Annotated in this window: 59 protein-coding genes and 1 pseudogene (1 of these 60 running past the window's edge); all 60 read right to left on the reverse strand. The window is 40.3% G+C overall.

The window, feature by feature from the left end; translation table 11 throughout:
* Positions 1–62: 62 nt before the first annotated feature.
* Positions 63–734, reverse strand: a pseudogene (gene ltrA, locus KH400_RS10090) (group II intron reverse transcriptase/maturase); the annotation flags it as partial.
* A gap of 568 nt (positions 735–1,302) precedes the next feature.
* Positions 1,303–2,175 carry a 4-hydroxy-tetrahydrodipicolinate synthase gene (dapA, locus tag KH400_RS10095; protein WP_217224376.1) on the reverse strand — a complete coding sequence of 291 codons (873 nt, stop codon included), beginning with the start codon at positions 2,173–2,175 and terminating at the stop codon, positions 1,303–1,305.
* Positions 2,176–2,225: 50 nt separating this feature from the next.
* Positions 2,226–3,467 carry an aspartate kinase gene (gene dapG, locus KH400_RS10100; protein ID WP_217224377.1) on the reverse strand — a complete coding sequence of 414 codons (1,242 nt, stop codon included), beginning with the start codon at positions 3,465–3,467 and terminating at the stop codon, positions 2,226–2,228.
* Between the two features lie 15 nt (positions 3,468–3,482).
* Positions 3,483–4,532, reverse strand: coding sequence for an aspartate-semialdehyde dehydrogenase (asd, locus tag KH400_RS10105; RefSeq protein ID WP_217224379.1), 1,050 nt, complete (start codon positions 4,530–4,532; stop codon positions 3,483–3,485).
* A 153-nt stretch (positions 4,533–4,685) separates the two neighbouring features.
* Positions 4,686–5,279 (reverse strand): dipicolinate synthase subunit B, encoded by a 594-nt coding sequence (locus KH400_RS10110; protein ID WP_217224380.1) that lies wholly within the window; start codon positions 5,277–5,279, stop codon positions 4,686–4,688.
* Positions 5,279–6,178, reverse strand: a complete 900-nt coding sequence (gene dpaA / locus KH400_RS10115) for a dipicolinic acid synthetase subunit A (RefSeq protein WP_217224381.1) — start codon at positions 6,176–6,178, stop codon at positions 5,279–5,281. The genes KH400_RS10110 and dpaA overlap by 1 nt, the downstream gene beginning before the upstream one ends.
* A 270-nt stretch (positions 6,179–6,448) precedes the next feature.
* Positions 6,449–6,688, reverse strand: coding sequence for a YlmC/YmxH family sporulation protein (locus tag KH400_RS10120; RefSeq protein ID WP_217224382.1), 240 nt, complete (start codon positions 6,686–6,688; stop codon positions 6,449–6,451).
* A gap of 122 nt (positions 6,689–6,810) precedes the next feature.
* Positions 6,811–8,052: a M16 family metallopeptidase gene (locus KH400_RS10125; RefSeq protein ID WP_217224383.1), complete on the reverse strand. Its 1,242-nt coding sequence runs from the start codon at positions 8,050–8,052 to the stop codon at positions 6,811–6,813.
* A 19-nt stretch (positions 8,053–8,071) separates the two neighbouring features.
* Positions 8,072–9,046 carry a polysaccharide deacetylase family protein gene (locus KH400_RS10130; protein ID WP_217224385.1) on the reverse strand — a complete coding sequence of 325 codons (975 nt, stop codon included), beginning with the start codon at positions 9,044–9,046 and terminating at the stop codon, positions 8,072–8,074.
* Positions 9,047–9,166: 120 nt separating this feature from the next.
* A complete protein-coding gene (gene pnp / locus KH400_RS10135; RefSeq protein ID WP_217224387.1) occupies positions 9,167–11,272 on the reverse strand; it encodes a polyribonucleotide nucleotidyltransferase in 2,106 nt (701 codons plus the stop codon).
* A 168-nt stretch (positions 11,273–11,440) separates the two neighbouring features.
* Positions 11,441–11,710, reverse strand: coding sequence for a 30S ribosomal protein S15 (rpsO, locus tag KH400_RS10140; protein ID WP_217224389.1), 270 nt, complete (start codon positions 11,708–11,710; stop codon positions 11,441–11,443).
* Positions 11,711–11,863: 153 nt separating this feature from the next.
* Complete coding sequence (gene ribF / locus KH400_RS10145; protein ID WP_217224392.1) at positions 11,864–12,823, reverse strand: bifunctional riboflavin kinase/FAD synthetase; 960 nt, start codon at positions 12,821–12,823, stop codon at positions 11,864–11,866.
* A 36-nt stretch (positions 12,824–12,859) separates the two neighbouring features.
* Complete coding sequence (gene truB / locus KH400_RS10150) at positions 12,860–13,765, reverse strand: tRNA pseudouridine(55) synthase TruB (protein ID WP_246589497.1); 906 nt, start codon at positions 13,763–13,765, stop codon at positions 12,860–12,862.
* A 99-nt stretch (positions 13,766–13,864) separates the two neighbouring features.
* Positions 13,865–14,224, reverse strand: coding sequence for a 30S ribosome-binding factor RbfA (gene rbfA / locus KH400_RS10155; protein WP_217224394.1), 360 nt, complete (start codon positions 14,222–14,224; stop codon positions 13,865–13,867).
* A gap of 25 nt (positions 14,225–14,249) precedes the next feature.
* Positions 14,250–14,528 (reverse strand): DUF503 domain-containing protein, encoded by a 279-nt coding sequence (locus KH400_RS10160; protein ID WP_217224627.1) that lies wholly within the window; start codon positions 14,526–14,528, stop codon positions 14,250–14,252.
* Positions 14,528–16,621, reverse strand: a complete 2,094-nt coding sequence (infB, locus tag KH400_RS10165) for a translation initiation factor IF-2 (protein WP_217224395.1) — start codon at positions 16,619–16,621, stop codon at positions 14,528–14,530. The genes KH400_RS10160 and infB overlap by 1 nt, the downstream gene beginning before the upstream one ends.
* A 16-nt stretch (positions 16,622–16,637) precedes the next feature.
* On the reverse strand, positions 16,638–16,943 hold the full coding sequence (locus tag KH400_RS10170; protein WP_217224396.1) for a YlxQ family RNA-binding protein: 306 nt from the start codon (positions 16,941–16,943) through the stop codon (positions 16,638–16,640).
* Positions 16,940–17,215 carry an RNase P modulator RnpM gene (gene rnpM / locus KH400_RS10175; protein ID WP_217224397.1) on the reverse strand — a complete coding sequence of 92 codons (276 nt, stop codon included), beginning with the start codon at positions 17,213–17,215 and terminating at the stop codon, positions 16,940–16,942. Before rnpM ends, KH400_RS10170 begins: the two co-directional genes overlap by 4 nt.
* A gap of 20 nt (positions 17,216–17,235) precedes the next feature.
* Positions 17,236–18,369 (reverse strand): transcription termination factor NusA, encoded by a 1,134-nt coding sequence (nusA, locus tag KH400_RS10180; RefSeq protein ID WP_217224399.1) that lies wholly within the window; start codon positions 18,367–18,369, stop codon positions 17,236–17,238.
* A gap of 20 nt (positions 18,370–18,389) precedes the next feature.
* Positions 18,390–18,860 (reverse strand): ribosome maturation factor RimP, encoded by a 471-nt coding sequence (gene rimP, locus KH400_RS10185; protein WP_217224400.1) that lies wholly within the window; start codon positions 18,858–18,860, stop codon positions 18,390–18,392.
* Between the two features lie 384 nt (positions 18,861–19,244).
* The gene (locus tag KH400_RS10190; protein ID WP_217224401.1) at positions 19,245–23,543 is read right to left on the reverse strand and encodes a PolC-type DNA polymerase III; all 4,299 of its coding nucleotides are present in this window, start codon (positions 23,541–23,543) and stop codon (positions 19,245–19,247) included.
* A gap of 92 nt (positions 23,544–23,635) precedes the next feature.
* Positions 23,636–25,345: a proline--tRNA ligase gene (locus KH400_RS10195; RefSeq protein WP_217224402.1), complete on the reverse strand. Its 1,710-nt coding sequence runs from the start codon at positions 25,343–25,345 to the stop codon at positions 23,636–23,638.
* 83 nt (positions 25,346–25,428) lie between these two features.
* On the reverse strand, positions 25,429–26,688 hold the full coding sequence (gene rseP, locus KH400_RS10200) for an RIP metalloprotease RseP (protein WP_217224404.1): 1,260 nt from the start codon (positions 26,686–26,688) through the stop codon (positions 25,429–25,431).
* A gap of 17 nt (positions 26,689–26,705) precedes the next feature.
* Positions 26,706–27,854 (reverse strand): 1-deoxy-D-xylulose-5-phosphate reductoisomerase, encoded by a 1,149-nt coding sequence (locus KH400_RS10205; protein ID WP_217224407.1) that lies wholly within the window; start codon positions 27,852–27,854, stop codon positions 26,706–26,708.
* Positions 27,855–27,933: 79 nt separating this feature from the next.
* Entirely contained in the window at positions 27,934–28,728 is a 795-nt protein-coding gene (locus KH400_RS10210) for a phosphatidate cytidylyltransferase (protein ID WP_217224409.1), read from the reverse strand.
* Positions 28,729–28,743: 15 nt separating this feature from the next.
* Positions 28,744–29,514, reverse strand: coding sequence for an undecaprenyl pyrophosphate synthase (gene uppS, locus KH400_RS10215; RefSeq protein WP_217224411.1), 771 nt, complete (start codon positions 29,512–29,514; stop codon positions 28,744–28,746).
* A 251-nt stretch (positions 29,515–29,765) separates the two neighbouring features.
* A complete protein-coding gene (gene frr, locus KH400_RS10220; RefSeq protein ID WP_217224412.1) occupies positions 29,766–30,323 on the reverse strand; it encodes a ribosome recycling factor in 558 nt (185 codons plus the stop codon).
* Entirely contained in the window at positions 30,323–31,042 is a 720-nt protein-coding gene (gene pyrH / locus KH400_RS10225) for a UMP kinase (RefSeq protein WP_217224414.1), read from the reverse strand. The genes frr and pyrH overlap by 1 nt, the downstream gene beginning before the upstream one ends.
* An 80-nt stretch (positions 31,043–31,122) precedes the next feature.
* The gene (gene tsf / locus KH400_RS10230) at positions 31,123–32,007 is read right to left on the reverse strand and encodes a translation elongation factor Ts (RefSeq protein WP_217224415.1); all 885 of its coding nucleotides are present in this window, start codon (positions 32,005–32,007) and stop codon (positions 31,123–31,125) included.
* A gap of 132 nt (positions 32,008–32,139) precedes the next feature.
* Positions 32,140–32,871 (reverse strand): 30S ribosomal protein S2, encoded by a 732-nt coding sequence (gene rpsB / locus KH400_RS10235; RefSeq protein WP_217224416.1) that lies wholly within the window; start codon positions 32,869–32,871, stop codon positions 32,140–32,142.
* A gap of 159 nt (positions 32,872–33,030) precedes the next feature.
* A complete protein-coding gene (locus KH400_RS10240; protein WP_217224417.1) occupies positions 33,031–33,564 on the reverse strand; it encodes a DUF6115 domain-containing protein in 534 nt (177 codons plus the stop codon).
* A gap of 172 nt (positions 33,565–33,736) precedes the next feature.
* Complete coding sequence (locus KH400_RS10245) at positions 33,737–35,113, reverse strand: flagellar assembly protein A (protein WP_217224418.1); 1,377 nt, start codon at positions 35,111–35,113, stop codon at positions 33,737–33,739.
* A 39-nt stretch (positions 35,114–35,152) separates the two neighbouring features.
* Entirely contained in the window at positions 35,153–35,920 is a 768-nt protein-coding gene (locus KH400_RS10250; protein ID WP_217224419.1) for a FliA/WhiG family RNA polymerase sigma factor, read from the reverse strand.
* 3 nt (positions 35,921–35,923) lie between these two features.
* A complete protein-coding gene (locus KH400_RS10255; RefSeq protein WP_217224421.1) occupies positions 35,924–36,268 on the reverse strand; it encodes a hypothetical protein in 345 nt (114 codons plus the stop codon).
* Positions 36,268–36,756: a chemotaxis protein CheD gene (locus tag KH400_RS10260; protein WP_217224422.1), complete on the reverse strand. Its 489-nt coding sequence runs from the start codon at positions 36,754–36,756 to the stop codon at positions 36,268–36,270. The genes KH400_RS10255 and KH400_RS10260 overlap by 1 nt, the downstream gene beginning before the upstream one ends.
* On the reverse strand, positions 36,749–37,387 hold the full coding sequence (locus KH400_RS10265; RefSeq protein ID WP_217224423.1) for a chemotaxis protein CheC: 639 nt from the start codon (positions 37,385–37,387) through the stop codon (positions 36,749–36,751). The genes KH400_RS10260 and KH400_RS10265 overlap by 8 nt, the downstream gene beginning before the upstream one ends.
* 123 nt (positions 37,388–37,510) lie before the next feature.
* Positions 37,511–38,593, reverse strand: a complete 1,083-nt coding sequence (locus tag KH400_RS10270; RefSeq protein WP_217224424.1) for a protein-glutamate methylesterase/protein-glutamine glutaminase — start codon at positions 38,591–38,593, stop codon at positions 37,511–37,513.
* Positions 38,594–38,602: 9 nt separating this feature from the next.
* The gene (locus tag KH400_RS10275) at positions 38,603–39,466 is read right to left on the reverse strand and encodes a MinD/ParA family protein (RefSeq protein WP_217224425.1); all 864 of its coding nucleotides are present in this window, start codon (positions 39,464–39,466) and stop codon (positions 38,603–38,605) included.
* Positions 39,459–40,634, reverse strand: a complete 1,176-nt coding sequence (gene flhF / locus KH400_RS10280) for a flagellar biosynthesis GTPase FlhF (RefSeq protein WP_217224426.1) — start codon at positions 40,632–40,634, stop codon at positions 39,459–39,461. The genes KH400_RS10275 and flhF overlap by 8 nt, the downstream gene beginning before the upstream one ends.
* Positions 40,631–42,667, reverse strand: a complete 2,037-nt coding sequence (flhA, locus tag KH400_RS10285; protein WP_217224427.1) for a flagellar biosynthesis protein FlhA — start codon at positions 42,665–42,667, stop codon at positions 40,631–40,633. The genes flhF and flhA overlap by 4 nt, the downstream gene beginning before the upstream one ends.
* A gap of 46 nt (positions 42,668–42,713) precedes the next feature.
* Positions 42,714–43,799: a flagellar biosynthesis protein FlhB gene (gene flhB, locus KH400_RS10290; RefSeq protein WP_217224429.1), complete on the reverse strand. Its 1,086-nt coding sequence runs from the start codon at positions 43,797–43,799 to the stop codon at positions 42,714–42,716.
* Between the two features lies 1 nt (position 43,800).
* Positions 43,801–44,577, reverse strand: a complete 777-nt coding sequence (gene fliR / locus KH400_RS10295) for a flagellar biosynthetic protein FliR (RefSeq protein WP_217224430.1) — start codon at positions 44,575–44,577, stop codon at positions 43,801–43,803.
* A 3-nt stretch (positions 44,578–44,580) separates the two neighbouring features.
* A complete protein-coding gene (gene fliQ, locus KH400_RS10300; RefSeq protein ID WP_217224432.1) occupies positions 44,581–44,850 on the reverse strand; it encodes a flagellar biosynthesis protein FliQ in 270 nt (89 codons plus the stop codon).
* Between the two features lie 21 nt (positions 44,851–44,871).
* Positions 44,872–45,549, reverse strand: a complete 678-nt coding sequence (gene fliP, locus KH400_RS10305; protein ID WP_217224434.1) for a flagellar type III secretion system pore protein FliP — start codon at positions 45,547–45,549, stop codon at positions 44,872–44,874.
* Entirely contained in the window at positions 45,542–46,213 is a 672-nt protein-coding gene (locus KH400_RS10310; RefSeq protein ID WP_217224436.1) for a flagellar biosynthetic protein FliO, read from the reverse strand. Before KH400_RS10310 ends, fliP begins: the two co-directional genes overlap by 8 nt.
* Before the next feature lie 69 nt (positions 46,214–46,282).
* Complete coding sequence (locus KH400_RS10315; protein ID WP_217224438.1) at positions 46,283–46,645, reverse strand: response regulator; 363 nt, start codon at positions 46,643–46,645, stop codon at positions 46,283–46,285.
* Positions 46,646–46,668: 23 nt separating this feature from the next.
* The gene (gene fliY / locus KH400_RS10320; protein ID WP_246589499.1) at positions 46,669–47,979 is read right to left on the reverse strand and encodes a flagellar motor switch phosphatase FliY; all 1,311 of its coding nucleotides are present in this window, start codon (positions 47,977–47,979) and stop codon (positions 46,669–46,671) included.
* A complete protein-coding gene (gene fliM / locus KH400_RS10325) occupies positions 47,969–48,964 on the reverse strand; it encodes a flagellar motor switch protein FliM (protein WP_217224440.1) in 996 nt (331 codons plus the stop codon). Before fliM ends, fliY begins: the two co-directional genes overlap by 11 nt.
* A gap of 39 nt (positions 48,965–49,003) precedes the next feature.
* Positions 49,004–49,432, reverse strand: coding sequence for a flagellar basal body-associated protein FliL (gene fliL / locus KH400_RS10330; protein ID WP_217224441.1), 429 nt, complete (start codon positions 49,430–49,432; stop codon positions 49,004–49,006).
* On the reverse strand, positions 49,433–49,645 hold the full coding sequence (locus KH400_RS10335; RefSeq protein ID WP_217224631.1) for a flagellar FlbD family protein: 213 nt from the start codon (positions 49,643–49,645) through the stop codon (positions 49,433–49,435).
* Between the two features lie 69 nt (positions 49,646–49,714).
* Positions 49,715–50,542, reverse strand: coding sequence for a flagellar basal body rod protein FlgG (gene flgG, locus KH400_RS10340; RefSeq protein ID WP_217224442.1), 828 nt, complete (start codon positions 50,540–50,542; stop codon positions 49,715–49,717).
* Positions 50,543–50,620: 78 nt separating this feature from the next.
* Positions 50,621–51,010: a TIGR02530 family flagellar biosynthesis protein gene (locus tag KH400_RS10345; protein WP_217224443.1), complete on the reverse strand. Its 390-nt coding sequence runs from the start codon at positions 51,008–51,010 to the stop codon at positions 50,621–50,623.
* 50 nt (positions 51,011–51,060) lie between these two features.
* Positions 51,061–51,564, reverse strand: a complete 504-nt coding sequence (gene flgD / locus KH400_RS10350; protein WP_312889127.1) for a flagellar hook assembly protein FlgD — start codon at positions 51,562–51,564, stop codon at positions 51,061–51,063.
* Between the two features lie 6 nt (positions 51,565–51,570).
* The gene (locus KH400_RS10355; protein WP_217224444.1) at positions 51,571–52,785 is read right to left on the reverse strand and encodes a flagellar hook-length control protein FliK; all 1,215 of its coding nucleotides are present in this window, start codon (positions 52,783–52,785) and stop codon (positions 51,571–51,573) included.
* Positions 52,786–52,813: 28 nt separating this feature from the next.
* Entirely contained in the window at positions 52,814–53,377 is a 564-nt protein-coding gene (locus KH400_RS10360; RefSeq protein ID WP_217224445.1) for a MotE family protein, read from the reverse strand.
* Between the two features lie 14 nt (positions 53,378–53,391).
* Positions 53,392–53,829, reverse strand: a complete 438-nt coding sequence (fliJ, locus tag KH400_RS10365; protein WP_217224446.1) for a flagellar export protein FliJ — start codon at positions 53,827–53,829, stop codon at positions 53,392–53,394.
* A gap of 1 nt (position 53,830) precedes the next feature.
* The gene (fliI, locus tag KH400_RS10370; protein WP_217224447.1) at positions 53,831–55,144 is read right to left on the reverse strand and encodes a flagellar protein export ATPase FliI; all 1,314 of its coding nucleotides are present in this window, start codon (positions 55,142–55,144) and stop codon (positions 53,831–53,833) included.
* On the reverse strand, positions 55,131–55,934 hold the full coding sequence (gene fliH, locus KH400_RS10375; protein WP_217224448.1) for a flagellar assembly protein FliH: 804 nt from the start codon (positions 55,932–55,934) through the stop codon (positions 55,131–55,133). The genes fliI and fliH overlap by 14 nt, the downstream gene beginning before the upstream one ends.
* Positions 55,927–56,940, reverse strand: coding sequence for a flagellar motor switch protein FliG (gene fliG, locus KH400_RS10380; protein WP_217224449.1), 1,014 nt, complete (start codon positions 56,938–56,940; stop codon positions 55,927–55,929). Before fliG ends, fliH begins: the two co-directional genes overlap by 8 nt.
* A gap of 16 nt (positions 56,941–56,956) precedes the next feature.
* Positions 56,957–57,671 carry the end of a flagellar basal-body MS-ring/collar protein FliF gene (fliF, locus tag KH400_RS10385; protein WP_217224450.1) on the reverse strand. Its footprint extends 872 nt past the window's final position, so the window shows 715 of its 1,587 coding nt (coding positions 873–1,587); its start codon lies off the right edge, out of view; it ends in the stop codon at positions 56,957–56,959.

Consider the following 57,671-nt stretch of genomic DNA (forward strand, 5'->3'; position numbering starts at 1 on the left):
GGCCCTCCCTCATCTCCTATACAGCATAGCTTCGGTGCTTACGCACCGCACCTTCGTGGCGCACAGTCGTCGGCATAGCGGACGAATTTCAACCCGCGTTTTTCCAGTTCTTTGTCTAATTCATCGAGCACAATATTAGATAGAAGAGGACTAAGAGGGCCACCTTGTGGTGCCCCTTCAGTGTTTGGACTGACAAGCCCTTTGTTCATAACGCCAGTTTGTAAGTAACGACGGATTAGTTGGAGAACTCTTTTGTCATCAATTCGAGTTGATAGTTTCCTCATAAGGCGATCATGATTAACCTTATCAAAGAATTTCTCTAGGTCGATGTCGACAACCCATTTATACCCTTCTTTAATCCATTGTTTAGCCTGTCTTACAGCGTCATGTCCTCTTCTATTTGGTCTGAAACCAAAGCTCTGTTCAGAGAACATCGGATCATAGATTTGATTAAGCGTTTGGGCAATTGCTTGTTGAAGGAATCGATCCATCACCGTGGGGATACCTAATTTCCTGAATCCTCCGTTAGGTTTCGGGATTTCGACTCTACGGACGGGATTAGGGTGATAGGTACCCCGTTCAATCTCTTTTCGAATAGAAGCCCAGTTTTCATGAAGATGGGGGCGTAGGGATTTTACGTCCATCTCGTCAACACCGCGGCTTCCTTTATTCTTTTCCACACGTTTGAGTGCTTGTATTAAGTTTTCACGGGATAAGATTTGTTCCAACATCATATCAAACTCCTACGTGAATAATTCGTTCTTCTTATGTGACGCAATCTCTCCACCCTTTGTTCGTGCCCCCCGCAAGATTCATTGCTTCCTTCACGAGAAAGGTCTCTTGTTTTCTGCTTCGACGAGATGCGTGTATGCAAAGTGATTATTCTCCTCAAATGATTCAGCCCTTCCCATCTTGTCTAGATCAAGTTGGTACTACGGCTTCGGCTGACTTCTGACAGTTCAACGGACGTTCACACGACCGCTTACGATATGAGTATCGCTTATCTGTCAGACCTCCCAGGGTAAGCACACATTCTTCCTCTCCATGTCCTCACTTCATTTACTCGATGCCCCCTTTGGCAGTAAGGGTTTTGACTTGTGCAGCAGTCTCACCCAAGTGCACCTAGCCTTCTATAAAGTTCGTGTTCCTCAAGGCGGAGATTTGCCGCCGACTTCCTTCAGATTCTAGGTCACCCTAGACACCCTTGTCTTAAGCTAACCACTACTAATGCCTTCGTGGTTCGGGACTTGAACCCTAGAGAATGTGTGCATGCCTGGCACACTGCTAAAAAAGCAACCAAAATCATTTGGTTGCTTTCAGTGCATCTATAACTACTTTCCGTTCTGCTTCTGATAATGGGACCATAGGTAGTCGCACTCCACCAGCATCAACACCTTTTTGTTTTAAAGCTGCTTTAACAGGTGAGGGGTTTGGTGCGACAAATAAGCTCTTCATAATCGGCAAAAGTTTCCGATGCAACTGAGCAGCTTCAGCCACAGATCCAGCTTTAAAGGACTCGATCATTTGTTTCATCTCACTGCCAATCACATGTGCTGACACAGAAACAATTCCATCTGCCCCAATTGCTAAAGCCGGTAGCGTCAGTTGATCATCTCCACTATATAACGTAAACGAATCATCGGTATTTTCAATGATCGCTGCCATTTGTTCAAGATCGCCACTCGCCTCTTTTACAGAAACAATATTTTCGGCCTTTGCAAGCTCAATCATCGTCTCCGCAGAGACATTGACGTTACAACGCCCAGGAATATTGTAAATCATCACCGGTAGCGGGGTTGCATTTGCAATGGCTGAGAAATGAGCGAATAACCCTGCTTGTGAAGGTTTATTGTAATACGGACTGACGGCCATTACACCATCAATACCTGTTTCTGTCGCTAATTTGGTAAATTCAACAGAAGCTTGAGTGTCATTGCTTCCTACACCCCCAATTACAGGCGCACGACCGTTAACTGTTTTAACGACATAACGGAATAGGGAAAGCTTCTCCTCTGTCGACAACGTTGGAGATTCACCCGTCGTACCGGCAACGACGAATCCTTCTGTACCATTAACCAGTAAATGTTCTATTAATTTTTCTGCCTTACCAAAATCGATATTGCCCTTTTGGTCAAAGGGAGTAACCATTGCAGTTAACACATGACCAAAGTTCAATCTTTTCAACTCCTTATAACTGAGAAAAAATTCATTCTCTTCACTAGTATTTAATCATCGATACTCTCAGCTACAGTGCCATCCTTTTGAAGATGGAACATTCGGTGAAGGGCATTAACTGCTTTTTCCATATCCTGTTCTTTGACCAATACCCAGATGGTTGTATGGGAATCTGCCGATTGAAGAATTTCAATATTTTCCTTTGATAGAGCAGCAACGATTTTAGCAGTTACACCTGGAACACCTGTCATTCCTGCACCAATTGCAGAAACTTTGGCACAGTTCTTTGTTACGGTTGGTTCATAACCCATCTCCGTTAAGATGTTGATCGCTTCTGTTGTATCCTCATCGGAGACCGTATACACAACACCTAATGGATTGATATTGATGAAATCAACACTGATCTTTGCATTTGCCATCGCCTTGAACACTTTTTCTTGAAGGTTAAATTGTCCTTCCTTATCAAGAACCTTGATCTGGGTAATATTTGAAATATTTGCAATTCCAGTGATCAGACGCTCTTGAACATGTTCATACGTGGGTAGTGATTGGCGATCCGTTACAACCGTACCAATTGCATCCGCATACGTCGAACGAATGTGAATTGGAATGTTTGCTTGCATCGCAATTTCGACGGCACGTGGATGAATCACTTTTGCGCCTTGATGTGCCATATTACTTATTTCATCATACGTTACCGATGTTAGTGGTCTAGCTTCAGCAACAATTCGTGGATCTGCTGTCATGACTCCCTCAACATCAGTAAAGATATCTACCCATTTTGCAGAGATGGCAGCAGCAAGCGCTGTAGCACTCGTATCACTTCCGCCTCTGCCAAGTGTTGTTACATCACCAACTGGCGATTGTCCTTGGAATCCAGATACGACAACGACATCGTGTTGCTTAAGCGTTTGCTTTAGGTGATCACAGTTCATCTCTACAATTTTTGCATTTGTAAAGTCATCGTTTGTTCTAAATCCAGCTTGTGGACCAGTCATCGCCATCGACATTAAACCCATTTGACGTAACAAGCCCGAAAAAACAACAGCTGAGATAACCTCTCCACAGGACACAAGAAGGTCTTGCTCCCGTTTGTTCACTTGTGCGAATTCATTTAATAGAGACAAAAGAGTATCGGTAGCATACGGATCTCCTTTTCGGCCAATGGCTGAGACAACAACAACCACTTTATATCCGTCATGCACGGCTGCTTTGACATGTGCAGCAGCTTTTTTACGAACCTCTTCATTTTTTACTGATGTTCCGCCGAATTTCTGAACAATAATATCCATGATGCACCTACTTTTTTATTTCAAAAGTTCCAACTTAACTAGGCTTTCTGCAATTTGTACAGAGTTCCAAGCTGCCCCTTTTAGTAGGTTATCGGAAACAACCCACATATGGTAGCCGTTATCTCTGTCTAAGTCTTTACGAATTCGACCAATAAATACATCATTTTTTCCAACACAATTTGAAGCTAGTGGATATACTTGATTACTAGGGTCATCTTCTAACGTCACACCAGGTGCCGTTGCTAATAAATCTTTAATTTCCGCGACGTCTGCACCACCCTTTTCTACTTCAACATAAACAGATTCAGAGTGGCCAGTTTCTACTGGTAAGCGCACACAAGTCGCTGCAACTTCTAAATCATCTTGGTGCATAATTTTTTTCGTTTCATTAATCATTTTCATTTCTTCAAATGTATATCCATTATCTTGGAATAAATCAATTTGCGGAACCGCATTAAATGCAATTTGATAATGCTTTTTGTCACCACTTACTGGTAACACTTCTGGCGTAAATTCTTTTCCTTCTAAGATCGCTTTTGATTGATCTTTCATTTCTTCAATCGCTTCTAATCCAGCCCCTGAAACGGCTTGATAAGTTGAAACAACAACTTTTTTCATTCCATATTTTTGACGAAGTGGCTCGAGTGCCACAACCATTTGGATCGTTGAACAGTTAGGGTTTGCAATAATCCCTTTGTGATTACGAACATCTTCTTCATTTACTTCTGGAACGACTAACGGTACTTCCGGGTCCATACGGTAGGCACTCGTGTTATCAACGACAATCGCGCCTCTTTTTACCGCTTCTGGTGCTAATGCTTTTGACACTGATCCTCCTGCACTAAATAGTGCGAGTTGAACACCTTCAAATGCCTCTGGAGTTGCTTCTTCAACAGTTAGTTCTTGCCCCTTAAATTGAATTTTCTTCCCAGCTGAACGCTTTGAAGATAATAAAGATAATTTTGAAATTGGGAAATCTCTTTCCTCTAATGTTTTTAACATTTGCTGTCCTACTGCCCCTGTTGCTCCTACTAATGCTACATGAAATCCTGTTTGAGCTACCATTTATCTTTCTCCCTTCCCTTTTTCAATGTTTAATAGTTTTACTTTTATTGACACTTATTTTACCACAATAAATCGTTCAATTGATAGATTCAGTTAAGCGTCTTTATTCAACTTTAAGGGAAACTTTATTTTTTCGCAACGTCGGTTATGTCATTAATCTCTGAATTTTTCAATTAAAACAGGCTGATATTGCTGACCACGTAGTGCAGACTCTACTGTTTCCTTTAATGCTTCCATTCGCGCTACTAACGAGTTTGGTTTTCCGTGCGGATTGTCTTGACCAAATGGAATAAAATAAATATTTTTTGTTGCCATTAGCTTCATAACATTTCCACCATTCAACCCAAGAGCATCATTGGTAGATATACCGAGTACGACAGGTTTCCCCGTTCGTAATGTCGCTTTTGCCCCCATCAATACTGGAGAATCTGTCATCGCATTGGCAAATTTACTCGTCGAGTTTCCGGTCATTGGAGCAATAACCATGCAGTCAAGTGGTTTCTGTGGTCCAAATGGTTCCGCCTTTACAATCGTATCAACGATCTCCTCGTCGGTAATTTCTTTAATTCGCTCCAGCCAATCTTCACTTTTACCAAACTTCGTATCTGTTGATTGCACCGTATAGCTCACAAAAGGTGTCACTTTTGCTCCTGCATCTACCAGCTTTTTCATTTCTGGAAGAACTGCATCATACGTACAATGAGATCCTGTTAAGCCAAACCCGATATGCTTCCCTTCTAATGACATTACGAGTCCTCCTCTCGTTTTTCATACTCTTCACTTAGCAATTGTGACAACACATTCGCTAAAATTTTTCCAGCTGTTTTTGGAGCTACAATGCCAGGTAAGCCTGGGGCTAGCAACGCTTTGACTCCTCTTTTTTCTGCATAACGGAAATCAGTACCGCCGGGTTTTGAAGCTAAATCTAGAATAAGTGCATTGGTCGGCATTTTCGCAATCACCTTTGCCGTTAGAATTAATTCTGGAACAGTGTTGATGCAAATATCAACATCACCGACTGCTTCTTCAAGGTTTTTCGTATGAAATGGTTCAAGACCCATCTCTGTGATACGGGCCAATTGATCGGACTGATTAGCTCCGACCTTCACACGAGCACCTAAGGCTGAAAATGTTCTCGCCGCCGACATCCCTACTCTTCCTAAACCAAGAACCATCACATTAGCCTTATGAATCGTAATATCGGTGTGCTGGATCGCCATCATGATCGTTCCTTCAACGGTTGGAATCGAGTTATAAATTGCGACATCGTCACGTTCAAAAAGCTTTACTAGTTTGCGATTGGCATCTTTTGCACATTGTGTTAAATAATCTGTGCTAATTCCCGTATAAATGATACAATGCTCAGGGGTTTCCTTTACAATATCTGGTTTCAAATGAATGGTTTCATTGGAAAAGATGGTTTCCACTTCGCCTGTTTGGTTCGCTCCACTCGAAGGTAGAATAATCGCGTCAACCGTTTGAAATTCAACATCCTCAAATGTTTGTTTTTTTGCTCCTATAAATCCATCACTAAGCTGGTCAAAGCCGATAAGAGAAAGCTTCGCATCGAGCTCTGTTAGCTTACGTATGATTTCTAATTGCCTTGCATCCCCACCGATGATGGCGATATGCATCCCAGTAAGCATTTTTTTGATTCCCCCTCCTTTAATGCAACTCTAGCTTCAAAAACATTTCCATAGGGGATAGTATCATTAGCGATTACACGATAGCATATGTGAGAAGGACCTAAACGGTGAATACATTTAAGAAAGATTACTTATTAAATCCCATGTTCAAAAAAGAGGACAAAAAGAACCGGTGGACCTTTTGAACATTCTCATTAAAAAAGGTGCAGACCTAAACGGATTATGTTTACCGCTTCGGCCTGCACCTCTATTGGTTGCTAGACGAATATATTATTCAGCTGGAACATCGATAATAATCATGTCAGATCCTATCTTTTTTATTTGATCCCAGTAAACAGTAACTTCTTTCTCTTTCTTACCAAAACCAAACCATTTCATTGTCGGTATGACAAATGCATTAATTCTTCCGGTATGTTCATCAATGATTAAATCGGTCTGTCCAAGGATCCCTAGGCGTTCTCCTTTTTCGTAATCAATAATCTCTTTACCACTAATTTCACTAAGTCTCAATGCCACTCCCTCCTAGATGACTTCAGTATAGCAAAACCCTTTACTATTTATTTATGTGAGTAACGAAAAAAAATACCAAAAACATAACAGAAACTGTTATCCTCTTGGTATTTTGCATCGAATTACTTCATTAGCGAATCAGGTAGCTCGCCTGTTGGACTAATAAGTGACAGTGAAAAATCACGGTTAAAGAGCTGCTCTGCTAAACGATTAACATCCTTATGCGTGACTTCATTAATCTCCTCGACCATTTCATCTAACGAACGGTGACGTTTAAGTAGCAATTCATTTTTACCATTTCTGCTCATACGGCTGTTTGTACTCTCTAAACTAAGCATTAGGTTACCTTTTAACTGTTCCTTGCCATTTTCAATTTCTTTTTCTGAAACGTTACCTGCCACTAATGAGTCAAGCGTTTGTTTAATGCCATCATATAAATCATTCAATTGATTCGGTGCCGTCCCTCCATAAATGGTGAGAAGACCGCTATCTTGGTACGATGAATGAAAGGAGAAGACAGAGTATGCTAATCCTCGTTTTTCACGTATTTCTTGGAACAATCGGCTGCTCATACTGCCACCTAATAAATTATTTAAGACTACTAAAGGATAAATATCCTCGTGCCCGATTTGCAAGCCATTAAAACCAAGGCAAAGGTGCGCTTGTTCTGTATCCTTTTGTTTAGTTATGCGTTTCGCTAAAAAAGTCGGTGCTTCAACTTTCGGGCCTTGCTTCCCTGGCTTCACAGCTGAAAACGTTGATTTTACAGTATCAATGAGTTGGTCATCAATATTTCCTGCCATGGATACAACGACATGCTCAGCTGTATAATGGCGTTTCATATAATCTCTTAAAAAATCACCATCAAAAGTTTTTAATGTATCAACGGTCCCTAAAATCGGGTAACCCAACGAATGCACTCCATAACTTGCTTCACTTAAATAATCATGAACAATATCATCAGGGGTATCATCAACCATTTTTATTTCCTCAAAAACAACATTCTTTTCTTTTTTAACTTCTTCTTCCGCAAAGATAGAATTAAAAAACATATCAGATAAAATATCTATCGCATAACTAGCGTGCTCATCTAATACCTTTGCATAAAAACAAGTATACTCCTTTGAGGTAAACGCATTGACATGTCCGCCGATCCGATCAAAGGCCTCAGCAATTTCACTTGCGGAACGGTTTTTCGTTCCTTTAAAAAACATGTGTTCTAAAAAATGGGAAATGCCATTTTCACTCTCTGTTTCAAAACGTGAGCCCGTATGAACCCAAATACCAATGGACACAGAGCGTACATGTGGAATTTGCTCACAAACTAAACGTAAACCATTTGCCAGTTCTATTTTTTGTACCAAATTATTTCCCCCTATACTTTCAGTCTTCGTTTATCCCAAAGCTTAAACGAGATTCATCCATAAGTTGGGTCACGGTACCGATTTGATAGCCTTTTGATTTTAAACCAATGATTAATTGATCCAGTCCTGCTGCAGTCGAAGACGTCGGGTGCATAAGAATCATTGCTCCTGGATGAACTTTATTTAAGACATTTTGAACCATTGTATGTGGTTCTGGCTTTCGCCAATCAACCGTATCGACCGACCACATAATCGTTCCCATATCCATCGTGGAGGCGATGTCAACCACTTCTTGTCGAAAGCTCCCGCTTGGTGGCGCAAACCACTTCGGTGTTACATCTAATGTCGCTTCGATGACCTCATTCGTTTTCTGTAATTCTTCTGTAATTCTTGCAGCCGTTAAACTTTTCATATCAGGATGAGAATATGCATGATTTCCAATTTCATGCCCTTCTTCAAGAATCATTTTCGCTAATTTAGGGTTATCTTTCACCCATGATCCATCTAGAAAGAACGTTGATTTAACTTCATGCTTTTTCATCACTTTTAACATCGAAGGCAAGTATTCATTTCCCCATGCGACATTAACTAACAACGTAACCATTGACTTTTCAGGGTTCCCTTTATAAATCGGTGCAGGTGGCAAATCTTCGAGATGTACACTTGGCTTTGTCTCCTTAAACACGAGCTTGTGTGGATTAAACTGACCATCGTCCTTCATTTTCTCATATGAAGCTTCAATATCCACCTTGACTCCATTATAGCCTGGGATCGCCTTCCATACTTTATCAACTATGGCATCAATGGCTGGCTTTTCATATTTCTTTGCTTGGGATTGAATTTTTTCATAAAGCGGATCAGCCATCTTCGCTACACTAATGCTTTCTTCTTTCACTCCATCTATGTATTCAGTCGCAAACGGATTTTGGATTGATCCGATTGAAATGATAAAAATAAATAAAAACGCAAACCACTGCAAGTACATCCTCTTCATCTTATTCTAACCCCCTTGTACTAAAAAATATGCAATAGAATTCCGGGCTAGAACCGAGAAGAAGACCTCGTGCAATTAGATACTAAAAAAGAGACTGGCTATTTTCCCAGCCTCCCCTTCTTAACTTTCTTCTTGCTCTTTCTGTTCTTTAAGGATCGCTTTACGTGATAAGTTTACACGGCCTTGATTGTCGATCTCAGTCACTTTTACTTCAATCTCATCACCGATACTAACGATATCCTCTACCTTATTTACTCGCTCTTCGGCAAGTTGCGAAATATGAACAAGACCATCTTTTCCTTTAAAGATCTCAACAAAGGCACCGAACTTCTCAATTCGCTTCACTTTACCAAGATATGTCTGTCCAACCTCAACTTCTCTGACAATATCCTCGATGATTTGTTGGGCTTTGTTATTCATCTCTTGATCTACAGAAGAAATATAGACCGTTCCGTCTTGTTCGATATCAATTTTCACACCAGTGTCTTCGATAATCTTGTTAATCATCTTTCCACTAGGTCCAATGACATCACGGATTTTATCTGGGTTGATTTTCATCGTTTTAATTTTTGGTGCATACGTTGACAATTCAGCACGTGACTCACCGATGGCAGAAAGCATGTTTTCTAAAATCACCATTCGTCCACGTTTCGCTTGATCCAAGGCTTCAACTAAAATTTCACGATTAATACCTGAAATCTTAATATCCATTTGTAAGGCTGTAATCCCTTCTTTTGTTCCTGCTACTTTAAAGTCCATGTCTCCAAGCGCGTCTTCCATGCCTTGAATATCGGTTAAAACAGTCACATACTCTTCTTCCTTGACAAGACCCATCGCAATTCCTGCTACAGGTGCCTTAATCGGAACACCAGCATCCATCATCGCTAACGTACTTGCACAAATACTCGCTTGTGAGGTTGAACCATTCGATTCAAGCACCTCTGAAACGAGACGGATCGTGTACGGGAACTCATCTTCACTAGGGATGACCTTTTCGAGTGCACGCTCCCCTAGTGCACCATGACCAATTTCACGTCGGCCTGGTCCACGCATAGGTCCTGTTTCGCCAACACTAAACGATGGGAAATTATAGTGATGCATAAAGCGCTTTGATTCTTCAATACCTAATCCATCTAAGATTTGTACATCACCTAATGCACCTAATGTACAAATGCTAAGCGCTTGGGTTTGTCCACGTGTAAATAACCCTGAACCATGCGTTCGCGGCAACATATCCACTTGAGAGTTCAATGCACGGATTTCATCAACACCACGGCCATCTGGACGTAATTTCTCCTTCGTAATTAATCGTCGTACTTCTTGCTTCACTAATTTTTGTAACGTTTCTTGAACTTCACTAATCTCTATTGTTTCATCTTCTTCAAATTGGGCAACTGTTCGTTCAATCACCGCATCAATCGCTTCTTGACGAGCATGCTTTTCAACGACGCGAACAGCCTCTTTAATCTCAGCCTCAGCGATATCACGAACTTTTTGCTCTAGTTCAGGATCAATTTGTTGAAGAACAACTTCTGTTTTCTCTTTCCCGATCTGAGCGACAATTTCTTCTTGAAACGCAATTAGACGTTTAATTTCCTCATGGCCATACATAATCGCTTCAAGCATAACCTCTTCAGGTACCTCATCTGCACCTGCTTCAACCATATTAATAGCGTCTTTTGTCCCTGCGACCACTAGATTGATGTCACTTTGTTCAAGTTGTTCCGTAGTCGGGTTAATCACAAATTCATCGCCAATTCGACCGACAGTTACACCCGCAATTGGTCCATCGAACGGAATATCTGAAACACATAATGCAAGTGAAGAACCAAACATCGCTGCCATCTCAGATGAACAATTTGGGTCAACACTCATCACGATACTAACCACTTGGACTTCGTTTCGAAATCCATCCGCAAACAATGGGCGAATAGGACGATCGATTAATCGACTTGCTAAAATTGCTTTTTCACTTGGGCGCCCTTCACGTTTAATAAATCCACCTGGGATTTTCCCGGCTGCATATAAGCGCTCTTCATAATTCACTGTAAGCGGAAAGAATGGCAAGTCTTTTGGTTCCTTAGAAGCTGTCACTGTTGATAAAACAGCTGTATCTCCATAGCGAACCATCACGGCTCCATTTGCTTGCTTAGCCAATTGGCCTGTCTCAATCGTTAACGTTCGACCGGCCCAATCAATAGAAAACGTTTGTTTTTCTTGTTCCATTAAACGAGTACTCCTCTCGTACACAAAATTATTCAATCTATCCTTATTATTTCCTATTTATGCTGAAAATAAAAGAAAAAAATTGAATCTAACGATCTTTTTTGAAATTTTTTCCTGAATTTTTAACCTAATAAAAAAGCGGGAACAATTCCCGCTTTTTTTAATGGTTTATCGGCGTAAACCAAGGCTATCAACTAAGTTACGGTAACGAGTAACATCTTTTTTACGTAAGTATGTTAATAAGTTACGACGTTGACCAACCATCTTTAAAAGACCACGACGTGAATGATGATCTTTTTTGTGTGTACGTAAATGATCATTTAAACTATTGATTTGCTCAGTTAGGATAGCTACCTGAACCTCAGGAGAACCTGTATCGTTCTCATGTGTTTTATACTGCTCAATAAGTTCATTTTTACGTTCTTGTGTTAATGCCATCCTAGTCACCTCCTTTTTCTTATACACCAATTCCCTCGCAAACGTTGGTGAATCGTTTTGCCAAGCAACGGCTTTTGTACATAAAGTACATCATTTAGAATACATGTTTTTTTTCTAAAATGCAAGTCCTTCTTATTTTTTGTTGAATTTTGTTTATTCTTTTACTTTTTGTTGATGAAAAAAGGCAATAGCCTCTTCTTTATCCTTACTAATTTGTTTGGTTAATTCATCAACTGAGTTAAATTTCCTCTCTCCACGAATATAGGTCAACCATTGCAGTGTAACCTCAGCACCATAAATCGACCGCTCAAAATCAAACAAATGCACCTCAATCGTGGCTTGCTGACTGTCTTCGTAAAAGGTTGGTTTATAACCAACATTACAAACCCCTTCATACGACTTGCCATCGACCTGCATTGAGACTGCATAAACACCGGTAGACGGAGATAAATAACGGTCAGTGAATTCAATATTTGCAGTTGGAAAGCCGATCGTTCGACCTCGTTTATCACCGTGAATCACTGTACCACTTATTTGATAGTAACGTCCTAAATAAGCAGGAACATCTGCTACTTCCCCATTTTTTATGAGCTCTCTAATTAAAGTAGAACTAATCTTTCTCTCACTTTCTTCGACTTTATGGACTGTTGTTTGTTCAAATTCATTCCGAGAGTGAAAAGGTAATGTCTCCATCGTTCCTTTTCCTAGATTCCCATACGTATAGTCAAATCCAGCGACAACATGTTTTACATGAAGACGAATCAAATATTCATCTACAAATTGCTGTGGAGTAAGGCTTGCAAACTCTTTGGAAAATTGAACGATATATAACCGGTCAACGTCCAACTGCTCAATTTGACGAGCTTTATCTTTGATTGGGGTTAAGTATGGCATTTGCTCACTGCCTCGTTTTGCTCTTAACACCTCTTTTGGGTGTGGGTTAAATGTCATCACTGAACAGTTATAGCCCTTGTTTTTAGCGATCGTTTTAGCTGTCGTGATCACTTGTTGGTGTCCAAGGTGAACACCATCAAAAAAACCCAGAGCCATTACTGTTGGTTTAAGATCATCCTTTTTTATTTGATGAGGATGTGATATATACACTGTTTCCACAATATTCACCTTCAATCTGGTTAACAACCACAGTCATTAATCAATTTTAATGATTTTTTCCGGTTTAATAAAGCCTTTTTTGGTTGGGTGTTGCTGGTAAATCGCTAAACACTCACCACTTTCATTATATACCGAAACCCGCTTTTCTTCTATTCCTTTGAACTGAGGCAAGACCATTCCGTTTCGAACCTTTGTTTCAATCGTGGGGTCAACAGTAACACGAGTAAAATGTGAGACCGCTTGCTCAATCGATAGCAGCTCAACATCTTCTGCTTGAGCTTGCTCTGTTAGCTGCTCAAGTGTCAAGCATTGCTTGAGCATAAAAGGCCCTGATTCGGTTCGTATTAAATCAGACATATGCGCTGGATATCCTAGTTCCTTCCCGATATCCACAGCTAACGTTCGGACATATGTACCTTTGCTACAGTGGACGCGAAAACGAAACGAAACCGTCTGCTCTGTTTGCTTTATATCTCCTAGCAACGTTAGTTCATGAATCGTAATCATTCGTACCGGGCGGTCCACATGTTTACCTTCTCTTGCATATTCATATAATCTTTTACCTTTTACTTTAACGGCCGAATACATCGGAGGAATTTGCTTAATCTCACCTACAAATCGCTTAATGACCTTCTCTACCTCATTCTTCGTGATCACACGATCTACTCGCTTTTGTTCGACACACTCCCCTGAAGCGTCTTCAGTTGTTGTTGAAAAACCCAAAGTGACCTCGCCTTCATATGTTTTCGGATAATCAGTCATGTACTCGGCAATTTTCGTCGCACGACCAATACAAATGGGTAACACACCAGTCACATCAGGATCTAGTGTGCCCGTATGACCCACTTTTTTTGTTTTTAAAATCTTGCGAACCTTCGCGACACAATCATGAGAGGTCACCCCTTTTGGTTTATAGAGGGGCAAGATTCCAGATCGATTCAAACACGACACCTGCTTTCTTAGAAGTTTTTTAAAACAACTCCAAAAAGCTAAAGGATAGACAAAGGCATTGTGCCTCATCTATCCCTTTGCTCCATCAATTTATTTCTCATCATTGGTTTCTTTATTAATATCGTTTAAAAGTCTCTCGATTTTATTTCCGTATTCAATTGATTCATCAAATTCAAAAGAAATTTCCGGCGTCTTACGAAGACGAATTCGCTTACCGATCTCAGAACGAATAAATCCTGATGCCTTCGATAAACCTTTGAGCGTGTCTTCTTTTTTTTGATCGTCACCAAGGACCGTAATAAATACTTTTGCTTGTTGCAAGTCACCAGTTACATCCACACCTGTAACCGTCACGAAATCAACACGCGGATCCTTAATTTCTCTCATAATAATATCACTTAATTCCTTTTTCATTTGTTCACCAACACGATTTGCTCGAACATTGCTCATGTGAATCCACCTCACTTTGCTGCGTTTACAGCCATTCAATCGTTGTTACTGTACGTTCAATTTCTGGAACTCCATCAATCATCTTTAATGCTCGCTGCAGTTCCTTTTCAACGACAGTTTTATCATTAGCAATTGCTGCAATCGCTATTTCAGTTCGTTGCCATACATTTTGATGCGCAGTCTCGGCAACAGTAACATTTAACCGTTGCCTGAGCTTTGTAAGGACACTTTTTAAGACTGAGCGTTTCTCCTTAAGTGACTGTGCGTCATAAATGATACATTCGCATGTGATGACACCGATGATCATTTAGGTTTGATTTCCTCCATGACATATGCTTCAATGATGTCGCCTTCTTTAATATCATTGAAATTCTCTAGTGTTACACCACATTCATAACCAGATGCAACTTCTTTAACATCATCTTTATATCGTTTTAATGCATTTAAGGCTCCTTCATAAATCACAATACCATCGCGAATCAAACGAACCGTTGAGTCACGAGTGATCTTCCCATCCGTCACATATGAACCTGCAATCGTACCAATTTTAGACACTTTAAACGTCGCACGTACTTCCAATTGGCCAATAACTTTTTCTTGATATTCCGGATCAAGCATCCCTTTCATCGCTGCCTCAATCTCATCAATCGCATTGTAAATGACACGATGAAGACGAATATCAACTTTTTCCGCTTCTGCCGTACGCTTCGCATTCACATCTGGACGGACATTGAACCCAATGACAATTGCATTAGAAGCTGATGCCAAAATAATGTCAGACTCAGCGATGGCGCCAACACCCGTATGAATAATGTTTACTTTCACACCTTCAACATCAATCTTTTCAAGAGCACCTTTCATCGCTTCTACAGACCCTTGCACATCGGCTTTAATAATGACATTGATCTCTTTAATATCCCCTTGTTGAATTTGTTCAAACAAATCATCAAGGCTGACTTTTGATGTTTCTTTACGTTCCGCTTCGCGCTGCTTTGTTGCTCGCGCTTCACCAATTTGACGTGCTTTCTTTTCATCTTCAAAAGCTAAAAATTGATCGCCAGCCTGAGGGACTGCATTTAGACCTGTAATTTCTACAGGTGTAGATGGACCAACGGTTTTCACACGGCGCCCGAGATCATTGACCATCGCACGAACCCGACCAAATGTGTTTCCAACAACAATAGGATCGCCGACATTTAATGTCCCTGATTGTACGAGTAACGTCGCAACCGGTCCGCGACCTTTATCAAGTTCAGCTTCTATCACTGTACCTCGTGCACGTTTGTCAGGGTTCGCCTTATATTCTTCCACCTCAGCAACGAGAAGGATCATCTCTAGCAGCTCATCAATACCTTCACCTTTCAATGCTGATACTGGAACAAAAATTGTATCGCCACCCCAAGCTTCAGGAACAAGCTCAAACTCAGTTAACTCTTGCATAACGCGATCCGGATTTGCTGCTTCCTTATCCATTTTATTAACTGCAACAATAATTGGTACACCTGCTGCTTTTGCGTGGTTGATCGCTTCTTTTGTTTGTGGCATAACTCCATCATCTGCAGCGACAACGAGAATTGTAATATCTGTCACTTGGGCTCCACGTGCGCGCATCGTTGTAAACGCCGCGTGACCCGGAGTATCTAAGAACGTGACTTTCTTATCATTCTCTTCGATCTGATAAGCACCAATATGTTGCGTAATACCGCCCGCTTCGCCTGCTGTTACTTTTGTATGACGAATAGAGTCTAGAAGCGTTGTTTTCCCGTGGTCAACATGCCCCATGATCGTAACGACAGGCGGTCGTTCTTTTAGGTCTTTTGGATCATCATTCTCTTCGATGTTTTCAAATTCATGCTCATCAATAATGACCTCTTCTTCAACCTCAACCCCAAAATCCTCACAAATAAGTTCAATTGAATCCTTATCTAGCTCCTGGTTGATCGTCGCCATCACACCTAAGAACATCAATTTTTTGATAAGCTCAGAAGGCTCTTTGTTTAATTTACCCGCTAAATCCCCAACTGTAACCGTACCTGAATACGTAATCTTCTCTGGTGTTTTGTTCTGTTTACTCTTCACTGATTGCTCCTCTTTATTCCCACGGTTATTTTTTTGATTCCGTTGCTGCTTCTTGTTCCCTTTTTTCTTTTGATTAGGGTTGTTCTTATTATGATTAGGCTTCTCTTGCTTTGGTTTAGAAGGTTTATTTTTCTGCTTTGCAGTGTCTTGTTTGTTTTCTTTACTGTTGCTGTTTCCTTCTAATTTTTTGATTGTGTCCTCATCAATAACAGACATATGGTTTGAAACGGATACATTGAGTTGTTTTAATTGCTCAATGATCTCTTTACTTGATTTATTCTTTTCTTTTGCATATTCATATATTCGCATCTTCCTCATATGTTAACCTCCACCTTTATTGATCAAGTAGTGTGATCAATTTCTTTGCAAATCCAGGGTCTATAACACCGATAACCACTCGCTCTCCTTTACCGATTGCATGCCCCAAAAAGTCCCTTGTCGAGACCGTCCGCAACGGTACATGATAGTGCTCACATTTATTAACCACTTTCTTTCTCGTCGATTCAGAAGCATCAGACGAAAGAAGAACCAATTTCACTTTTTTTGCTCTTACATCTTTAATCACAAGTTCTTCTCCAGATACAAGCATTCTTGCTCTCGCCGCCAAGCCTAACATCGACATCCACTTTTGATCACTCATTGTCCTTGTCCCTGCCGTCTGGCTTCTTCTAGATGGTCATAAATCTCATTACTAACTTTAACATTTAAATGTCTTGAAAGGATATCTTTCTTTTTAGCCATTTCAAAACACTCCTTGCTATTGCTTATGTAAGCACCACGACCATTTTTCTTTCCAGTCGGGTCAATTGAAACGTCGCCCTCTGGTGAACGAACAATACGAATGAGTTCTTGTTTCGGTTTCATCTCATTAGTAACAACACATTTGCGAAGTGGAACTTTTCGTTTTTTCATCCGGCTCCATCTCCTTTGTTTTATTCAGTCTGTTCGTCAGTAACAGGTTCTTCAACAGGATCATCAGGATCATCAGCCTCAACTTCTTCTAGCGCTTCATCTGGATGATATAAGCCTAGTTCCTCAGCCTCTGATTGACTTTTTATATCTATTTTCCAACCTGTTAATTTTGCAGCGAGACGTGCGTTTTGACCACGTTTTCCGATCGCTAATGAAAGTTGGTAATCTGGCACAATCACTTGTGTCATTTTTTCTTCCTCATCAACGTTTACTTCAAGAACCTTCGAAGGACTAAGCGCATTGGCCACATATTCAACTGGATCTTCAGACCAACGAACAATGTCAATTTTTTCACCTTTTAACTCATCAACAATCGTTTGGACCCTTTGGCCTTTAGGACCAACACAAGAGCCTACAGGATCAACTTCTGGATCTTCAGCATGGACAGCAATTTTCGATCGGTCTCCCGCTTCACGTGATACGGATTTAATTTCCACGGTTCCGTCATAAATTTCTGGCACCTCTAACTCAAATAGTCGTTTTAAAAGACCGGGATGAGTTCTTGAAATTAAAATTTGTGGTCCTTTAGTCGTTTTCTCTACTTTCGTAATGTAGGCTTTAATCCGGTCATTATGTTTGTACGTTTCGTTTGGCATTTGTTCGCCTAATGGTAAAAGAGCTTCTACTTTACCTAAATCAACATAAATAAAGCGATTATCTTGACGTTGTACAATACCGGTCATAATGTCTTCTTCACGGTCGATGAAATCGGAATATATGATCCCTCGCTCGGCTTCGCGCACTCGCTGGGTGACCACTTGTTTGGCTGTTTGTGCGGCAATCCGTCCAAAATCCTTTGGCGTCACCTCAATTTCAACAATATCATCGACTTCAAAATTCGGATTAATCTCTTTCGCTGCATCTTCAGAAATCTCTAGCCTGGCATCGAACACCTCTTCAACGACCTGTTTCCTAGCAAACACGCGAATACTGCCATTCTCACGATTGATATCGACACGTACATTTTGTGCTTGATTAAAATTTCGTTTGTATCCTGAAATTAGCGCGGCTTCAATCGCTTCTAAAATCACTTCTTTTTCGATCCCTTTGTCTTTTTCCAATGTTGTTAATGCATCCATAAAATCACTATTCATTGAACGCTTCCCCCTTTCAATTAAAAAACAACAGCAAGCCTAGCACTTGCTACTTTTTCATACGGTAATTCAATCTCATTCGTACGAGTTTTGACACGTACAGCAACCGTTAGCGTTTCACCGTCAAAGTGAACGAGCTTGCCTTCGAATGCTTTTTCTCCGTGAATCGGTTCATATGTTGTAATATAAACATTTTTACCGATCGCTCGTTGAACATCTTTTTCCTTTTTCAGCGGCCGCTCAGCACCTGGTGATGACACTTCTAAAAAGTAGGCTTGCTGAATCGGGTCGAGTTCATCTAACTTTTCACTTAGCTTTTCACTAACAGTGCCACAATCTTCAATATCTACTCCATCTTCATCATCAATGAAAACTCGCAGGTACCAATTCTTGCCTTCTTTTTTAAATTCGATATCAACGAGCTCTAGCTTTAACTCCTCTAAGATCGGTGTAACTAATTCTTCTGTCATGTCAGTAACTTTTTTGCTCATTAACATCCTCCTTCTTTCAGTAATTTTTCTATACACGAATACGAGTCTAATGTTTTGAGGAACTTTATGTCGTATGTACGCATCCTCATGATCCAATGAAGTGTGATATAGCTATTTTTTTGGTAATGTAAAAAACATCACGGTCTCGTGATGGACACCTTTTATTCCTTTTGTATGAAAACGAAAGAGTGGGTTTCCCCACTCTTTTTTGGAATCGCTATACTAAGTATTGCCATAAAAACAATATCATAATCTCCTTTTGATTGCAAGATACCTAACCTTTACCTAGGTTAACATTTCCTAGAAAAACGTGTTTGAAAAGTGTTTACGATGGCTCCACTCGCTGCGCGCCTGTAGGAGAAAAACACCCTTTTTAAACAGACTCTAGAAAAGCGAGAGTTGATTTGAATCAGGAAGCCCTTCTAAACAGCCGTGGTCATCTAAATGTTCTAACACGGTTTTTGTAATTTTACTTCGTTGTTGTAGATCTTCTTTTGATAAAAACTCTTGCTCTCCTCTTGCTTTGACAATATTGATGGCTGCATTTGTCCCTACACCCGTTAAAGCATTAAATGGCGGGATTAATGTGTCTCCATCAACAATAAATTCTGTCGCATGAGAACGGTATAGATCAACCTTTTGGAACGACAAATTACGTTCACACATTTCAAGTGCGAGTTCAAGTACCGTTAATAAACTTTTTTCCTTCGGTGAGGCGTCCAACCCTTTTCCATTGATCTCTTCAACCTTCTTTCGGATCGCCTTCGAGCCACGCGCCATGACATCAAGATCAAAATCATCTGCCCTTACAGTAAAGTATGCAGCGTAGAAAAGGATTGGATAATGAACTTTAAAATAAGCAATACGTACGGCCATTAAAACATAGGCAGCCGCATGGGCTTTTGGGAACATATATTTAATTTTCAAGCACGATCCAATGTACCAATCAGGTACATCATGCTTTTTCATTTCCTCGATCCACTCTTCTTGTAGGCCTTTTCCTTTACGGACAAACTCCATAATTTTAAAGGCTAACGAGGAGTCAAGTCCTTTATAGATTAAATAAACCATAATATCATCACGACAACCAATCACATCTTTTAATTCACATGTCCCACTATAGATCAATTCATTAGCATTGCCTAACCATACATCCGATCCATGTGATAAACCTGAAATCTGTACAAGTTCTGAAAACGTACTTGGTTTAGTTTCCTCAAGCATTTGACGAACAAAACGTGTACCAAATTCAGGGATCCCGTAGGTACCTGTCTTACACATGATTTGTTCTTCAGTTACACCAAGGGATTCTGTTCCACCAAATATTTTCATCACTTCTGGGTCATCTGTTGGTATTGATTTTGGTTCAATCCCACTTAAATCTTGGAGCATACGAATAACCGTTGGGTCATCGTGCCCAAGTATATCTAATTTTAATAAGTTGTCATGGATGGAGTGGAAGTCAAAGTGGGTCGTCTTCCATTCGGCTGTCTTATCATCGGCAGGAAATTGTATCGGGCTAAAATCATAGATATCCATATAATCAGGAACAACGATAATACCCCCGGGGTGCTGCCCCGTTGTTCGCTTTACACCCGTACATCCCGCAACAAGACGGTCAATTTCCGCCCCACGCATGTGAATGTCGTGATCACTTTGATACCCTTTGACAAATCCATAAGCGGTTTTATCAGCGACCGTTCCGATCGTTCCTGCACGGTATACATAATCTTCACCGAACAACTCTTTTGTGTAATTGTGTGCACGTGGTTGATAGTCACCAGAAAAGTTTAAATCAATGTCGGGTACCTTATCACCTTTAAATCCTAGGAACGTTTCAAACGGTATATCTTGTCCATCTTTGACATATTCACTACCACACTCTGGGCAATCTTTGTCAGGTAGATCAAACCCCGAACCAACAGAACCATCATTAAAGAAGTGAGAATGGTGGCAATTTGGACAAACATAGTGAGGGGGTAGTGGGTTGACTTCTGTAATCTCGGTCATCGTTGCCACAAATGATGAACCTACCGATCCACGTGAACCAACTAAATAACCATCTTCTAATGACTTTTTAACAAGTTTTTGTGAGATCAAGTAGATAACCGCAAACCCATGACCAATGATACTTTTCAACTCTTTTTCTAACCTTGCTTCAACGATCTCCGGTAACTCCTCACCATAAATCGAACGTGCCCGATCAAAACTCATGTTACGAATTTCCTCATCGGCTCCTTCGATCTTTGGTGTGTATAAATCATCCGGAACAGGTTGAATGTCTTCAACTTGTTCGGCGATCGCTTGTGTATTTGTCACGACAACTTCTTTTGCTTTTTCCTCACCTAAAAACGACAAGCATTCGAGCATTTCATCGGTTGATCGCAAGTGGACCTGTGGCAGCGTCTGTTTATTTAACGGGTTTGCGCCACCTTGAGAAGCGATTAAAATTTTACGATAAATATGATCATTAGGATCTACATAATGAACATTTCCAGTCGCTACGACCAGTTTATTTAACTTTTCACCAAGACGAACGATATTCATCGTAATTTCTTGCAATGCTTGTTCATCACGTACGAGCTCTTTCTCAATTAAATGGTAATAATTTTCTAGCGGCTGAATTTCTAAATAGTCGTAGAACTTAGCAATTTCCTCCACTTCATCAGGCGATTTTTGCATCATCCCTTCAAACACTTCACCTTTGTCACAACCTGAACCGACAATAATCCCTTCGCGGTAAAGCTGTAACTGTGAGCGCGGAATTCTCGGGGTTCGATAAAAATAATGAATGTGTGATAACGAAATCAACTGATAGAGATTTTTTAACCCTTGTTGATTTTGAGCTAGTAAAATGCAATGCGATGGCCGCAAGCGGTGAAAATCACCTTGTCCCATATTATTGTTCAGCTCATCGTGGTAGCGAATCTCTTTTTCTTGTAAGTCCTTTACCATTTTCCATAAGAGGTACCCCGTAGCTTCAGCATCATAAATCGCACGGTGATGACTCACGAGCTCAATATCAAATTTCTTACAAAGTGTATTTAAACGGTGGTTTTTAAATTGAGGATATAAAAATCGTCCAAGCTCTAATGTATCAATGACCGGATTAGGAGCATCACCTAAACCAATCTTACGGTAGCCAACATTTAAAAACCCCATATCAAAGCTAGCATTATGGGCAACTAACACCGCATCCCCGACAAAGGCATGAAAATCACGAAGAACCTCATCAATTTCTGGTTGTCCCTCGAGCATATCATCGGTAATCCCTGTTAATTCGATAATTGTCTCGGTTAGCGGCTCATGCGGATCAGCAAATGCCTCGAAACGGTCAATAATTTCACCATCTTTGACTTTGACAGCAGCCAGTTCAATGATTTTATTATAAACCGCAGATAGCCCTGTTGTTTCAACGTCAAAAACGACATAGGTATCTTCAAATAGCAATCGGTGCTGTTCATTATAAGCAATTGGAACACCATCATCGACCAGGTTAGCTTCCACACCATATAATATTTTTACACCATGCTTTTGTCCCGAAGCATATGCTTCCGGAAACGACTGCACGTTTCCATGATCAGTAATAGCTACAGCTGGGTGTCCAAACTTGGCCGCTTGCTCAACTAAACGCCCTGCACTTGTCACACCATCCATTTGACTCATCGCAGTATGCATATGAAGTTCAACACGCTTTTCGCCTTCAAAAGCTTGATCTTCTCGTTCAATCGGCTTTACTTCATTAATATCATTTGCAATCATCACTAAATCGCGAACAAACGTATCATTTTGGATGCCGCCACGAACTTTTAACCACATCCCCTTTTTCACCGATTCAAGCATGGGAACATCTTCTTTGTCACGCGAAAAGATCTTCACGAGAATCGAGTCGGTATAATCGGTAATTTTAAATGTTAACAACGTTCTTCCACTTCTAAGCTCTCTCGTCTCCGCATCAAACACATATCCTTGAGCTGTAATGCGGCGTTCTTCATCAACGATCGTTTCAAGAGGCACAGGGTCATCTTTAATTGGATAACCGATCACGAGCGACTCTTGTCCGTTTTTACTGTCTGCTTTCTTCGCAGCCTTTTGCTTTTCCATCATCGCTTCAATCATTTTTGAATGGTCTTCTTGTTTCTTTTGTTCAACAAAACGCTCATAATCTTGCTGAGACTCTTTCACCTCGGCTTCAAGTTGAAAGACTGGTAGGCCTAGGCTCGTAAGTGTCTTATGAAGCGGTTCAGTTAGCTTACGCTTTAAGGCAATCGCTTCAGTGTCACTTCGCACTTGAATCGTTAATTGCTGCCCATTTACAGTTGGTTGCTGTCCTTCGAGTAATGAACGTAGGGCTGGAGATACCCCTTCTAATTGCGAGACGATATGATGCCAATACTCACTGAATGTCTCTTTCGTTATATTTTGCTGTTCATAGGTGATTGAAAATGTTACCGCTGCAACATGAGCAAGTCCTTGCGTCAATCGATTGGATAGGAGCTCAAAAACGGCAAAAGGCATCATGTTTTTAAGTGCAAAATCAAAATGCCAACGCTTCTTTTCTTTATAAATCGTTAATTTATTAATTTTCCCACCTTGAAAATGCTCGTTAACGATATCTTCTGGGATTTGAATTTGTTGGAGGAGTAATTGGAATCGTTCTCTTCTAATTTGCTCTTCACTCATGATTTAAGACCCCCCTTTTTCTTTTTCGGTGAAAACAAAGGGAATGGTACCCCCAACCGTTCGGAGTACCATTCGCTTTATGTTTCGATCAATTAAACTAATGTTAAAAACTGCTCTTCTAAAAAGGCCTTCAGGTTTGACACTTCAACCTCAAACATCTCTCCCGATTTACGTAACTTCACTTCAACAATACCTTCTGCTGCCCGTTTTCCGACACCTACACGGATCGGTAACCCTAGTAAGTCAGAGTCTTTGAATTTCACGCCAGCTCGTTCAGGGCGATCATCATAAAGCACATCAAAACGATCCTGCCTTAATTGCTCATACAATTGATCTGCTAATTCTTTTTGATCAGCATTTTTGCTATTAATGGCAACGAGGTGGATATCAAAAGGTGTCACTTCCTTTGGCCAAACCAACCCATTCTCATCATGGCTTTGTTCGACAATCGCAGCAACCGTTCTTGAAACCCCAATGCCATAACAACCCATGATCATCGGTTGAGCTTTTCCATTTTCATCAAGGAACGTCGCACCAAGGGCCTCACTATATTTCGTGCCAAGCTTGAAGACATGTCCAACCTCAATACCTTTTGCAAATTTGATCGTTCCTTGACCATCAGGAGAAGGATCACCCTCTTTAATAAAACGGACATCAACAAACTGCTCGACCTCAAAGTCACGTCCAACATTGACATTCTTAAAATGTTTATCCGTTTCATTTGCGCCACACAGACCATTGACGACACCTTGTACATCTTGATCAGCAATCACCTTTACACTTGTTGGTGCTCCGATTGGACCTAAATAACCGATCTCAACGCCCATATGCTCAAGCGCCTGCTCAGGTGTAGCAACCTCAACAGTAGCTCCCGGGAACACTTTTTCTAGCTTAAGATCATTCACCTCATGATCCCCACGAACGAGTACCAGAACAGGTTCTTCATCAACCATAAACAACACGGCTTTTATGATTTTGGCTGAATCAAGTTCAAGTGAACGCGACAGCTCGTCAATGGTTTTCATATTCGGTGTATCAATCTTCTCTAACGGAGCTTCGTCTTCATCCCGCGCGTAAGATCCAGCTTTTACAGCCGCTATTTCAATGTTTGCTGCAAAATCAGATGAATCGGAATAGGCAATCGTATCTTCACCAATCTCTGATAAGACCATAAATTCATGGGTATCCGTCCCACCGATGGCACCTGAGTCTGCTACAACAGCGCGAAAATCTAAACCACAACGTTTAAAAATATTGGTATATGCTTGATACATTTGTTCATAACTAGCATCAAGGCCTTCGATTGTTGTGTCAAACGAATAGGCATCCTTCATAATAAATTCTCTTGAACGGAGCACACCGAATCGTGGTCTACGTTCATCACGATATTTCGTTTGAATTTGATAGAGGTTAACAGGAAGTTTTTTATATGATTTAATGTCGTCTCTGACCAATGAAGTGATCACTTCTTCATGTGTCGGCCCTAGTACGAAATCACGTTGATGACGATCCTTTAGACGAATCAATTCTGGACCATAGGCACCAAGACGGCCTGACTCCTCCCACAATTCCGCTGGTTGAATCGCAGGCATTAACACTTCTTGCCCTCCTGCAGCATCCATCTCATCACGAATAATTTCTTCTACTTTTTTTAACACACGTTTCCCAAAAGGTAAATATGAATAAATACCTGATGCTGTTTGACGAATCATTCCAGCTCTCACCATTAACTGGTGACTTGCAATCTCTGCATCAGCTGGAACATCTCGTAACGTCGGAATTAAAAAATTACTTTGTCTCATTTAACGCCCCTCTTTTCTTTCAACAACAACTATTATAATCGTAAATCCTTGTTTTTTACAGTCCTCTGCTATTTCCTTCGTACTTACAAGAAGAATTTATTGATATCATTCCATGTAACAACAAGCATTAAGAGCATCAGGAGTGCAAAACCAATAAAATGAACAACCCCTTCTTTTTGCGGGTCAATTGGCTTTCCTCTAACCGCCTCTAGTCCAATAAACATCAAACGTCCGCCATCAAGCGCTGGTAGAGGAAGAAGATTAATGATCCCTAGATTCACACTTAACATCGCTGCCCATCTCATAAGGACAAAAATACCCATAGAAGCAGCCTCACCCGTATAGTTATAAATACCAACCGGACCTGCTAAGTGATCTAGTGAAAACTGACCAGTAACTAGCATTCCTAACGCTTCAAAGATGAGTGAAGTAATTAAATAGGTTTCAGTAACCCCATATTGAATCGAGCCGATAATCGAAAATTCATTCGCAGGTAATACACCGATGAAACCTTCTGTTTCCTCCATTGGATTAAGCCGTTCTTGTGGTGTTACATTTACCACTTCAATTTGACCATCGCGAACAATTTCAAAACTAAGTAGTTGATTCGGATGCTGTTGGATAACGGTCGTAAGATCCTCCCATGTTTCTAATGGCTGACCGTCGATCGAAATGATTCGGTCGTTTTCTTGCAAGCCTGCTTCAGCAGCTGCACCATCAGGAGAAATGTCACCGATCCGAGATTCATCAACTGGAATCCCTTGAAGTAAGGCATAAACCATCAAAATAAAGAACGCTAGCACAAAGTTCATTAACGGTCCTGCAAAAATAGCGAGTGCCCGTTGTCCGACCGTTTTTGAACCAAATTGACGATCATAGGGAGCAATCTGCGTTCGTTGTTCATCATAAATCATATCAGCCTTTTCATCGACCTGATAACGTTGCAACCCATCCTCATCATCGATATAGGCCTCAATAACAAGCTCTTTTTCTAAATCAATTCGTTCAACGGTCACTACCCTCGCATCAGGGTGTTTGGATTTGTTATTGACAACAATATCTTTAACTTTGCCTTTTTGATTAAAACGAAGGCCAATCTCATACCCGGGCTTAATTTGAATCATCTCCGGGTCTTCACCAGCCATGCGAACAAAGCCACCTAACGGTAATAGACGAATCGTATATACCGTCTCATCTCTTTTGAAGGAGAATACTTTTGGCCCAAAGCCAATCGCAAACTCACGACATAGAATCCCCGCTCGTTTTGCAAAATAGAGATGCCCCCATTCATGGATAAATACGAGCAAACCAAAGATCACAATAATTGATAGTAATGTATTCACTGGAAATTACCCCACCTTTATTTAAGTAGTGAGTGCACATAATGACGGGAGTCAACGTCAACTTCTTTAATCACCTCAAGTGACGGACATTGTTCACCATTATGGCGTTCCATCGCTTGTTCGATTATCGCTTCGATTTGAAGAAATGGAATTTTACCCTGTAGAAAATAGTCAACCGCTACTTCATTAGCCGCATTTAGGACCGTCGGCATCGTTCCACCAACTTTCCCAGCATCATAAGCGAATTGCAAACAACGATAGCGGTTAAAGTCAGGCTGTTCAAAATGAAGCGTTCCTGCTTCCCATAAGTTTAACCTGTCGGTCCCCTCTAATTCAAGTCGGTTCGGATACGTAAGCGCATATTGAATCGGCACACGCATATCTGGTGTTCCTAGCTGAGCAATCACACCACGGTCAACGAATTCAACCATGGAATGGATGATGCTCTCTTTGTGAAGAATAACATCAATTTTCTCATATGACATTTGAAAAAGCCAATGAGCTTCAATAACCTCTAATCCTTTGTTCATCATCGTTGCAGAGTCTATTGTTATCTTTGCCCCCATTGACCAATTTGGGTGGTTTAAGGCTTCATTGACGGTAACCCCTTCAAGTTGTGATCGTGTACGGTCACGGAAGCTCCCACCAGAAGCCGTTAAAATCAAGCGTTCCACTTGATCGTTTTGATCACCTTGTAAACATTGGAAAATTGCTGAATGCTCGCTATCGACTGGAAGAAGTTGTACACCATACTGCTTGGCTTGTTTCGTTACAATATGGCCTGCAGTAACTAGTGTTTCTTTATTAGCGATCGCTACTGTTTTTCTAGCCTCGATCGCGGCTAATGTAGGTGTCAGACCAACACTGCCAATCACTGCATTAACAACGATATCTGATTTGTCAAACGTAGCAACCTCAATTAAGCCCGCTTCGCCGTAGACCACTTTAATGTTACTATCTATTTGTAGTTTAAGTGAATCGCTATCGTCCTTCGTTAAAACAGAGACGATCTTCGGAGAGAACTCCTTAATCTGTTTAATCGCTAAATCTAAATTTCTTCCTACTGACATGGCAACGAGTGAAAACTGTTCGTGGTGTTGTTTTATAACGTCTAGTGTTTGTGTTCCAATTGACCCAGTTGCCCCTAATAAACTAATCTTCTTCATCGATTTCACCCTCTACCATCGTAGTTATAAATTGTCCATTTTATTCATGTTATTCTGATTATGTATGTACCGATTTCTCTTAGATGAGTTGTAACAAATGAAGAATCGGCATCACAAAAATTAGACTATCAAATCGATCTAGGACACCGCCATGACCTGGCAAAACATTACCTGAGTCTTTAACAACATAGTGGCGTTTTAAGGCTGACTCAACGAGATCACCCAACTGACCAAAAATGGATGTAATAAGGATCACTAAAAGTAATGTCGTTGCTGAAAATACAGGAATAAACATATGGAATGCAAGACCGACAACAAACGCCAGTGCAACCCCGCCCAGTGAGCCTTCAATCGTCTTCTTCGGGCTAATATCAGGCCAAAGCTTCCGTTTGCCAAACTTGCGTCCAAAAAAGTATGCACCTGAATCTGTCGCCCAAATCAGAAACAGGATCAAAAATAAAAATTCCATCCCATAGTCAGGAACAATTCGACTCATGATTAAATAATGAAAACCATAACCCACATACACTGAAGATAAAATCACAAAGCCGGCCTCATCAAAAGTGAATGAGTTTTTTGTGACTACTGTCAGCGCAAGCAAAATGAGGATTAAAAACAAAAACAATTCTACCTTTGTAAAACTAGAGAAAATCGAAAAATGAAGCCACTGACTCGGTAGAAGTAGCAACCACATTAATACAAAGCTTACGAAACCCATTAATGAAAAAGGAGGTATCTTCTTCATTTTTAATAACTCAGCCATTGCAACCGAAGCAAGTATGGTTATAAATAATGTAAAGACAAGGCCCCCAATGACCACCATCGTTACAAAAAAAGCACCACCAATGACTCCAGTAATTATTCGCTGCTTCATAGATAAACCTCCTTCCTATACACCACCATAACGCCGTCCCCGATTTTGATAGACACGAATGGCTTCGATAAAGTGCTCCTCGCTAAAATCTGGCCACAGGATGTCAGTGAACCAAAATTCACTGTACGCTAACTGCCAAAGCATAAAGTTACTAAGCCGTATTTCCCCACTCGTTCGGATGAGTAAGTCTGGATCACGTAATTCACTCGTCATTAAATACGAGGAAATTAACTCATCATCGATATCAGCATCTGAGAGAACCCCTGCCTCAACGTCCCTTGCTATTCTTTTGACCGCCTCAGAGATCTCGTAGCGACTCCCATAGTTTAAGGCAAAATTAAGGATAAGCCCCGTATTATTTTTCGTACTCTCTACCGCTTTTGTTACTGCTTTAAGCGTATGGTCCGGTAAATTCTCGGTACTACCCATTAACCGGACTTGAACATTTTCCTCGATTAACTTTGGCAGTTCAATACTTAAAAAGCGTTCAGGTAGACGTAATAAAAAATCAACCTCTGTTTTCGGTCGTTTCCAATTTTCTGTGGAGAACGCATATAAAGAAAGCACTTCTACCCCGAGTTCATTTGCTTTTCTAACAATTTTATTAATGACTTTCATTCCTTCACGGTGGCCCGCTACCCTAGGTAAACCTTTATTTTTTGCCCACCTACCGTTACCATCCATAATGATCGCCACATGCTTTGGCACTTTCATTTGTTCAATTGGTGTAGATGGTGAGGCTGGACTCTCTTTAGACGCTTTCCATTTCGAGAATTTTTCAAGCATTTCCTTGCCCTCCAACACATATCAGTTCTAATAGAACCTTTCTCATCGTCCCTATGGATCTGACCTACGGCTACTTTTATTGATGACACATATGTATTTTCACCGTACTATCAATCACAAAGCATTCATTACTACTGTCCATCATATAGTAGAACATAGGCACGAAACAACCTTTACTGTCCATTCGTATAAAAAAACCCCCTTTAAAAGTAGAGGGTCTATTTCACTATTCTATTTTACCGTGATTTAAGTTATACTTCCATGATTTCTTTTTCTTTATTTTCCGCAAGGTCGTCAATTTGATAAATGTGTTTATCTGTGACTTTTTGTACTTCATCTGTTGTACGGCGTAAATCATCTTCAGTCATCTCACCGTCTTTTTGTAACTTTTTCAAATCATCGTTCGCATCGCGACGGACGTTACGGATCGCAACTTTTGCCTCTTCAGCATATTTTTTTACTAATTTCACGAGTTCTTTACGTCGATCTTCTGTTAATGCAGGTATCGCAATACGGATAACTGTACCATCATTCGAAGGACTTAAACCAAGATCTGCTTTTTGAATCGCTTTTTCAATATCAGAAACTGATGACTTATCAAAAGGTTGAATGAGTAAAAGTCTTGCCTCTGGTACTGAAACTGTCGCTAACTGATTTAGCGGTGTTGGAGCACCGTAATATTCAACTGTTACTTTATCAAGAATCGCAGGATTTGCACGTCCTGCTCGTAGTGTAGCAAGCTCACGTTGCAACGATTCGATTGCTTTTTTCATTCGTTGTTCTGCATTATTAATTGTCTCATTTGACATTATTGGTTCCCCCTTACTACTGTTCCAATTTCTTCACCAACAACAGCTCGTTTAATATTACCTTCTTCCATAATGGAGAAAACAATTAAAGGAATATCATTATCCATACATAACGAAGATGCTGTTGAATCCATAACTGCTAAGCCTTCTTTTAAAACATCCAAGAACGAAAGCGAACGATATTTCTTTGCATTTACATCAACGGATGGATCAGCGCTGTAGACACCATCGACTTTATTCTTAGCCATTAAAATCACTTCAGCTTCAATTTCAGCCGCTCGCAATGCTGCCGTTGTATCGGTCGAAAAGTACGGATTACCTGTACCAGCCGCAAAGATCACGACACGTTTTTTTTCAAGATGACGAATCGCTTTACGACGAATGTACGGTTCAGCCACTTGGCGCATTTCGATTGATGTCTGTACGCGTGACTCAACATCAATATTCTCAAGACTATCTTGAAGAGCAAGAGAATTCATGACAGTTGCTAACATCCCCATATAATCGGCTGTTGCACGGTCCATTCCTTTTGCACTTCCAGCCATCCCTCGCCAAATGTTACCTCCACCAACAACAATCGCCACCTCTGTACCGAGCTCGACAATTTCTTTTACTTGTGATGCGATCGATTGAATGACAGAAGGATCGATGCCGTAGCCTTGTTCCCCTGCTAATGCCTCACCGCTTAACTTTAATACCACACGATTATATTTACCCATCGTTACCTCCATTTGCAGTTAGTTATGACTCGTTTGATGCATTTTTAAAAATAGGGAACACACAGTGCCCCCTATTTTCATTATTTTTTCACTTGAGACATAACCTCGTCTGCAAAGTTTTCTTCACGTTTCTCCATACCTTCTCCAACTTCAAAACGAACAAAGTTCTTTACAGTTGCGCCCTTACTTTCAACGAACTTACCAACTTTTTGATCGCCATCTTTAACAAACGGTTGGTCAAGTAAGCAGATTTGTTCGAAGAATTTACCTAAACGACCTTCCACCATTTTCTCAACAATGTTTTCTGGTTTCCCTTCATTTAACGCTTGTTGCTTTAATACTTCGCGCTCACGATCAGTTTCTTCTGCAGGTACAGAATCACGTGAAACATATTTTGGATTAATCGCTGCTACGTGCATCGCTACGTCTTTTGCTACCTCTTCATCTGTTGTACCTTCAAGTGTTGTAAGAACGGCAATTTTACCACCCATATGAAGGTAAGCACCAAATGCATCTCCGTCACCTTTAGTTGCTACTTCAAAACGGCGTAAAGAGATCTTCTCACCAATTTTTGCAATTTGGTTGTTGATGTATTCTTGTACTGTCTCACCATCACCTTGGAACGGTTGCTCTAATGCTTCTTCAACTGTAGCTGGGTTTTGAGATAGAATGTGCGATCCTAGTTCACTAACAAGATCTTGGAAGCTTTCGTTCTTTGCAACGAAATCTGTTTCTGAGTTGACTTCAAGAATTGCTGCTTTGTTGCCATCAACTTTTACAAATGCTAGACCTTCAGCTGCAATGCGGTCTGCTTTTTTCGCAGCTTTCGCGATCCCTTTTTCACGTAAAAGATCAACTGCTTTATCCATATCACCATCTGTTTCAGTTAATGCCTTTTTACAATCCATCATACCTGCGCCTGTCTTTTCACGTAATTCTTTTACCATACTTGCTGTTACTGCCATTTAAAATTCCTCCTTAAGAATATACTATGTAAATAGCTTCCCATGTTTTTCACATTTTAGCATGTCCATTGTTCAAAAAAAAGGGTGATAAAGGGTAACCCCCTTTACCACCCTTTTTGAGAGCAAATGAAATTAAGCAGTTGTTTCCTCTGTCTCTTCCTCTGCTACTTCTTGTCCTTCTTCCCCTTGGTTCGCTTCAATGATAGCGTCTGCCATTTTACCAGTTAGAAGCTTAACCGCACGAATTGCATCATCGTTACCTGGGATAACGTAATCAATTTCATCAGGGTCACAGTTTGTATCAACAATTGCTACGATTGGGATGTTAAGCTTATGAGCTTCAGCAATTGCAATACGTTCTTTACGAGGATCTATAATGAATAAAGCATCAGGAATTCCATCCATTTCTTTAATTCCACCTAAGAACTTCTCTAGGCGATCCATTTCTTTTTTAAGAAGAATAACTTCTTTTTTAGGAAGAACATCGAATGTTCCATCCTCTTGCATTTTTTCAAGATCCTTAAGGCGAGCAATACGCTTTTGAATTGTTTCAAAGTTCGTTAATGTTCCACCTAACCAACGTTGGTTGATATAGAACATTCCACAACGTTGTGCTTCGTCTCTTACTGAATCTTGTGCTTGTTTTTTCGTACCAACGAAAAGAACTTTCCCTCCGTCAGCTGCAAGGTCTCTTACAAAGTTGTAAGCTTCCTCTACTTTTTTGACCGTTTTTTGTAGGTCAATGATATAAATGCCATTACGTTCTGTGAAGATGTAGCGATCCATTTTTGGGTTCCAACGACGAGTTTGGTGACCGAAGTGTACCCCAGCTTCTAATAGTTGTTTCATGGAGATTACTGCCACATCAAACACCTCCTTTTGGTTTTTATTTTCCTCCGCTCACATCATTTTTAAGTAAGACTGCGCTTTGCAGCACCGTTACTCAAATTAGCGAGCGTGTGTGATTAACACCGTTGATAAATATATCATACTGTGATGGCAATAGCAAGCAACCATTTTATTTTATTGATAAAATTTTAATAAGAGTTCAACTTCACCTTTTCCCATCCCTAGCTTTTTCGCTATTTCATTCGCTGAATATCCTTGATTTGCTAAAGATAAAACCTTAGCTGTCTCAGATTGTTCAAATACATCGTCGCTTTTATAATCATCATCAGTTGGGATTGGGGGCTGATAAGACCGATCATATTCATTCTCAGTTTTATCAAATTCCACTTGTTCGTTAGAGAGTGGGGACAGTGGTGATGTCTGCTTAGTTGTCCGCTCACGCTGAGGTGGATCATGCCTAACGGTATCCTCCCTCAACTGTTGGCTCTGTTCTTGCCCATGATCGATAAACTGTTTAATTAACCGTTCATTTTCTTCCTTCATTTCAGTTGTATATGCGACTAATAAATCTTCAATTTCCGCTTTAACCTTCTCTGCATTCTTATTTGGTGAAGGTGCCTCACGATTAAAACGCTGCATCAACGTGATAATCCAGAAAAATGTAATAAAATGCAAAATGATGCTTACGATGACTAAATACGTGATCATTGGTTACTTCCCTCAATTAATTATAATTATATAATCCCGTGAAAGGGTATTTTAAAATCAACACTCTCATGATATCGCGAGTGTCCTTCGATGATCTTTCTATTCATGTAGCTTGCACATCACCCCATCGTCATTATTGCCCTAGAAAGACCGACATCAAAAACAGCGGATTTTAACGACTCACTAATTGAATTTCACCATCTTCATACAGAAGCCTTATATTTTTATGTGGTGACATGATTTTTCTTCGATACTTCCCAAAATGGATATCAACATTCGGGTATAATTGATGTTCTACACACACCACGCCTTGACGATCGCTATCTTGCCTATCGTCAAGCTCTTGCAAATCCTCGGTTACTTCTTGTAACTGTTGTTGCATATTAGCGATCGTATTACGAATTCGTAATTTCATAATTCGTTCTTGAGGGGTGAGAGATTTCGAATGCTGTTCTTTAGCTTCATACGTTTCCAATAGCTTTTGTAGCTTAACAAGCTCTTCTTCCGCCGTCTGTTTCTGAGATTGAAGATGTTGCTTTCGTTCTAAGCGACTTTGACTGACGCCAAGATACAGTGATGTTGGCGTATTCATTTCATTACCTAGATTCTTTACAACGATTTGTTGACCAGCCGAGAGTCCTCCACCAACAACATTGCCTTTATGACAATAGATATTCCCTCCTGCCTCACACTCACTATGTAAAATCGATTGGTCGACGAAAAGGTCCCCACCAGTTTTTACATTTCCTTGGTTAATAAACGTCGTATGAACATCTTGTTTTGCTTCTACTCGCCCTTTCCCCTGAGCGGCAATGCCTGCTAATACATAGATTGAACCTTCTGATTGCAGATCTGCCGCCTCTACCGTCCCATGAATCCGAATATCACCTTTCGATTCAATTTTAAACCCTGATGGCACTCCACCACGGATTGTTACATTGCCAACAAATGAAATGTTACCAACTTTCATATCAATATCTCCATGAACTTCAAAAACCGGATAAACATGAATTTGTTTTTGTTCAACACTTACCTGACCATCAACGATTGCATAGAGTTTGGTTCCATCGTGGTCAAGTCGCGTGTTTTTCCCAGCCCGGAGGCGAAAATCTTTTCCAGGCTTTGCAGGTACCTCTTTGGCAAAGACATTCATTCCTGGGACCCCATCGGTCGCTGGGGCTTTTTCACCGACCAACTGATTTTGTACAACAGAAGGAATATCAATCACTTGTTTAAGGTCAACAGTTATCGCTTCGTCATTTTCTTTTTCTTTCTTTAATTGGACGGGGACTAGCTTCGCATCTTCACCATTTATCGGTTTCTTTCCTGTTGCGATTGTCAATGGGGATTCTACGGTTTCACCTTGATGAACAAGCTTTTGAATGTTTGCTTCATCAAGGCCATAAGAAATTTCATGCTCCAAAATAAACTGTTTCACTTCGTCAATCGTAATGTCTTGGTCATTAGGTATTCTTTGATGTTGTATGATTGATGCGGTCATTTTATCCTCTGAAACTCTGATTTCAAAATATTGATCCATTTCAGTCATATCATCAAATCCTTTGCCAACAGTTTAGGACAAACCTATCTACGACCTATTTTTCATCAGTACTTGCTGCATCCGAAACAACGCCTTTGAATGGATTTGCGAAATCCTTGACGTTGACAAACCTAACACTTGTCCAATTTCAGTCAACGTTAGTTCTTCATAATAAAACAGACTGACCACTAACTGTTCTTTCTCATTTAATTGTTTAATCACATGTAATAATTCCTGCTTAGTCGCCTCAGTCATGATGCTCTCTTCTGGAGATTGTGCTGCCGTATCTTCAATCATGGTTTGAAATGATTCATCACGCTCGGAATCATTCGACTCTTCATCGATTGAAAGCTTATGCGCCATAAAACTTTCAGACAAAACCTGTGTTACATCCTCTACCGTCATTCCTAACTCTTTAGCCACTTCCTCTTCAGTCACATAACGACCATGGGTTTGTTCAAGCTTCTCCATCGTTGCCTCAACTTTTTTTGCTTTTTCACGCAACGAACGGGGGAGCCAATCTTCTCTCCTAAGGCCGTCGATAATCGCACCACGAATTCGAAACGAGGCATATGTATCGAATTTTAAATCACGACTCATATCAAACTTTTCAAGTGCGTCGTATAGCCCAATCATCCCATGACTTTGTAGATCCTCTTTGTTCACATTGCGTGGCAGCCCAACCGATATTCGCTGGACGTGATAATTGACAAGCGGCATATACATCCGGATGAGTGTGTCACATGCATCGACATCACGATCATTAACCCATTTTTCCCAAACTTGTTTATCTTCTATGACTGAGCTGCTAGGCATGTGTTAATCCCCCTTATCGTTCAATAAATCTTTGACAAAAGCCGCAGTCTGAACACTCGTTTCTTCGTCGTTATCGTCATTTCGCAGTTGATCGTTGGCTACGGTTTCCGTTGAATCAACGTCATCTGTCTCAGTATTCGCTTGTTGTGCTTCAATATCCTCGTTAGATTTAGAAGCCAATGCCCACAACCACCTAAAGACATACATTAGAAAAAACACAGATATAAAAGCATACACACCTCTAAATAAGCTCGTTTCTACTAAATTATATGCAACAGAGGCAGCAAAGACGGTAACAAAAGCTAGTAAACTAACGATTAAGTTCATCAACCAATTGCCTGCTAACATTAGATCTCTGCTTCTCCTTTACTGACCGTTCGAATCCTTAACACACTTGTTTCCGGATTGAACTCGATCGTCCGACCACTGCTTCCTCCAACATCTTCAGAAACGAGACGAATCCGTAACTGTTTAAGTTGTTGTTTGACTGCCTCCACGTTTCGTGGACCAATTCTCATCATTTCATTTGCCGAAGAAAAATTAAACATTTGTGCCCCTCCGGCAATCTTTGCTTTTAGTGATCCAATTCTAGCCCCTGCTTTTTCTAAACGGTGAATTAATTCGAGAATGGCCGTATCGGCATATTTCGCAACATTGATTGAACCTGATTTTCCTAATGATGACTCAGGAAGCATAATATGTGCCATCCCAGCTACCTTTGCACATTGATCATATAATACAACTCCTACACATGACCCTAATCCTGAGGTGCGTATCGTATGCGGTGGTTTTACAATATTTAAATCAGCCATTCCCACTTTTACAACATCATTCATTCACAGGTACCCCTAAGGCTTTCAACATCTTCTCAAACGATTCAGGGTCAGGTAAAAGAAAAAAGTGTCCTGATAATTGTTCTTCGCTACGTTCTACTTCACTAATCTTTGTATCAATCACGATCGCATAATCAACGACTTGAGACAATTCAAGTAACCCGTAACTTAAAATCGCACCAGACATATCAATACTTAGAGCAGGAACAGATGGCTGTAGATTTAACTTGGTAAAATCAGAAAGGGATGACAAATACGAACCAGCTAAAATATTACCTATTTCTTCCAATGCCGATAAACCTAATTCTTGAAATGGTGGTTCTTGTAATTGAAAATCTTCATCGCCAGTTACATGTCGCGTCAGCTGCTCAGCTTCTTTAACTGGCACCATAAAAAACATGCTACCTGGAGCGTCACCTTCTAACCGCAAAAAAATAGCGGCTACGACTTGGTCAGGTCCACCGACCAATTCAGTGATTTCAGAAAAAGAAATGACACGAACAGAAGGTACTCTCATATCAATAACTTTATTTAATAGTTTTGACAAAGCGGTCGCAGCATGACCTGCACCAATATTCCCCACTTCTTTCAATACATCAAGGTGGTGTGATTGGATTCGATCTAGAAAACTCATTGGTATTCCCCCATTTTTCCCCAAATAACCAACACGAACTCCCCCTTTTATTTTCTTAACCTTACTTTTGCTAGTAGAGTCTGTTCAAAAAGAGTGGTTTATCCTTTTTTTGAACAGACTCTATTAGACTAAACAATGACGGACAATCGCTTCTGCTACACCGGTTAGCGGTACAATTTCATCAACTTGATTCGTGTTAGCTGCTGCTTTAGGCATCCCATAAACAATCGCTGTCTCTTCCGATTCACTGACCGCATAACAATTGCCCGATTGTTTTAAGCGAAGTAAACCTTCAGTACCATCTGAGCCCATCCCCGTCATAATGACAGCAACCTTTGTATAATTTGTTAACGAGCATAGCGATTCGAACATAACATCAACGGATGGTCGATGACCATTTTGGGGAGGGGACTGATCCAGCTTAATTACTAGCGACAACCCCATTTTTTGTACTGTTAAATGATAGTCACCAGGGGCAATGTAGGCAACACCCTTTTTAACCACTTCACCATCTTCAGCTTCCTTAACAAAAAGTTCAGACATTCCATTTAATCGATTAGCAAGTGACTGTGTAAAACCTGCAGGCATATGCTGAACAACAAGCAGTGGAGCATTTAGATTTTTAGGTAAGTTTGTTAGCACTTGTTGCAAAGCTTTAGGTCCACCAGTAGACGTCCCTATAGCAATAATCTTATTGGCAAGCGATGTAGACTTAGCCGCATGGCTTTTTGTTAGGCATAATAAGTGATTATCTTGTACTAAGGGTTGCTTTGCCCTATTGTCGTTCATCATTTTTGTCAGTTGAATGCCAGCTGCGGAAATAACCTTTTCGATCAAATCATCTTGAATCTTATGCAAGTCTAGAGAAATAGGCCCCGATGGTTTAGCAATGAAATCTACAGCACCATCATCAATTGCTTGAAATGTATTCGTTTCGCCCTCACGAGTTGTACTACTGACCATGACAATTGGTAATGGCATGGTTTCCATCACCCTTTTGACGGTATCTAGTCCGTTCATGACCGGCATTTCAACATCTAATGTCATCACATCTGGGGTATGCTTTGCTATTTTTTCTATCGCATCTTTTCCATTTCGAGCGGTCGCTATTACTTGGATACGTTCATCTACTTGCAAGAGGTCTGTAATTACTTTCCTCATAAAAGCTGAATCATCAACGACAAGTACGCGAATCTTTTTTTTCACTAGACATCCCTATCTTTCTGTGAAATATCGTCTAAACTTAGTCACAAACGAAGAAAAAGGAAGTTTTTTCTCATCAGTCACTTGACCTATATACGCTTTTGTAATCTCTTTAATCGCTCGACTCGGTTTTGACCCAGGATCTTGGAGAAGAAATGGTGTTTGTGACTTCACAGCTTTTAATACTGCCTTATCATTAGGAATCACACCGACAGTATGAAGGTCTTTTTGCAAAAATTGTCTGGCTACACGTCGTAGATTATCCGCTGTTGCTTTTCCTTCCTTGTCTGATTCTGAACGATTAACAAGCAATGAACAAGTCAACTCTTGATTTCTCATGTGAATATATTTAATCATAGCGTATGCATCTGTAATCGAAGTCGGTTCAGGGGTTGTCACTAAAATGGCTTCATTTGAAGCTAATATGAATTGCAAACTATCTTCACTAACCCCTGCCCCCATATCAAAGATGATATAGTCAAATGCCTGGTTTAACGCTTCTAGCTGTGTCATAAATCGTGTTTGTTTTTGCTCACTCATTGAAAAAATCGTTGAAAAACCAGAACCTCCAGCAATATAGGAAATATTCTCTGGCCCCTTCTCTATTATATCCCATATCGACAATTCACGCTCGATCATATCAACAATATGGTACGAAGGTGTAAGTCCCATTAAGATATCAATATTTGCCATCCCAATGTCTAAATCAAACAAGACTACTTTTTTACCTAGCTGCGCTAAGCCAATGGCAAAGTTTAAAGAAAAGTTTGATTTACCTACACCTCCTTTGCCACTTATGACAGACACGACTTGCGTGTTATCGACCTTCTTCATGTTATCAACTAATTGTCTTAGGCTTTTGGCTTGATCATTCATGGTTGTCTACCTCGTATAACATTGCTATAACTCCCTCTTTTGAAGCTTCAATGATATCATCAGGCACATTCTGCCCTGTCGTTATATAAGCCACACCAACGTTATAGTCAACAAGTAAATTTAATAGTGCACCATAACTTGCCGTCTCATCTTTCTTTGTAAAGATCACTTTATCAATTGAAATTAATGAAAACTGTTCATAAATCGCCTTCATATCTGTGTATTTTGATGTGAGCGAGAGCGTTAAATACGTATCCATCTCATCTGTAAAATCAATGACCTTTTTCAGTTCATCTATATACAATTGGTTTCTAAAATTTCGACCTGCAGAATCGACAAGAACGAGGTCGTATGAAGAAAACTTCTCTTTTGCCGCTTTAAAATCGTCGATCGAATAAGCCACCTCAATTGGAACATTTAAGATCTTGGCATATGTCTTTAATTGTTCAACAGCAGCGATCCGATACGTATCTGTAGTGATCAATGCCACTCTCTTTTCTTTTTTTAAAACACAATGAGCGGCTATTTTTGCAATTGTTGTCGTTTTCCCAACCCCCGTTGGGCCAACAATGTTCACAAATTTTTTATTAAAACGAATCCCACCCATATCTAGCCCTGAAATCATCTCAGAGAGGGTTTGCTGAAACCAAGTGTCTACATTAGCTTTCGTTACTCCCTCATCTTCAGCAATATACCATTTTTTCAACAACGCCTTCATGACATGTAGGCGAATCGTATGTGTCACGTCCTGGGATATGAGCCAATCATTCCATTCTTGAAGAAGCGGAGGGTACTCCTCTGAGCCCTCCCTACCACTTTGGGTCATACCTTTAACAATGTTCTTTAATTCGTTGATTTCCGATATAAGTTCTGATTCATTTTTTTCAAGTCGAACTGGTCGTTTTGGAGTTGTTGGTGGTGTTTGCCTTTTTTCTCGAACAAGCTGTTCGGAAGGACTAGGCCTTTCTCTCGGCCTTTCTGGCTTTTTGATGGTCGGTGTTTTATCAATTGCTGCAATGACTTCGATATTTTTCTTTGTAAAGAAACCTAAAAAACCACCGGTTTCAATTTCTTTAGAGTTTAGTATAACTGCTTCATTTCCTAGTTCATGCCGAATCTTTTGCATCGCTTCAGCCATTGAACTAGCGACGTATTTTTTTACCTTCATTCCAGATTCACCACCCCTACACTCTGCACTTCAATATCTGGTTCAAGTTCATTATATGATAAGACCGGGACATTCTGTAAATACCGTTCAAGCAATTGACGGACATACATTCGAACAGCTGGTGAACATAACAGCAATGGCATTTGTCCCATTTGTGACAGGCGTTCAATTTCTCCTACCGTTGCTTCAATAATTTGTTGTGATTCGTTCGGGTCCATTGATAAAAAGTTCCCATGCTCTGTTTGCTGTACTGATTCAGCAATTCGTTTTTCAACCATCCCACTCATTGTGATCACATACATTGGTTCACCATCAGTCGCAAATTGCTTGGAAATTTGTCGTGACAACGATTGTCTCACATACTCTGTCACTAAATCCATATCCTTTGTCATTGGACCATAATCAGCCAGTGTCTCAAAAATGACCGGCAAGTTTCGAATGGAAATATTCTCTTTTAATAAATTCGTTAATACTTTTTGAATTTCACCGGTTGTCAGTGGGTTTGGTGTTACATCTTCGACAAGTGTTGGATATGACTCTTTCAAATGATCGATTAATTGTTTTGTTTCTTGACGACCGAGCAATTCATGTGCATGCTTTTTAATCACTTCAGTTAAATGTGTCGATACTACTGACGGTGGATCTACGACCGTATAACCTGACAACTCCGCCTGCTCTTTCATATCTTCAGCAATCCATTGTGCCGGCAAACCAAAGGCAGGCTCAATCGTATCAATCCCTGTAATCGTTTCATCTTCTACTCCAGGACTCATCGCCATATAATGATCAAGAAGGAGTTCCCCCTTAGCTATTTCATTACCCTTAATCTTAATAGAATACTCATTAGGTTGTAGCTGAATGTTATCACGTATGCGAATCACCGGGACAACCATTCCTAATTCAAGAGCCAATTGCCTACGAATCATGACGACACGGTCTAACAAGTCACCACCTTGATTCGCATCGGCAAGTGGAATTAACCCATAACCAAATTCAAATTCAATCGGATCAATTTGGAGGAGATTAACGACATTTTCAGGGGACTTCATGTCATCGACCTCTTCTTCCTCTTCCGTTTCTTCTTCCGATTGAGCGGTCTCTGTTTCCACCTTAGATAAATAAAAACCCCCAAAAATGAGTAACGCAGCAATCGGCATCGTCACAACTAAACTAATCGGCGTTATAATACCTAGAAGGGCAATCGTCCCCCCGGCAACATACAACATTTTCGGATACGCAAAAATTTGCGCCGTTAAGTCATGACCGAGATTTCCTTCAGATGCTGCACGCGTAACGACAATCCCTGTTGCTGTTGAAATTAACAACGCTGGAATCTGACTGACTAACCCGTCACCGACCGTTAATAATGTATACGTACTCGCGGCTGTCCCAATGTCCATTCCTTGTTGCATCATTCCGATCACAAGACCGAAGATCATGTTAATAATAACAATGACTATCCCAGCAATCGCATCTCCCTTTACGAATTTACTGGCCCCGTCCATCGATCCATAAAAGTCAGCTTCGCGCTCTATTTTCTGCCGACGCTCTTTTGCTTCAACATCTGAAATCATTCCTGCATTTAAATCAGCATCAATACTCATCTGTTTCCCCGGCATCGCATCAAGGGTAAAGCGCGCCCCTACCTCTGAGACTCGTTCAGCCCCCTTAGTAATCACTATAAATTGAATGATAATTAAAATTAAGAACACAACAAAACCAACCAGTGCATTCCCTCCGACGACATAGGAGCCAAAGGTGTCAATCACATTCCCCGCTTCAGCGTTACCTAAAATCGACCTCGTCGTTGATACATTCAATCCTAGTCGAAATAGAGTCGCAAGTAATAACAACGTCGGAAAAATTGAGAACTGCAGTGGTTCTCTCGTATTCATCGCTACTAATATAATCAATAGAGCGAGAGAGATGTTAATAACAATTAAAAAATCAAGCATTCCAGGAGGTAATGGAATAATTAACATGACTACAATTAAAATAACACCTAATAAAACCGAAAGATCCCTTACTCCCATTTCCTCTCTCCTCTTCTATCTATAATCAAGCATTTATGATAGACCGTTACCCCTGTTTATTTTTCAAACGATAAACATAGGCTAGCACTTCTGCAACTGCCTTAAATAAATCTTCAGGCACTTGATCACCAATATCAGCCTGGGCATATAAAGCTCGTGCTAACGGTTTATTTTCAACCATCGTAACTTCATGTCGATCAGCAATTCCCCTTATTTTCAATGCCACATAATCAACACCTTTAGCGACAATAACCGGGGCATCCATTTGATTTTCATCATATTTTAAGGCAACAGCAAAATGCGTAGGGTTCGTAATCACGACATCCGCTTTTGGAACTTCTTCCATCATTCGCTGCATCGCCATCTCCATTTGCTTTTGTTTCCGCTTTGACTTTACTAGCGGATCACCTTCTGTCTTTTTATGTTCATCCTTTATATCTTGTTTAGACATCCGGTTTTGCTTTTCATGGTCATACCTTTGATACAAATAATCAGGTATTGATAAAAATAACAGTAAAAGTGCAACAGCAATCCCCATCATAACCGTTAGCTGCGCAATCTGGAGAAAACCAGATGCGATACTTTGTTGCGATAACATCAAGACGTCCTCTAGGTTTAACCAAATGATCGTAAACACAACGACACCAACGAGAGAGATTTTTAACAGTGACTTTAGCAACTCAACTAATGATCGAACAGAAAAAATCCGTTTAAACCCTTGGATTGGATTGATTTTCGATAACTTCATTTTAATGGCTTCAGGTGCAAATAGGGCCCCCACTTGAATAAAACTGCTAAAAACGCCTCCTAGCATGGCGACGAGCATGATTGGTAAGACGATCATCGCTGCTTCTAATGCAACCTCATTAAATACCATCGCAACGGTATTGGGTGATAGGTCCATTAATAAATATTCTTGAAACGTATGACGAAAAAGATTAAGTAAATTTGGGCCGACCATCGCACCAATCAACCATAAAAAAAGAAATACAACCAATAAAATAATTGCTGTATTTACATCATTACTCTTCGGTACTTGACCTTTCTTACGGGTCTCTTGCTTCTTTTTCGGCGTTGCTTTCTCTGTTTTTTCTTGAGCAAAATATTGAAGGTCTATTGAAAGGTATGGCATTCTATAAACCTCCTAGCAATTGCATGAACGTCCTCATGGTCTCAAGAATCGTCCCAAATAAACGTTCAATAAGCATAATAAACACAGGCATCGTAACCATAAGCAAAAGGAGCCCTACTAAAATTTTCAGAGGCATCCCAACGACAAAGACGTTCATTTGTGGCACAGCCCTTGACACCATCCCTAAAGCGACATCAACCAAAAATAATGTGCCGACAATCGGAAAAGCCATTTGAAAGGCAATGATAAACATCGTCGTAAAGGTCGTTAAGACATAATGAACCACGGCCTCCTCGCCAAACGGCAGTGTCAGTTGATCAATTGGGATAAACTGATAGCTGTAGTAAATTCCATCTAAAAGCAAATGGTGAGCATCAACGACAACTAATAATAGAATTGCAAAAGTATACAAATACCCACCTGTTAACGGGGTTTGTGCACCTGTCTGTGGATCGACAACATTGGCGATCATAAAACCCATCATCATGTCAATAAACCCACCTGCAACTTGAATCGCATACAGGATGATCATTGCAATTAAACCAACCATAAGCCCAACAAGAACCTCTTTGAAAATCAATAAAAAAAACATACTATCCATTTGGATGTATGGCTGATCCAACGTAAAGATCATTATCCAAGCGAGATAGATCGCTAATCCAATTTTATATATTGTTGGGATGTTACGATATGAAAAAATAGGCATCGTCGTAAAAAAAGCAAGGATTCTTATCGTCACTAACATAAATGCCGGAAGTTGATTGATCCATTCCACCATACGTTACCCTACAAACTGATGTAAATTATTAAATATTTGATAAGAAAAATTTAAGACGACCGACAGCATCCATGGGCCAAAAACAACGAGTGCCAATAAAACACCAACAATTTTCGGAATAAAGGCCAGCGTCTGCTCCTGAATTTGTGTGGTTGCTTGAAAAATACTAACAAGTAACCCTAACCCCAGGGCTATTACAAGGAGGGGGCCAGCTACCATAATCACGGTATACACGCCTCTCTCAGCCATTGATACGACAAATTCTGAACTCACATTACCACCCTTTTCACAAGCTTAATAGCTTAATAACAACGATTGTACAACTAAATACCATCCATCAACCATCACAAATAAGAGAATTTTAAATGGTAAAGCGATCATGACCGGTGGTAACATCATCATCCCCATGGCCATTAAAACACTTGCGACAATCATATCGATCACTAAAAATGGAACAAAAATTAAAAAGCCGATTTGAAAAGCCGTTTTCAATTCACTAATCGCAAAAGCTGGAACAAGTGCCGTTAATGGTATATCATCAATTGATTCAGGACGATCTAACCCCGCATAGCCCATAAAAAGGGCTAAATCCTTCTCACGCGTATGATTTGCCATAAATTCCTTCATTGGTGTTGCCGCACGATCAAATGCTTCCTCTTGCCCAATTTCACCATCTAAAAATGGTGTTAACGCCTGTTCATTTACCTCAGAAAATACTGGGGCCATGATAAAGAAGGTTAAAAATAAGGCGAGGCCTATGAGCACTTGATTCGGTGGCATTTGTTGGGTCGCTAATCCAGTACGCACAAACGATAATACAATCACAATTCGGGTGAAAGCAGTCATTAAAATTAATATACTCGGTGCTAATGAGAGAACGGTAAGTATTAATAATAGCTGAATCGTTGTAGCCACATTAGCTGGTTCATCATTAAATAGATCAAGGTCGATTCCTGGAATAAATTCATTCATGTTTTTTCTCCTTAATCACCTGATGAATTTTTTGCTGTGATTTTGAAACACCCTTTAACTGCTTGTCCAACAAAACACCAAATTGCGAATCGGATTCTTTCTTCACTTCTTTCGTTGGACTCATCTTTTTTCCAAGCCATGCAGTCGCCTTAGCAAATGGTGGTTCAACCTCATTTTTCTCGTTTTGTTGTCTCATCATCTGGTCAATCTCTTCTTTATTCGTCACTTCTTTCAGTAATTGAATCGACTCACCGACACCAACAACTAATAGCCGATCCCCAACTTTTATTAACTGAACCGACCGGTTGGCACCTAGCCCTACACCACCGACATTTTGAATGGTACGATGACTTTGAAAGGCTCGTGTACGATTATTGAAAAAGCGTAATAATGCATAAATAAGGACTATAACGACCGCAAGCGCCCCAATCATTCGTACGAATATTGAGAAGAAGCTCTCCTCATTTTCAATCAGCTCGTTATCTCCAGGAGATGTCACGATTTGTTGATCATCTTCTTCTGTATTAGTAGCCTCTTCATCTAATTGAGCCTGCTCTTGTGATTCAGGTGGTGCTTCATCTCCACCTTCTTCTTCAAACCAGCCAGAGACCATACCATCCCCTATTTGCTCGACATTAGCGTAGGTTACTTGTTCGTATGACATTAGGATTATAACTATGAGTACAAAACATAATCGTTTTTTACGAAACAAATGTGCCACCCTTTCTGCCCGTTATCCAATTGTTTTTTTGATGGCCTCCAGCACACGGTCCGCTTGGAATGGTTTTACAATAAAGTCTTTTGCACCTTCTTGAATGGCATCAATCACCATGGCCTGCTGTCCCATGGCAGAGCACATAATGATCTTTGCATTGGGATCAAATTTTTTGATTTCCTTCAACGCTGTGATCCCATCCATTTCAGGCATCGTAATATCCATTGTAACGAGATCAGGCGATACCTCTTTATATTTCTCGACCGCTTCTGCGCCATCAACTGCTTCACCAGCTATTTCATATCCATTTTTCGTTAAAATATCTTTGATCATCATCCGCATAAACGCAGCATCATCAACAATCAAAACCGATTGTGCCATTTAGAAACACCCTTCCACATTGTCTATTTTAAGTTCTTTATACGCTCTTCTTGGCTGACGATATCAGTAACTCGCACACCAAAATTCTCATCAATGACAACGACTTCACCTTTTGCTATTAACTTTTGGTTCACAAGAATATCGACAGGTTCACCTGCTAATTTATCTAACTCGATAATAGAACCTTGACTAAACTCTAGAATCTCTTTAATCGAGCGCTTTGTCCTTCCTAACTCAACGGTTACTTGTAATGGAATATCTAATAGCATATTTAAATTATTAGATTCAGCTTGTGTTAGCTCGGGAGCATCAAAATTAGAAAATGCAGCTGGTTGAACATTAGCTGTCCGTTGGTTTTGGGCTTGATAAGATGGTGAACCAAAATGTTGGTGATGCCCTTGCTGACCCATTTGTTGTTGGAAACCCTGAGGCTGTGCCTGCATGGGTGTTGCCATTTGTTGCTGAGACATCGCTTGTTGTGCCATAGGTTGCTGTTCAGGCATCGGAGGCTGTTGTCCCATTTGCTGCCCAGGATTTGGTGTCTGTTCTTGTATTGGAACTTCCTCGTTTGCTGATGGTTCATCAACAGGTGGCGCCACTTCTTCCTGAGTTGGGTTCATCAGTTCCTCAACTAGTTGTTTGGCAAAGGGCACCGTCACGAGCTGCATAATATTAGAATCGATTAAATCACCGATCTTTAAGCGAAACGAACTTTTAATGAGTACATCATCTTCAGGAATGTATGATGTCCCTTCTTCTTTTGGGAGATTCATTAAATCAATACCAGGGGGAGAAATGTCTACTCTTTTATTGAAGATCGTTGACATCGATGTAGACGCTGACCCCATCATTTGATTCATCGCTTCTTGAACAGCACTAATCTCCATCTCGCCTAAGTCTTCATTCGGGTTACTCCCATCGCCACCCATCATCAAATCAGCAATAATAGCTGCATCTGAATTTTTAATAACTAGTAGGTTTGTTCCCTCAAATCCTTCTGTATACTGAACACGTACAGCCACATGTGGTTGCGGAAACTCATCTTCTAACAAGTCTTGACGTATAACCGAAACTTGTGGTGTCGTAATATCTACTTTTTGATTTAATAGTGTTGATAGTGCCGTTGCTGCACTTCCGAATGAAATGTTACCTATTTCACCTAAGGCGTCCTGTTCAATGACTGATAAAAAGTCCTCAACATTTAACTCTTGAATGTCACCAGTCGATTGCTGCTTTTGATCTGCAACATTCTCATCGTTGTTGCTACCATCATCATTTCCTACTCCCTTAAGTAATTCATTGATCTCTTCTTGGGAAAGCATATCATCGCTCAAATTCTTCACCCTCCTCAACAACTTCTGTCACTTGTACAGCAAGTTGGTTTTTATGTTTACCAGGCTGTGCCAAGTATTTGCGGTCACCACCAACTCGTACGACTAGTTCTTTATCAATCTCTTGATCTAATTCTATGACATCACCAATGCCAAGTTGTAAAAAATCCTCAATCGAAATCTCTGATCTCCCTAACTCAGCCTGAATGAGCAGAGGTGCTGACCGAACTGTTTGCTCAAGGACTTGCACTTCTCCCTCGTCTCGTTGCCTTTTCTTCGTTTGCATCCAATAATGGACTGATAACTTCGGTAGAATTTCTTCTAACACCACATGAGGCAAGCAAATATTTATCATGCCCGTTGTTTCGGCAATCGTTGTCGACAGCGAAATAACAACAACGGTCTCATTCGGTGAAACCATTTGTAGAAATTGAGGGTTCACCTCTATATCTTCTGGAATAGGGTCAATATCAACCACCGAACTCCAAGCCTCTTGAAAGCTACTTAACATCCGCTGAAACAGTTGTGACATGATTTTCGTCTCAATTTCAGTTAGGTTATCGACCTTATTTACACTTACGCCCTTCCCACCTAGCAATCGATCTAACATCGCATAAGCAATGTTTGGATTCACTTCAATTAGTAACCGACCATCAAGAGGGTATGCTTCAAACACATTTAAAATTGTCATCTTAGGGATCGAACGTATAAATTCATCATATGGTAACTGATCAACCGACGCGACCGATATTTGCACAAACGTGCGAAGTTGAGCTGAGAAGTACGTTGTCAAGATTCGAGCATAGTTCTCGTGAATCCGGGATAAACTTCTTATTTGGTCCTTCGAAAACCGTAACGCTCGTTTAAAATCATAGACTTTTACTTTTTTCTCAGTTTCTTCTTTTTTTAATTCATCAGCATCCATCTCTCCAGTGGAAATCGCTGATAACAGCGCATCTATTTCACCTTGTGATAAAATGTCAGCCAAGAGCCTCACCTCTCTTTGCTATCCGTTAAGTTCTAATAACTATTGAATCATTAAAGTTGTCGTATAAACGTGGACGACCGATCCTTCTTGCAAGAATTGATTGACCTTTAGTTGTACCTGATCTTCTAATGCCTCTATTCCATCAGGGCCCGAAAGCTGTGATGCTTGCAGCCCAGCTAATTCACGAATGACGATATTACTCACTTGAAAATCTCGTTTTTCTAACTCTGACTTTGCTTTCTTGTTATCCACCTGTATACGAAATTGAATTCTTGCAAAATCATTAGACAATAAATTTGTCGTGATTTCTTCTGTATCCACAGAAAGTTCAATGATATCATCAATCGTCGGCTCAGATGGTGTATCTTCTTTTGAAAAATGGTTAATCAAAACCAACGTGACAACACCTACTAAAGTTAGTGCTAGTATAATAATCAACATAATGTTGACAAGTTTATTTTTAAACAATCACGAGCCCCCCGCATCCTTATCTATGGCAATCAATCCTATGCTTTTATACAAATTATTTATTTTCAGCATAACATCCTCTTCAGAATCTAGCACGACTATTTTATTTCCATTTGTTAATGTAATTGTCGTATCTGGAAAGGATTGAACCTGCTCAATTAATAAAGCATTTAACAGGAATTTTTGCCCATTCAACCGTGTCAAAGTGATCATAAGTAAAATGTAAGGGCTAGAAGCTCTCCTAGCCCTATCCTCCATTCTTAATAAGATTCCTTAACTTCCTTATCGTTTTAAGTTCACTAACTCCTGAAGAATTTCATCTGACGTAGTAATGATTCTAGTATTTGCCTGAAAACCACGCTGTGCGACGATCATTTCGGTAAACTCTTCTGATAGATCGACGTTAGACATCTCTAACGTTCCTGCAACTAGACCACCCGTACCATTTGTCCCTGGTACAACGGGATTCCCACCATCGTTCGGTTCCCCAGAGTTAGCAGTTTCCCGATAAAGGTTATCACCGATCTTTTCCAACCCATCGGGGTTTGCAAATTTAGCTAAACCAATTTGAACAGGATTATCTGCTAACTCACCATCTGCATCAATAATATTTACTGTTCCATCACTGCCGATACTAAAGCTTTGAGAATCATCTGGTATATTAATAGGTGCTCCGTCTGTATCTAACAAGTAAAGACCATCAGAATTCACAATATTTCCATTAGCATCAAGATAAAAGTTCCCCGCTCTCGTAAATGATTCTGCTCCTTCACCTTGACCATCTTGATCTCTTTCTGCTACAACAAAGAAACCATCACCGGAGATCCCTAAATCTAATTCTCTACCAGTATTCTGTAAGCTCCCTTGTGTATGTATCGTATCGATCGAAGACAATTGCGAACCTAAACCAACCTGTCTTGGATTGACTCCCCCACGATTGTCTCCGGGACCAGTTGCACCAGCCAATTGCTGGCTCACTAAATCACTAAATGTCGTACGACCTTTTTTATAACCAAAGGTATTGACATTTGCGATATTATTCCCAATCACATCCAACTTTGTTTGCGAGTTTTTCATACCAGAGATCCCTGAATACATTGATCTTAACATTGAATACTCCTCCTCTTTCTTCAACTACATCCGTCGTTTAGTAGTTGCACCGGCTTCCTCCTAGAGGTCCAGCCGTTATTAAATTAGTATTGCGCCATTTATATTTGTAAATAGTTGTGATTCTGCTTCATTACGATCCATCGCGGTGACTACCGTGTCGTTTTCAACACTGACCACTAATGCAGCATCCTTCATGACAATTAAAGAATCTGTTATCCCTTTATGTTTTGCCTCATTCAACTTTTCTTCAATTACATTCCATTGAGAAGACGAAATCGTTATGCCTCGAGATGCGATTCTCTGTTCTGCATGCTTACTAAGTTTTAGTACATGGTCAGCATTCATTTCTGTTTTTAATAGTTGTTCAAAACGACCATCAGTTTTTACATGTTTATTTTGTTTTGTTTTTGATGGATGTGGTAATTGATGCAGTTGATGAGATTGAATTCGTGAATCGATATCATCCACCTCCGTTATCATCCTATGTTACCTGTTCAGATGACTAATAACCGCTGACGCTACTCACCAGCTTCCTCACGATCATCACTAGGCTTTTCAACTTTCTGTTCGGCGTGAGTCACCTTGACGAGTTGATCGCCATTAATCAAACGACCATTATCTAGTTCAATTCGAATTGTTCCATCTGATTCTCGCTTCACTGACTTGACAGTGTTGTCAGCATATTCTGTTCGTGTTCGATGTTCATCAAGCTCCACTTCACGTTTCCATTGAACTTCTTTTCCAATTAACTCACTATGCTGTACGAGTGATTGACTAGACTGCACGTTGACAAATTTCTGAATGGCTTCATTCATATTGGTCATTTGTTCTAACGAAGAAAACTGAGCCATTTGAGCGATGAACTCACGATCATCCATTGGATTGGATGGGTCTTGATTTTGCAGTTGAGTAATAAGAATCTTTAAAAAATCGTCTTTACCGAGGATGTTTTGTCCTGTTTGTGGCTGTTGGTTTTGTTTACTTGATAGCATTAAATTATGATTGATCGTATTTGTCATCATGCCCACCTAAACTTTCTCATTAAAGGTTAGTTCATCAAGAAACTCAGAAAATGAGGATGCTACTCCTTCTTCTTCCTGATTTTCTTCTTTTTCATGTTCGCGATGATCATGTTTATCTTGCTCATCCTTTTGCGATTGCCCTAGTGTCTGGTGTTGCTGTTGTGTTACTTCGACTCGTTCAACCGATATTTGTTGTTGAGCAAAAGCATTGCGCAAGTGTTGTAACTGTGATTCAACAAGCTCTCGAGCAGCCGTTGAACTTGTCATGATTTGCGCCACAATAGTCCCATTGGTTTGTGTAAGTCGAATATCGAGCCTTCCTAAATGCTCAGGATAAAGCTTTACAGATAGCTGTTGGTCACCATTTTTGAAGTTAGTAAAAAAACTTTTCCCTATCATCTCTTGAAACTGACGAACAAACTGTTGTTGCTGTGCTTCTTTAGGCTGGGCTTCCCCCACATGAATCGTAAATTGCTGTGTCCGATTCATTTGTTGACCTAAATCTGATAAAGTGAGTTGTAAATGTTGAGATGTCCCTTCAGTACCAAGTTGAATAGGTGCATTCATCGAGTTTGAACTTGGATTGAATAAGAGCCCCGAACTTTTCATAGCAGATTGAATCGGGTTCGACTGCTCCAATAACGACGTCAGATGTTTGATCATGTCACTCATTGATTTTATTTCTTGACTCATATTTATCGAACTCGGAATAAAGGTATCAATTTTTTTTGAAAATAGGTCAATCATATGTTGATAAGAGCCATTCTGTTTATCTATTTTGCCCGTCTGCTCTAAATGAGAAAACGAAGCGATGATAGCAATTAAAGAACTGAGTTCATCACTATCTAATAATGTCTCGATTGGCATTTCTTGGTGAAAAAATGAAACAACATCTGCTGAAAGTTCTTCGGGAAGTGAATCCAGCATAGATTTGATATCTGGTTGTTCTACCATTTCCTCATTTAAAAATCCATCCCTTGTAGCAACTCCTGTAACTAGTACAGATAGTAATTGGGAGAGCTTCTCATCTAGTTCACCTTCTACCAGTTCGACGTCAGCCTGTCTTGGTTTTTGCTCAACCTCTGTTTGGTTTGGTGTCTTACTTGTCATTGCCTGACTTAAAAGTCCAGTAAAGCCTTGTGAGGTACTTGAGGGCCGGCTTTCATTTTTTGTGATATTACCCGAAGGATTTGTTGATGCTTGTACCATTACCATATTCATTAACTTCCCCCCCTTTCATATATTGGTATTAATTTGCAAGTAACCTCATAATTTCGGCAGCACGTTCTGCGCCCATGTTTGACAATATCTTCGCTCTTGTCTCTGTATTTAATTCGCTAATTTGAAATAGAACTTCTTCATTAGATAGTTCTGATAGAATTCTGGCTGCGTTTTTCGCAGACATTGATTCATACGTACTAGCAAGGTCTGCCATTTCTTGGTGATGATCAGCGGTTTGTTGTTGTTCCTGTGCAAACGCCAGTTCTAGTTCAACGATTTCATCTTGAAGGGAGGCAATTTCTTCATCTTTTTGATCAAGTTGTCGCTCTAGACGCTCTAATTCTGCCTGCTTGTTCTCAAGGCTAGTGATGAGACCGTCAACATCAACCTTTTCCTCTTCATCGTCTTCTTCATCAGATAGGTAGGATGAGAGGACAGGTACATTTGACCCTAGTTCCTTCGCTTCATCAATAACATTGAACCCTAAGAACGATAAGATCACTCCAAGAAGTAGGACCGCAAAAATAGTTGGGATAAAAATAATCAGAAAAAACCATTGAAATTTACTATATTCTTTTTCCTTAGTTGCCATAAGTTCACCTAATTTCAACGAGAGGCAAATTGTTGAATCGAAATTTCATCTAAAAATTGACTTTCTAGACGCTTCATTTCATCGTTATATTGCTCTTCTTTCAGTTCTTTCACTTTTTCATATTTCTTAACTTCCATTGAGACATTGACAAGAGCTTCTTGCTTGCTGTGCATCTTGTCCCTTGCATAATTCGTCGACTGTTCCTGTCGGGAAATTTCTGTTTGTAACCTCATCAGTGTCACTTCATTTCTTTGTAATTCATGGATCGATATACCTTTTATGATCCGATCTTGTAAGCTTTTTTCGATATCCTCTTTTTGTTTTAACAAATGATAGAGCTGGGTAGCAGATTCTTCAAATGTCTCCATCGCTTGTGCATATTCCTGCTCTCTTGTGAGCTTGTCTTTTTCTTTTAGCTCTAACACCTTTTGTAACGTAAATTGAAACGCCATCTTAGCCCCCTCCAAACTGATCAATTAATGATTTCACAGCATCTTCAAGATGTACATTTTCATCTGTTTGTTGTTTTAGAAATGCTACTATTTTCGGATAAGCCTGGATCGCTCGATCTACCTCTCGTGATGAGCCTCGTTTATAAGCTCCAATATTGATGAGGTCTTCAGATTCATAGTAGGCGGCTAATAACTTACGTAGGGTATCTGCTGCTTGACGATGCTCAGGAGAGACAATATCATTCATCACACGACTAATACTTTTTAATACGTTAATCGCTGGAAACTGACCTTTATTTGCAAGTTTTCGATCAAGAACAAAGTGACCATCCAATATTCCTCGTACAGAATCTGAAATCGGCTCATTTAAATCATCACCATCGACTAAAACGGTATAAAATGCAGTAATACTTCCAGACTGATTCGTACCTGATCGTTCTAACAATTTAGGTAATAAAGCAAACACAGAAGGTGTATACCCTTTTGTGGTCGGTGGCTCACCGACAGCCAAACCAATTTCACGCTGGGCCATCGCGAAGCGTGTAACAGAATCCATCATTAAATTCACGTGCAGCCCTTGATTTCGAAAGTATTCAGCTACAGCCGTAGCAGTCATCGCTCCTTTAATTCTCATTAAAGCTGGTTGGTCTGAAGTCGCGACTACGAGTATGGTTTTCTTTAACCCCTCTGGTCCGAGGTCTCTCTCGATAAAGTCCTTTACTTCACGCCCACGTTCGCCGATCAGCGCAATGACATTCAAGTCAGCTGAAGAGTTTTTAACAATCATTGCCAGCAACGTGCTTTTTCCGACCCCAGTTCCAGCAAAAATTCCGACCCTTTGCCCCTTACCAACAGTTAATAAGCTATCAATCGAACGGACACCAATACTCATCGCTTCTTCAATCCGAGGCCTTTCAAGCGGATTAGGTGGGTTATTATCTGTTGGAAATGACGATAACCCTTTCGGGAGGTCACTCCCATCTAATGGGATTCCACAACCATCAATCACCTTACCTACTAACCCCGAACCGACTTTAACTTCTAGTGGATGCCCGGTAGCCTCTACTAAACTACCTGGTGCAATATCTGTTGTCCCATGAAGAGGCATTAATAAGACATTTTCATCCCGAAACCCAACAACTTCTGCCTTCACCTTGTTTTTTTCTCGTTTGCCAATAATAATATGACAAAGGTCACCCACAGACGCTTGCGGTCCTTTTGATTCAATCGTAAGTCCGACGACCCTGGTGACTTTACCATACATTTTATAAGGGTTCAGCTTTGGCACTTCATCTATTAAACTACGTGCGTCCATCTGAATCCTCCTTAAGTTTTTCTAAAAGCCTAGTTTTTATCTCTGTTAATTGGCTATCAACGCTAGCATCAATCCGCCCAAAGGTTGATTCGACCACACACCCATGATCCGCTAGCTGTGCATCAGGGTAGATAAATAGTTCATCATTATAACTTAACAATGTCATTAATTCATCCTTTTGCTGCAAGGTACGCTCATACCAGCTTGGGTGAACATAAATTTTCACTTCTCGATGTTCTCTCACTTCATGAATGACCTGTTTGACAACAGACTCCCACTTTTGTTGGTCTTCAAGTAATGCCTCGCCAATAATCTTCTCTGCGACCGCAATGGCAAGTTCGACAATCACGGGCTCAGATTGTTCAATCCGTTCACTATAATCTTTTTTTGAAGCCTCTATGACTTGCTTAGCCTCTTGAATGAGATTTGAATATTCACTCTTCCCCGCTTGATTACCTTCTTCAAAACCGTCATGATAACCAGCCTCTCTTGCTTCATTCATCGCTTGTTCAACGTCTTGTTGCGCTTGTTCTTGCTGTTGCTCGAGCTCTTTATATAACTGCTCAACGTTTTGGTTTGCAGAAGCGATGATTTGTTCGGCTTTTTGATTGGCTTGTGCAAGCAGCTCCTCTGCTTCACGTGCTTTGTCAGCCACTGAAACAGCAGACTCATCGGCTTCCTCTATATGATCATTGACTATTTCTGTTTGCATAGAAAGGTTTCGTAACTGAATCGTTCTAGCCATCGGTTGTTCTGTGTTGGCATTTGATGATTTGATGATTTTAGACAATAATATCATCTCCTCCACCACGAGCGATGACAATCTCACCCGCCTCTTCTAAACGTCGCACAATCGCGACAATACGAGTTTGGGCTTCCTCAACATCACGAAGGCGTACAGGCCCCATAAATTCCATTTCTTCTTTAAAGGTTTCTGCCATACGCTGTGACATGTTACTAAAAATAATTTCCTTAACATCTTCGCTCGCAACTTTAAGTGATAACTGCAAGTCCTCATTTTCAACATCGCGAATCACACGTTGGATTGAACGATTATCCAACGTAACAATGTCTTCAAATACGAACATACGCTTCTTGATTTCTTCAGCTAATTCTGGGTCTTGGATCTCCAGTGCATCTAAAATGGTTCGTTCTGTGCTACGATCAACACTATTTAGAACTTCAACAACAGCTTCAATACCACCCGCATCTGTATAATCTTGTGTAACCGTCGCAGAAAGTTTCTGCTCAAGAATACTCTCTACCTCGTTAACAATTTCTGGGGATGTACTATCCATCGTTGCGATTCGTTTGGCAACATCTGCCTGAACTTCTTGTGGCAATTCAGAAAGAATTTGGCCTGCTTGAACTGATTCTAAATACGATAATATTAAGGCAATCGTCTGTGGATGTTCATTTTGAATGAAATTTAAAATTTGTGAGGGATCGGCTTTTCGAGCAAAATCAAAGGGCCTAACTTGCAAGGTTGATGTTAAGCGATTAATGATTTCCATCGCTTCTGACTCCCCTAATGCCTTCTCTAACACATTTTTTGCATAGCCAATCCCACCTTGTGAGATGTAGTCTTGAGCAACGGCTAATTGATGAAATTGCTCAAGAACGGTTTCTTTTAAACTACTATCTACTTTTCGTACATTAGCGATCTCAAGGGTTAACTTTTCGATCTCTTCCTCTGTTAAATGTTTATACACTTGCGCTGATACATCTGGACCTAATGAAATAAGGAGGATGGCAGCTTTTTGCTTTCCTGTTAACTCACCTTTTGGATTCACCATCTTACGTCCCTCCTACTTAATCTTCAGATAACCACGTTCGAATCAGTTTTGAAAACTCTTCCGGTTTGTCTTTAGCCATCTTTTCGAGTTGCTTTCGCTTTTGAGCTGCTTCACTATCAGAGTCATCCGGCATATCAGGAATCTCTTCCTCCACCACTTCTTCAATTTGATCTTCAACTACTGGTTCTTGTCGTCTTCTTCGTAATAATAAGAAGAGTAATAGTAGAATGAATGCAACTAGCACCCCGCCGACAACATATAACCAAGCTGGAATCATCTCCTGAACCTGTTCCTCAAATTCTACTTTCCCATTAAATGGTTGCGCCGAAACATAAATTTTATTATTAATGTCATCATCATCTAACTCAGCTGCTAAGTCCCCATCAATGGTAGTTCGTACAACTGTCCCAAGTATTTGTTGAATATCATCCAGTCGTTCAACAGGTAATGAATTTGGATCTTCTGGATCAGGTGGCTCGACCATAACTTGAATACCTACATCACGAATTTTAAAAGGGCTCTCGACAATATCTCTTTGAATTCGGTTCACTTCATTATTGATCCGCTCTTCTATTCGTTCGTAATCTCCAGTGCCCCCCATTACTCCCGCGGGATAATTAACGATTTCATCTTCGCCAAAATCCGGAGGTCCACCGTCTTCCCAATCATCACCTGTATACGTTTCCGTAATCCGTTCAACACTCACAGCTAAACCTTCCATGTTTTCTTCA

Source organism: Desertibacillus haloalkaliphilus (assembly GCF_019039105.1).
GTDB lineage: Bacteria > Bacillota > Bacilli > Bacillales > KJ1-10-99 > Desertibacillus > Desertibacillus haloalkaliphilus.

Excerpts from the sequence above, each read along its gene's own strand:
- dapG (WP_217224377.1), bottom strand. The coding sequence starts at position 3,467 with ATGGATATTATTGTTCAGAAATTCGGCGGAACATCAGTAAAAAATGAA.
- asd (WP_217224379.1), bottom strand. The coding sequence starts at position 4,532 with ATGGTAGCTCAAACAGGATTTCATGTAGCATTAGTAGGAGCAACAGGG.
- KH400_RS10110 (WP_217224380.1), bottom strand. The coding sequence starts at position 5,279 with ATGTCATTAGAAGGGAAGCATATCGGGTTTGGCTTAACAGGATCTCAT.
- dpaA (WP_217224381.1), bottom strand. The coding sequence starts at position 6,178 with ATGCTTACTGGGATGCATATCGCCATCATCGGTGGGGATGCAAGGCAA.
- KH400_RS10130 (WP_217224385.1), bottom strand. The coding sequence starts at position 9,046 with ATGAAGAGGATGTACTTGCAGTGGTTTGCGTTTTTATTTATTTTTATC.
- pnp (WP_217224387.1), bottom strand. The coding sequence starts at position 11,272 with ATGGAACAAGAAAAACAAACGTTTTCTATTGATTGGGCCGGTCGAACG.
- rpsO (WP_217224389.1), bottom strand. The coding sequence starts at position 11,710 with ATGGCATTAACACAAGAACGTAAAAATGAACTTATTGAGCAGTATAAA.
- rbfA (WP_217224394.1), bottom strand. The coding sequence starts at position 14,224 with ATGAGCAATGTTCGAGCAAATCGTGTTGGTGAACAAATGAAAAAGGAA.
- infB (WP_217224395.1), bottom strand. The coding sequence starts at position 16,621 with ATGAGGAAGATGCGAATATATGAATATGCAAAAGAAAAGAATAAATCA.
- KH400_RS10170 (WP_217224396.1), bottom strand. The coding sequence starts at position 16,943 with ATGAGTGATCAAAAGTGGATGTCGATGTTAGGCTTGGCGGCGAGAGCA.
- rnpM (WP_217224397.1), bottom strand. The coding sequence starts at position 17,215 with ATGAAAAAACGAAAAGTTCCACTTCGCAAATGTGTTGTTACTAATGAG.
- nusA (WP_217224399.1), bottom strand. The coding sequence starts at position 18,369 with ATGAATAGTGATTTTATGGATGCATTAACAACATTGGAAAAAGACAAA.
- rimP (WP_217224400.1), bottom strand. The coding sequence starts at position 18,860 with ATGAGCAAAAAAGTTACTGACATGACAGAAGAATTAGTTACACCGATC.
- KH400_RS10190 (WP_217224401.1), bottom strand. The coding sequence starts at position 23,543 with ATGAGTGAAGAGCAAATTAGAAGAGAACGATTCCAATTACTCCTCCAA.
- KH400_RS10195 (WP_217224402.1), bottom strand. The coding sequence starts at position 25,345 with ATGAGACAAAGTAATTTTTTAATTCCGACGTTACGAGATGTTCCAGCT.
- KH400_RS10205 (WP_217224407.1), bottom strand. The coding sequence starts at position 27,854 with ATGAAGAAGATTAGTTTATTAGGGGCAACTGGGTCAATTGGAACACAA.
- KH400_RS10210 (WP_217224409.1), bottom strand. The coding sequence starts at position 28,728 with ATGAAGCAGCGAATAATTACTGGAGTCATTGGTGGTGCTTTTTTTGTA.
- uppS (WP_217224411.1), bottom strand. The coding sequence starts at position 29,514 with ATGCTTGAAAAATTCTCGAAATGGAAAGCGTCTAAAGAGAGTCCAGCC.
- frr (WP_217224412.1), bottom strand. The coding sequence starts at position 30,323 with ATGTCAAATGAGACAATTAATAATGCAGAACAACGAATGAAAAAAGCA.
- pyrH (WP_217224414.1), bottom strand. The coding sequence starts at position 31,042 with ATGGGTAAATATAATCGTGTGGTATTAAAGTTAAGCGGTGAGGCATTA.
- tsf (WP_217224415.1), bottom strand. The coding sequence starts at position 32,007 with ATGGCAGTAACAGCAAGTATGGTAAAAGAATTACGTGAAAAGACAGGC.
- KH400_RS10240 (WP_217224417.1), bottom strand. The coding sequence starts at position 33,564 with ATGATCACGTATTTAGTCATCGTAAGCATCATTTTGCATTTTATTACA.
- KH400_RS10245 (WP_217224418.1), bottom strand. The coding sequence starts at position 35,113 with ATGACTGAAATGGATCAATATTTTGAAATCAGAGTTTCAGAGGATAAA.
- KH400_RS10250 (WP_217224419.1), bottom strand. The coding sequence starts at position 35,920 with ATGCCTAGCAGCTCAGTCATAGAAGATAAACAAGTTTGGGAAAAATGG.
- KH400_RS10255 (WP_217224421.1), bottom strand. The coding sequence starts at position 36,268 with ATGTTAGCAGGCAATTGGTTGATGAACTTAATCGTTAGTTTACTAGCT.
- KH400_RS10260 (WP_217224422.1), bottom strand. The coding sequence starts at position 36,756 with ATGAATGATGTTGTAAAAGTGGGAATGGCTGATTTAAATATTGTAAAA.
- KH400_RS10265 (WP_217224423.1), bottom strand. The coding sequence starts at position 37,387 with ATGAGTTTTCTAGATCGAATCCAATCACACCACCTTGATGTATTGAAA.
- KH400_RS10275 (WP_217224425.1), bottom strand. The coding sequence starts at position 39,466 with ATGAATGATCAAGCCAAAAGCCTAAGACAATTAGTTGATAACATGAAG.
- flhF (WP_217224426.1), bottom strand. The coding sequence starts at position 40,634 with ATGAAGGTAAAAAAATACGTCGCTAGTTCAATGGCTGAAGCGATGCAA.
- flhA (WP_217224427.1), bottom strand. The coding sequence starts at position 42,667 with ATGGGAGTAAGGGATCTTTCGGTTTTATTAGGTGTTATTTTAATTGTA.
- flhB (WP_217224429.1), bottom strand. The coding sequence starts at position 43,799 with ATGCCATACCTTTCAATAGACCTTCAATATTTTGCTCAAGAAAAAACA.
- fliR (WP_217224430.1), bottom strand. The coding sequence starts at position 44,577 with ATGGTGGAATGGATCAATCAACTTCCGGCATTTATGTTAGTGACGATA.
- fliP (WP_217224434.1), bottom strand. The coding sequence starts at position 45,549 with ATGAATGAATTTATTCCAGGAATCGACCTTGATCTATTTAATGATGAA.
- KH400_RS10310 (WP_217224436.1), bottom strand. The coding sequence starts at position 46,213 with ATGTCATACGAACAAGTAACCTACGCTAATGTCGAGCAAATAGGGGAT.
- KH400_RS10315 (WP_217224438.1), bottom strand. The coding sequence starts at position 46,645 with ATGGCACAATCGGTTTTGATTGTTGATGATGCTGCGTTTATGCGGATG.
- KH400_RS10335 (WP_217224631.1), bottom strand. The coding sequence starts at position 49,645 with ATGATCACTTTGACACGGTTGAATGGGCAAAAATTCCTGTTAAATGCT.
- flgG (WP_217224442.1), bottom strand. The coding sequence starts at position 50,542 with ATGTTAAGATCAATGTATTCAGGGATCTCTGGTATGAAAAACTCGCAA.
- flgD (WP_312889127.1), bottom strand. The coding sequence starts at position 51,564 with ATGATGACAAATACGATCAATCATAATTTAATGCTATCAAGTAAACAA.
- KH400_RS10355 (WP_217224444.1), bottom strand. The coding sequence starts at position 52,785 with ATGAATATGGTAATGGTACAAGCATCAACAAATCCTTCGGGTAATATC.
- KH400_RS10360 (WP_217224445.1), bottom strand. The coding sequence starts at position 53,377 with ATGGCAACTAAGGAAAAAGAATATAGTAAATTTCAATGGTTTTTTCTG.
- fliJ (WP_217224446.1), bottom strand. The coding sequence starts at position 53,829 with ATGGCGTTTCAATTTACGTTACAAAAGGTGTTAGAGCTAAAAGAAAAA.
- fliI (WP_217224447.1), bottom strand. The coding sequence starts at position 55,144 with ATGGACGCACGTAGTTTAATAGATGAAGTGCCAAAGCTGAACCCTTAT.
- fliG (WP_217224449.1), bottom strand. The coding sequence starts at position 56,940 with ATGGTGAATCCAAAAGGTGAGTTAACAGGAAAGCAAAAAGCTGCCATC.